Here is a 53392-nt window from a genome sequence, read left to right as displayed (position 1 = left end):
GGACAACAGCGGCACGACGCCAACCATTACCTATGCCATCGGCGGCACGCCTCTTGCCGGGGCTTATGCCTTTCCGATTGGGGTGACCACGGTGACGATGGACGCAACAGACAGTGCGGGCAATGCTGCGACACAGGTCAGCTTTACGGTCACCATCACGGATAACGAAGCCCCTACGGTCACCTTGACGACCAATACGACACAGGTGGCCGCCGGAGATCGCGTGGTCGTTAACATTGCATTCTCGGAGCCAGTCACGGGTTTTCACGGGTCCGAACTCAACTTGGGCAATGCCACGCTTACCTCCTTGTCCGGAACAGGTACTGCCTGGGTCGCGACGCTTTCTGCAATAGGTGGAGGTGATGTCACCGTCTCGGTTCCCGCAGGGGCTGCCACAGATGCCGCAGGCAATGGTAATGAGATGTCAAATACACTCAGCGTAAGGGACACGACGATCACTGAGACACAGACCCAGATTTCTCAGTTCATGCAATCACGTGTTGATCTATTGCTTAAAAACCAACCGGAGCTCGCACATTTGCTGTTGGGATCGGAAACCGGGCGTCTCAATAGTCAGGTGTCGCGAGGGACGGGGACTTTCAACTTTGCCAACCGGTCGGACGCTCCGGTCTGGATGATGTTGAACGGTTCTTGGACGAATGAAAGCGACCGTGATCTGACATATCTGTTTGGCTCTATCGGTAGTCATATAAAGGTCAATCCGAACTTGCTTGTTGGCGGCATGCTGCAGTTTGACCACATGGATCAAACAGATGGCGCGGCTGAAGTCCAAGGTACAGGCTGGCTTGCTGGTCCGTATTTTGTGGCTCGCCTTCCTGAGAAAGACCTCTACTTTGATGGGCGGTTGCTCTACGGGCAGTCCTCAAACAAAATCACCCCATTCGGCACGTATACCGACAAGTTTGACACCAATCGATTGCTCGCTTCGCTTCAGGTGTCCGGTGTGCTGGACTACGGGGAGGTCGATATCATTCCAAGCCTGAAGGCATCTTATGCCCGAGAGGCTCAATCCGCGTATACGGACACACCCGGCAACCGGATACCTAAACAGACCGTTGAGCTTGGGCAGATCGAGGCGGGGCTCGCTTTTGTTGCCCCGATGCCCCTTTACACCGGGGAAGGTGAGATGACCCTAACTGGCGGCGTCAAAGCCATTGGTTCGTTCGTCAACGGGTCAGGGCATGCTGCATCGGTTAGCCCTGACTACGAAGGGGGGCGTGCCCGTATCGACCTGGGAATGATGCATAGAATGGTGAATGGCGGGCAGTTCCAGATCCAATCCTACTACGACGGGATTGGAGCCAGTGGATACGACAGCTATGGGATCTCTTTCAGGCTGGAATATCAGTTCTGAGGTGAAATTCAGTCAGAGGTCGGTGTGAAAGCTGACTGATAGTAACGCTCTCCGGGGACGTCACCCGGTGCGGATGGGCAGATAGGTGTCATCGCATCTGCCCATCTGGACATCCAATCAGCTGTGCTTCCGGTCCTTTTTTCGCCATATCGCGTGGCCATGGGATTTCGATGATCTAACCCCTTGATCTGGATGATAAAAGCTTTGTTGGCTGGGTGCTAGATCAAAGCGGTTGAAAGCAAGGGAAAGCGGCTTAACAGAACGAGAATGATCGCCACCGCGAGCAGAAAGGGCCAGAGCGATCTCAGAATACGGCCCGGTGAGACATTGCTCATCGACGAGGCAATGTAGAGCCCGACGCCGACAGGAGGTGTCAGCAGACCCAGCACGAGGTTCAAACACATCACGACGCCGAATTGATACGGGCTGATATCATAGTCGTTCATTGCAATTGGCAAGAGGATCGGTGTGATCAGGATCACTGCCGCGATGCCATCAATTAGCATACCGACGAACAGTAAAATCAGGTTCACGATCAACAGAAACAAGAAGGGATCGCTGGAAATCGAAGTGATCAGAGCGGCCAGCTTTTGTGGGAGAGCTTCGTAGATGATCACCCAGCCAAACACATTGGCGGTCGCGATCATAAAGATGATCATTGATGCATTAACTGCAGTGCGGCGGAACATCCCAAATAGCGTTCTGGGTTTCAGCTCTCCGTAGATCAACCACCCGATCAGAAATGCCAGAAGGGATGCAATCGCGGCACTTTCGGTTGGGGTTGCGATACCAAATAAGACGCCCCCAATGATAGCACAGGGGATCAGTGCAGCGGGCAGGCAGTAGAGCAAAGCCGAGAATGCCTCACGGCCAGTGAACCAACTCCCTTTAGGAAAACCCGTCATGACGCCGATGACAAAAATCACCAATGCAAAGGCCGTGGCAAGCATCAGGCCAGGCAGGATACCGGCGAGGAACATATCGCCAATGGGGACCTGCGCCAGAACGCCAAAAATCACAAACATCATCGAGGGTGGAATAACTGGCGCCAGCAACCCACCTGCTGCTGTCGTTGCGGCGGCGAACCCTGTGTCGTAACCTTCTTTTTCCATCTCGGGCGTCATGGCACGGGCCATAACTGCAATCTGAGCCGTCGCTGATCCAATGATTGCCGCCATGAACATATTCGTCAGAAGGTTGATATAGGCCAGACCGCCACGAAACCCGCCCACAAAGACTCGAGCGGCATTAATCAGTCGGCGCGTCATGCCGCCTTCATTCATCATCTCTCCGGTGAGCATAAAAAGTGGGATCGCGAGTAGGCCGTAGTTTTCGAGCCCTGAGAACATTTTCTGTGCGAAACTGTCATACAGGACAGTGTTTCCGCTTTCCCAAATGTACCAGATTGCGGTCAGTGCCAGAACCAAAGCAACCGGCACGGCGATCAGCAGTTTGAAGGCAAAAATCAGCGGTGTCATGAGGGGGCATCCTGCTGCTCGGTCCCTTGGCTGATCAGGTTGGCAAAGCTATGTAGAGTAGCGCCCAAGGAGAACACCCACATCACCGACCAGATCCAATACTTGGGCACGCCCAGTGTCGTAGTCGGCTCGGCATAGACAAAATTGAAGGTGGCACCCTGAAATGCCTCGACGTCGAAGCCATTTTGGATCAGCGCCAGCGGGGCATACCAACGCCAACAAAACCACACCATCGCGAGCGCAAAGATCAGTACGATCAAGTCCACCAGTTTCGCCGCAATTTTGCGAACCATTGATGGCAGCGTATCCGTGAGGATTGTGACGGCCACGGCATGGCCAAAGTGCAGTGCTGCTGATGCACCCAGAAAGGCCATCCAGGCCATGGCGTAGATGGCCAGTTCATCCACCCAAAACAGCGCCGCGCCAATGCTTCGTGTCACAACATTAAGCAGAATGAGCACTGTGATAGAGACAGCGAGGAATGCAGCCAGTGACAACTCAACCCGCGCCCAGCCTGCCGAGATACGTCCGATCATTTAGGTCTCCGCATAATAATCGCGGGCACGTTTCCGCACCCGCGACGGATACTTCGGGTGGAGTTACTCTTGTGCAGTCGCAGCGGCAGCGTCGCGCAGGTCAGCAAGCATCGTTGAGCGCTGTGACCAAATTTCATTCCAGCTCGAAATCGCATCACTAAAGAAACTCGCGTCTACAATCTTATAGGTGCGACCTGTGTCTTTGATCTGGTCCAGCCAGATTTGCTCTTTCTCGACGTAAGTATCGATTGTGCTGTCGACATGCTGCGCCATCAGATCACCGATAAGAGCACGATCTTCCTCGGAAAGTCCCGCCCAAACCCGAGCTGACACCAGGCCCACCATCGGAAACATCATATGGTTGGATTGCACCACGGTATCTGCGTGCTCGTAGTATTTCAGAACCCAGATCAACTCTGCATCCATGTCGATGGCGTCGACCTGCCCATTTGCAAGTGCATCATAGACTGCGGGCAGCGGCATCGGCGTCGGGGCTGCGCCAATGGCGTTATAGAAATCTAGGATCGGCTCAAACGGGGTGATCCTTAGTTTCAGGCCTGACAGATCCTCGACGCTGTTGACCTCTCCGCGGGTCACAATCTGACGCAGACCTGCCATTCCGTAGCCAGTACCGACCACCCCAGTCTTTGCTGGCAGTTGCGCCAGCATTCCTTTTGCAGTCTCGCTGCGCAGAATGCGACCTGCATGGGCAATATCATTGGCCAAATAGGGCGCATAGAGGGCCCCAAAGTCGGGTGCGCGGTTTGATACCTCGGCAACGGTCATAAATGCCATATCGAGCGCACCAGTTTGCAATTGCTGCAACATCTCCGCTTCGTTGCCGAGCTGTCGAGCGGGAAAGACCGTGACACTATGGGCGCCATCGCTCGCTTCCGCCAGGTCTGCTCCAAACGCTTCTGCCGCTTTGGTCCAGATGTGCGGAGGGGGTGTAATGAGACCCAGCCGAAATTCCTTGGCTTGGGTTGCGACAGCAGAGGCCAGCAGGATTGCTGCGCCGGTGATTGAGTTTCGAATGATGCTCATTGGCCGTTTCCCTGTTCGATTTTTGCTTTGTTTATGTGTTCAAAGCTGTACCCACTCCGCAGGTGGTTTTCCCTTGCCGGGGTGAAGCTCGCCGCAATGCGGACAGGTGCGGGCTTCAATGCTGTCATGAAACTTGCTGTAGATTTTGGGGAGCGCGGTTACGATGCCCTCGGCACCATCCAGAGCGACCTCCTCACGGTGAACCAGCCCCTCGCATTTGAAACAGTACCACTCAAAGCCCTCTTTCATACCGGGCTGACGTGGGGCCTCTACGACAATCCCCACAGATCCTTCCTGTGGGCGCTGAGGCGCATGTCGTACATGCGGCGGCAGCATGAAGACCTCGCCCTCGCGGACGGGGACATCATAGATTTTGCCGCCATCTGCGATCTTGAGCATCATGTCGCCCTTCTGTTGGAAAAACCATTCCTCGACAGGGTCATCATGAAAATCGACACGCGTGTTGGGGCCACCAACAACCATCACAATCATGTCGCCTTCTTTGTGGAGCAGTTGATTGCCGACGGGCGGACGCAGCTTGTCAGCGTTTTCTTCCACCCATTTCTTAAAATTGAAGGGCTTCAATGTGGGATGTTGAGTCATGGGTCTCTCCCGCGTGCAGTCCCTCACTCAGAGGGAGTGGATTTCTGTCTTCTTTCGTTCAGCCTAGAAAATATTGGCCTTGCAAAATATTTATTTCTACGAAAGTAGATATCCGGTTTCCTGATACCCACGTCAGCCAACAACAAGAAGTGCGGTACCGAGTGCCGCAAAGGCGGAGGCCAACAAGAGTCTTTTTATCTCAACGGCTTCACATCTGCTGACGATCAAGACGAGTGCTGCCGAAAACAGCACTTCCAGTGAGCCAAGGATTGCAACCGTGGCGACAGATGTGAACTTCAGCGCAAAGAACTGAAGCAACTGGCCTGCACTCAGTGCAATGGCTGTGCGCCAATGAGCGGGGGTGCGGTCTGATGTGAGGTGCCAAAACCCTTGCCGCACACCGTGTCTGACCATCGTGGCATTCATGAACCAAACAACGGCGACCGAAGCCCCAATTACCGTGCCAAGTGCTGCGTCTGGCACCGTGCGCAATCCCGCTGCACGCAGACAATAGGCCAACGCATATGCGGCGGCTGACAACAAGCCCAACATCACTCCGATCGAGGGCAATCTTCGACTGAGGCCGCGGGACGGGCGCATATAGAAAACGACACCGGCTATAACAATAGCTCCGCCTAAACCGGTGCGCCAATTCGGGATCTGACTGAGGAGCATATACGCGCAGGGCAGGGCAAAGACAGGTATCAGACGACGCAGCAGGCCGGCCCTCACGGCCCCTATTTTTTCGGTCGCACGATACATGGCTTGCCGTCCGAAAATATTTGACGCAAACCCTGCCACTGCAAAAACTGCAACGGCCCAAAGACCTTCCGCGCTCTTCAACGTCAGGGCCGAAGACATGCCCCATCCGAGCCAGAGTACACCTGAAGCGATCAGTGTAATGACCACCGACAGAAAGACGCCATTGTCGCCTTGTGCGGTGGTCTTACTATGTACGATGGAGACGCCAGCACAGCCATATGCCGCTGCAGCGAGGAGCGCCAATGTTTCTCCGAGCATCCCGCGTGATCAGAGCAACAATCCGCAATCCTCAAAGGCGACTGAGGTCGCGGCTTTTTCCGCTTCAGTCAACTCCAGCATCGGATGACGGACACGCCCACCGGTTTGCCCCAGTAACTCCTGCCAGTATTTTCCATGTGCTGTGGGCTTACCCGCAGGTTTGGAGTTGCGAATGGCGTCTCGAACGGGTTGCAGACTATCGCGCACGCGACGCGCAGCTTCATATTTGCCCGCGAATGCCAATTCTGTGTACTCGTGCATGCGCCGGTCATTCTTAGTCTGCAATTGGTATGGCGGCGAGGAACAAAGATAAAGCTGCCAGCCCAGTTCTTCAATATTGTCGAGCCAATCGTCCTCTGCAGACGTCGAAACCAAAATCTTGTCCCCGACCATCTTTGTGAGACGGGCGTACATGTCGCGTGGAACGGAGTATTTAATGGCCATGATGTTGGGAAGTTCAGCGATACGAGCGCAGGTTTCAGGCTCCATCAGATAGCCGCTGTCGGGGTGGCTCCACATGGCGATCCCGATATCGAGCCGGTCACATAGGTATTTGTAGTAGTTATACAAAACCTCATCGCGATCATGGCAAAAGCTCAACATTGGCGCATGCACGACAACATAGTCCGCACCACAATCCTGCGCGTGGCGACCAAGCTCCAGAACGGTGTCGACGTTCTGATCCGAAATCGACATGATCGTGCCCGCTTTGTTGGCGCATTCTTCGACTGCGACGGTCATATTCCGCTTTCGCTCCTCAAGCGACATGGACCAAAACTCGCCTTGTTTCCCTGCGATGAACAGCCCCTGAATACCCAGATCATCAATCCAATGACGAATATTGCTGCGTAACCCCGCCTCATCTAAACGCAGCTCGCTATCAAACGGGTTCAGCGCAGCTGCCCAGATCCCTCGCATTGTCTCGCGCGCATAGTCCTTGGCTTCACTTTTACTGTACTTCATTGATTTAGCTCCAGTTTGCACGAGGAAACGGCAATGTGTTTCCCGGCATTTAGGGCCGGTAACGAGGCAAAACCAACTGGATTGACGGAAACTAGATATCCAATATTCTGATATCAAGGCGCGCGCAGTTTCCGATATTCTAGCTCCAAAATCAGGAGGCACGTATGCAGATCGGACTGATCGGAGAAGGAGCAATTGGGCGTTATGTCATGGAACAGTTGCGGTTACGCGGGTTGCGGCCACAATTTATTTTGACAAGGTCAGATCACGCCCCGGACCATTCGGGTGATGCACTGACTTACGTTCGATCCGTTTCGGATTTGCCCTCAGAGCTGGCGCTTATGGTCGACTGCGCGGGTCATAGTGCTCTGGCACAACACGGTGCATCGATCCTGGAGCGCGGAACAGACTTGGTCACACTCTCGCTGGGTGCGCTTGCAGATGAAACGCTCGCATTCGAACTGGCCCGGGCAGCAGAGCGAGGATCTGCACGCCTGCATCTTGCGAGTGGCGCGATTGGCGCTCTTGATTGCCTGCGCGCGGCCAAAGTCGGCGGTTTGGATAACGTCACGTATACAGGCCGTAAGCCTCCAAAGGGGTGGAAAGGGTCTGCGGCTGAAAATGTCCTGGACCTCGATAGTTTGCAGGAAGCAGCCACGCACTTTCAAGGGAATGCCCGCGACGCGGCCGTACGCTATCCAAAGAATGCGAATGTCGCGGCGGCTGTCGCTCTGGCCGGGCAGGGGTTTGATGAGACCCGCGTGGAACTCATTGCAGACCCCACCATCGCCTCGAACATTCACGAAGTGCATGCATCAGGTGCTTTCGGCAGTTTCCACTTTCGCATTGCAGGGCAGACATTGCCGGATAATCCGCGTAGTTCAGCACTTGCCGCAATGAGTGCTGTGGCCGCAATCGAGCGTGAGATTGCTGCAATCACCACCTAGGGAGATCCAATGGCCACTCGCCATACTCGTATCGTTGAGCGTGCTCTGACACGTCTGAAGTTGCGTCAACTAAGGCTTTTGGTTGCCGTGGGGCAGCATGGTAGCATTCAAAACGCGGCCCATGATCTGAATATTTCGCAACCTGCGGCGACAAAAATGATTCAGGATCTTGAGGTAGATTTTGAGGTGAAACTATTTGACCGAACCAACCGAGGCGTCGTGCCTACGGTTTTCGGCGAGTCCTTGATCCGACACGGAAAGCTCATCTTTGCTCAGGTCTCAAACGCAGCGCAGGAGCTTGATGATCTAAACGAGGGCAACAGTGGTCGGGTGGTTGTCGGCACGCTCCTCGCGGCGTCTCCGTCACTGCTGCCGATGGCGATTGAGTTGCTGCTGGAAGACCGCCCCAAGGTCGCAATCAAAATAGTCGAAGGCACCAACGAAGTGCTGATGCCCGGACTACTATCTGGTGAAATCGACATGGTTGTTGGTCGGTTGCCCAGCCACCGGCACCGCGAGAATATCACGCAAGAGAAGTTCTTCGACGAGCGTGTACTCGCAGTTGTGGGCACACAGCACCCGCTTGCACAACACAGCAGTGTTTCATTTGAGCAGCTCAAGCCCTTTGGTTGGATTTTACCTCCTGTTGAAACAACGTTGCGGCGACAAACAGATCAGTTCTTCGTCCGTCAAGATCAGTACACACCGCGCACTGCCATTGAATCAGTCTCTTATCTTGCCAATCGCTCCTTGTTGCGCAGTCATGACTTTGTCGGGTTGATGCCCGCCCATGTCGCGGCGCTCGACATTGATAGTGGCCTATTGGCTCCGGTCGACTGGGTTGTCCCATTTGGTGCCGGACCGGTGGGCGTTTCGTATCGTGGCAAGCAGAGCCTCTCGCCAGCAGGTAGCGCACTCTTAAAAGCGCTCCATGCTGCGTCGGGTGACATCCAGCATTCACAGCCTCGAGCTTGATATCGGCGTTTGTGATACCTGTATTTGTTCAATTCGGTTGAGGTGATGCCTTTGGCGCAGGACAGTTGAACCATGGCAACTGCAAGCGACGAGGCCGAAATGAGCACCTATCCGGACCTGAAACTCTTTATCGGTGGCAAGTGGCGTGAAACGCCAGACACTCTGCCAGTTGTGAATCCAGCCACCGAAGCAGAGTTGGGGCGGCTACCGTGCGCGCGGGTTTCGGATCTGGAAGAGGCTTTGACCGCAGCTCAGAAGGGGCTGGAAATCTGGCGTAGAACGTCGCCTCGTGCGCGCGCCGAGCTGATTATGCATGCAGCCTCGATCATGAGAGATCGACAAGAGGAGATTGCACAAGCGATCACTGCTGAACATGGAAAACCACTGGCGCAAGCGCGGCTCGAAGTCATTCGCGGTGCTGAGTTTTTCGAATGGGACGCCGGAGAAGCCATGCGAGTCTACGGACGGGTGATCCCTTCTGCTTCTGGCTCCAAAATCTCCGTTCACCATCACCCAATTGGTGTCGTAGCTGCCTTCTCGCCGTGGAATTTTCCGATGAGCCAGCCGGCACGTAAGATCGCAGGCGCGCTCGCTTCCGGGTGTTCTATCATCCTGAAAGCCGCTGAAGAAACGCCTGCGGGTGCGATCCATATTGTTCGGGCTTTTGAAGAGGCAGGGCTTCCCGATGGTGTGCTCAATCTGGTTTTTGGCAAGCCATCCGAGATCTCGGGGTTCCTGATCCCACAGCCAGCTATTCGACTTGTTGCTCTGACCGGATCAACCGTTGTGGGGCGGCAACTGACAGAGCTTGCTGCACAAAGCGATACGCGGGTGTTGATGGAACTTGGTGGCCATGCCCCAGTGATCGTCTGCGAAGACACCGACGTCCAAAAAGCCGCGATCAGCGGTGCAATTCGGAAAATGCGTAATGCCGGGCAGGTCTGCACCTCGCCCACGCGCTTTTTTGTGCATGAACGCATCTTTGACGAGTTTGCCCATGCCTTTACTGCACGGGCTGCGGCAACTGTGGTCGGAAATGGTGTGGATGATGGCGTGGAGATGGGACCAACGGCGAATGAGCGCCGTATCCCTGTTTTGACAGAACTGGTTGAAGATGCCGTGTCTAAAGGCGCAGAACTGCGCACCGGGGGGGCACGCCTTGGGGGCAAGGGATACTTCTTTCAGCCAACTGTACTGGCAAATGTGCCAGACACAGCCCGCATCATGCAAGAAGAACCCTTTGGACCGATTGCGATCCTCAATCCGGTTCGCGATCTTGATGAAGCGATCACACGGGCAAACTCGGTTGACTACGGGCTCGCGGGATACGGCTTCACCAATCGTGCAGACTATATCGATCGCATGATTGACGGGGTGGAAGTTGGCAACTTCTCCATCAACACGTTGGAGGCGTCTCTGCCAGAAACCCCATTTGGCGGCGTCAAAGCGAGCGGTTACGGACGTGAAGGCGGCACCGAAGGATTGGAGAGCTATCTGACAACGCGCAACGTCTGGTATAGCACAGAGATCGTCTGACCTTACACTTACAGTTGCCTGTGCCATCCAGAGCCGTTTGACTTCTCTCCCTACACTTGATACCCGGACAAAGAACCGTTGGGGTGCCTCATAGAGGCTGAGAGGCGCGAATGCGTTAACCCATCGAACCTGATCCGGGCAATTCCGGCGTAGGGAACGGTCTTCTGATATGCGGACTCTCTCTTTGCCGGTGCCCCAATTGTGTGGGAGCATGGCTATGGCGCATATCGCATTGACCATCGCAGGGTCTGACAGTGGAGGCGGCGCAGGCATTCAGGCTGATCTGAAGGCAATGTCGGCCCTTGGTGTTTATGGTGCCAGTGTCATCACGGCAATCACCGCACAGAACACACGTGCAGTCACGGCGGTGCATTCTACCCCGCTCGATATTATAGCGGCACAGATTGATGCAGTCCTAGACGATCTCGATGTGCGCGCGATCAAGATTGGCATGCTTGCGACCCCCGATATTATCGAATGTGTCGCACAAGCCCTTGAAAATTATGGAGAGGCAATCGTTGTTGATCCGGTGATGATCGCAAAATCAGGCGATGCGCTGCTTGCACCAGAGGCGGTGGAAACTCTACGGAAGCAGTTGCTTCCTCGCGCATCGGTGTTGACGCCAAACCTGCCGGAGGCTGCCTGTTTGCTTGGCCAAAACACGGCAACGTCAGCTGATGAAATGATCACGCAAGGCATTGCGCTATGCGACCTCGGGGCAAAGGCAGTACTGATGAAAGGCGGTCACGCCTCCGGAGATATCTGCGAAGATATCCTGATTTCCGGCGGGAGTGTTGTCGCTACATTCAGTGCCGCACGACAGCACACAAAAAACACTCATGGCACCGGTTGCACGTTGTCATCAGCAATCGCTGCGGGACTAGCAAAAGGAATGGTGTTGCGCGAGGCCGTACAAGAGGCACATCGCTACCTCCAAAACGCCATCACCGCAGCAGATGAGTTGAACGTTGGACACGGCCATGGGCCTGTTCATCATTTTCACCCGTTCTGGCCAGCATGACACTCTATTCCGTCATAGGGGCAGGGGTTGCAGGGCTAGCTGTTGCGACCGAGCTGGTAGAGCGCGGCGCAAAAGTTCAAATCTTTGATCCATCTGGCCCTCCCGGCGCACATGGCTGTTCATGGTGGGCAGGAGGTATGCTCGCCCCGTGGTGCGAGTATGAAAACGCCGAGGAACCGGTGTTGCGGCTGGGTCAGGAAGCGATCCACTGGTGGAAGAGCAAAACCAATGTGACCGAACGCGGCACCCTTGTAGTCGCCGGGCGACGCGATCTGCCGGATCTGCGCCGCTTTGCACGCCGTACCGAGGGATACCGTCAGATCGGACCGGAGTTGTCAGAGCTGGAACCGGATCTCTCTGGTTATTCGCAAGGATTGTATTTCGCGAATGAAGCACATCTTAATCCACGCCGAGCGCTGATGGATCTCTATCACGCGCTGCGGGACAAAGGCACCATCTTCCACAAGGAAACCGCTCCAGATCAACTGGACAACGCAATAGATTGCAGAGGCTTACAAGCACGTGAGGCACTGCAGGATCTGCGCGGCGTCAAAGGTGAGATGCTGGTGATCCACTGTCCGGATGTGACGATAACGCGGCCAGTACGTTTACTGCATCCGCGTATACCGCTCTACATCGTGCCGCGCTGCGATGGTGTCTACATGCTTGGCGCGACGATGATAGAGAGCGAAGACAGCGGGCGCATTACGGCCCGCTCCATGCTGGAATTGCTGAGCGCAGCCTACGCACTGAACCCAGCTTTTGGTGAAGCCGAAGTGCTTGAGATCGGTGTCGATCTACGGCCCGCATTTCCTGACAATCTGCCACGCATCCGCCGTCTCGGCGGGCGGATCTACGCAAATGGGCTTTACCGGCATGGCTACCTGCTCGCGCCTGCACTTGCACGCGGCGTAGCTGATTTGGCGCTGAACAACATACATTCGGAGATGGTCGATGAAGATCGTAATTAACGGTGCCGAGCTGGACGTCGTCGCCACCACGCTGGCAGCGCTTCTCGAGGAACGCGGGTTTTCCGGGCGCGTGGCGACAGCGGTGAACGAGACGTTTGTTCCCGCCGCAATGCGCGCAACCCACATGTTGCAAAACGGCGACCGCATTGAGGTTGTCGCGCCAATGCAGGGAGGCTGACAATGAAAAGTTTCTACGGAACCCAATTGCCCAACCCGCTGATGCTGGGCACTGCGCAATATCCAAGCCCTGCGATACTGGAGCACGCCTTTCGCCAGAGCGGTGCAAGTGTGGCAACCGTTTCCTTACGCCGTGAAGGGGCAGGGGGCGCAGGGGCCTCATTTTGGAAAATGATACAAGACCTCGGTGTTCTGATCCTACCGAATACCGCTGGCTGCCATACGGTAAAAGAAGCCGTCACCACTGCTCATATGGCACGCGAAGTCTTTGATACTAAGTGGATCAAGCTCGAGTTGATCGGTCACACCGACAGTTTGCAGCCCGATGTGTTTCAGCTGGTCGAAGCCGCGAAAATCCTGACTGAGGACGGCTTTGAAGTTTTTCCCTATACCACAGAGGACCTGATCGTAGGCGAGCGACTTCTGGCAGCAGGTTGCGAAGTCTTGATGCCCTGGGGAGCGCCGATTGGATCGGGTCGGGGGCTCAACAACCCCTATGCACTGCGCGCGATGCGGGCCGAATTTCCAGATGTACCATTGGTGGTCGATGCGGGCATCGGCCTGCCGAGCCACGCATCCCACGCAATGGAATTGGGTTATGATGCGGTGCTTTTGAATACCGCTGTTGCACGGGCTGGTGATCCTGTGGCGATGGCGCGCGCGATGATGGCTGCGATCGAGGCTGGTTTATTGGCCCATCAAGCAGATCCAATTGAGGCGCGGGATATGGCCGAAGCCTCAACGCCAATCATTGGAAAGGCTTTCCTATCATGACCTTGGATCGTTTCTATCCGATATTCGATCACGCCGATTGGTTGAGACGCATGCTGCCCTTGGGGGTGAAACTGGTTCAATTGCGGATCAAAGACCAGTCCAGGGACGTTGTGAAAGAGCAAATCGAACAATCTCGCGATCTTTGCCGCAGATATGGCGCCGTTCTGGTCGTCAACGATTATTGGCAACTCGCGATAGAGCTCGGTTGCGATTGGCTTCATCTCGGCCAAGAAGATCTGGATGAGGCTGACCTCAAGGCGATCCGCGCGGCGGGTCTTAAGCTGGGTGTCTCAACCCATGACGAAGACGAACTCGACCGCGTGCTGTCAATAGATCCAGATTACGTGGCACTTGGACCAGTCTATCCGACGATCCTCAAAAAGATGAAATGGCATCAACAAGGGCTGCCTCGGGTGAGCGAATGGAAAACCCGCATCGGGGACATCCCATTGGTGGGTATTGGTGGCATGTCGGTTGAACGCGCTGCGGGAGTCCTGGAGGCGGGAGCCGATATTGTCTCTGTGGTGACTGATATTACGCTAAACCCCGATCCCGAAACGCGGGTGCGTCAGTGGATCGAGGCCACAAGATGAGCCGCTACGCGCGTCAGATGATCCTTCCCGAGGTCGGGCTGGCAGGGCAGTCTCGCCTTGCCGCAGCCCGGATTCTGGTGGTTGGAGCCGGCGGACTGGCAGCACCGGTGTTGCCGCTCCTTGCGGGTGCAGGCGTTGGGCATATCACGCTGATTGATGGCGATGAGGTTACCCTTTCCAACCTGCACCGCCAGACATTGTTTGCCGAAGCAGACTGCGGCCACATGAAGGTCGACATTGCCGCAAAACGCTGTCGCGCGCTCAACAGCGAGATCATCGTCGAAACTGTCGCGCAAAGGTTAACGCCGGCCAATGCGCCGGCTCTACTTGCGAATGTAGACTTGGTTCTGGACTGTGCGGATAGCTATGCAGTCAGCTACTTGCTGAGCGACCTTTGCCACGCAAAAGATATTCCGCTCATTAGTGCCTCTGTTCTGGGACTGGGCGGATATGCCGGCGGATTCTGCGGCGGTGCGCCGTCGTTGCGCGCGGTCTTTCCAGAGGCACCGGATAGTGGTGCAAGCTGCGAAACTGCGGGAGTCTTGGGCCCAGTTGTTGCGATGATCGGCGCACAGCAAGCACAGATGGCGCTAAATGTGCTACTGGAGCTGGACCCCTCACCGCTGGGGCAGGTGGTACAAGTCGATTGCCGATCTTTCCGCTCCACCTGCTTTCGTTTTGATCACGCGCCCGAGCCTGAAACCGCATTTCCCTTTGTGGCAGCGTCGGATCTGCAAGATTGCGACCACATTATTGAACTGCGCAACGATGCCGCGTTGCTTCATCCGACTGCGCGATATGCCAGTGCAGAGGCCCTCGAACAAGATTTGCCAGATCCGGCCAGCCGTCTTGTCCTGTGTTGTGCCACCGGCCTGCGGGCCTGGCGGGCCGCAGAAAAAATCCATGACATCTGGCCGGGCAAGATTGTGCTCGTCGCGGCCTCAGCATCCTAAAGACACGAAAGAAACGCACTATGAAATATATCATCGCCGCATTGGCCATTGTGGCTGCAACCCCGGCCATGGCGCAGGACAAAATGACCCTGCTCTTGGACTGGTTCGTCAACCCCGACCACGGTCCAATCATTATCGCTGAGGAGAACGGCTACTTCGCGGATGAAGGCCTTGAGGTAGAGGTCGTCGCACCTGCTGATCCTTCGGCCCCTCCACGATTGGTCGCTGCAGGTCAGGCGGATCTGGCAGTGTCTTACCAGCCGCAACTGCATTTGCAGATCCATGAGGGCTTGCCACTGAAACGCGTGGGCACGTTGGTCGCAACCCCGCTGAACTGCCTTCTGGTATTAAAGGATGGCCCCATTCAGGAGCTATCTGACCTCAAAGGCAAAAAAATCGGCTTTTCAGTTGCCGGAGTCGAAGAGGCCGTTTTGCAGACCATGCTGGGCGAACACGGCGTGACTCCGAACGATATTGAGATGATCAATGTGAACTTCTCACTATCGCCATCTCTTATGTCCGGACAAGTCGATGCGGTCATCGGTGCGTTTCGGAACTTTGAACTGAACCAGATGGAAATCGAGGGCGTTGAGGGCCGTTGTTTCTATGTCGAAGAAGAAGGCGTGCCGTCTTATGACGAACTGATTTATGTCGCCAATCCCGACCGTATGGATGCCGACAAGATCGCACGTTTCCTCGCAGCGACGGAAAAAGCGACCCAGTATATCGTCAATAATCCTGAGAAAAGCTGGGAGATCTTCGCGGCTACCTCCACTGAGCTTCAAGATGAGCTGAATGCCCGAGCTTGGGTCGATACGCTGCCACGTTTCGCGTTGCGTCCGGCAGGATTTGACGCGGGGCGTTATGCACGGTTTGAGGCCTTTCTCAAAGACAGCGGCATGATCGACAGTCTAAACCCTGTTGAGGCGATTGCAATCGACGTGACAGCACAATGAGCACCTCATATGGCGCAGCTTTTGCACTGATGCGCGAAAGTGCTTCGCAAGCGTGGCGCGCCTATACTCGCCACGCTTTTGTAGAAGGTCTCAAAGATGGCTCTCTCTCGAGAGAAGCGTTTTTGCATTACTTACGGCAGGATTACGTCTTTCTGATCCACTTCTCCCGCGCGTGGGCGCTCGCCGTGGTCAAGTCCGAAACCCACGGTGAAATGCGCGCCGCAGTGGCCACTGTGAACGCTTTGGTGGCAGAAGAGATGCAGCTTCACATCGGCATTTGTGAGGCTGCTGGCATATCGCAGGAAGACCTGTTTGCGACGACTGAGCGGGCGGAAAATCTGGCCTATACACGCTTTGTGCTTGAGGCGGGCTATAGTGGTGATCTTTTGGATCTGCTCGCAGCACTTGCGCCCTGTGTAATGGGATATGGCGAAATTGGACAAAGACTGGCGTCTGAGGCAAGTTCGCAGACCTATGCAGACTGGATCGGCACCTACGCGGGGGATGATTACCAGGAAGCCTGTAAAGCCGTGGGTATACTGCTGGACAATGCGTTGGAGCGCCGTTTGGGCAAAGACTTCACCACCTCCCCACGCTGGCCGCGACTGTGCAAAACCTTTGAAACCGCGACCGAGCTTGAAGTGGGCTTTTGGCAAATGGGCCTCACTCCGTGAAGCCTGCGCCCGGCATCATGGTGAAGGGATCGGCGTCGCTTGACGGGGCGCCGCTCTTTCGACCGCTATCATTGTCCCTTGAAGCTGGGTGTTGGACTTGCCTGTTGGGCGGGTCAGGTGTTGGAAAGTCAACGATTTTGCGTCTGGTTTCGGGCTTACCCACAGAGGCGGTTTTCGAAGGCGACGTTACCGCCAATGACAATATCGCAGTTGCCCCGCGCGTGGCCTATATGGCCCAAGACGATCTGTTGCTGCCTTGGGCAACGATAGAAGAGAACGTCCAACTGGGCGGACGTCTTCGTGCAGAACCAAGGTGTAAACAGAAATTGCAGGACATTTTGGCGCGCGTTGGCTTGTCCGATCACGCAGGCAAGCGCCCATCAGAACTGTCGGGCGGGCAACGCCAACGTGCCGCATTGGCCCGCACTTTGATGGAAGACAAACCAATCGTTCTGCTGGATGAGCCGTTTTCAGCATTGGATGCCCAAACCCGCGCCTTGATGCAGGATCTGGCTGTCGATGTGTTGCGCGGCAAAACAGTTCTTATCGTGACGCATGACCCAGCTGAGGCTGCCCGTTTGGGGCATGCGATTGTAGTGATGACCCCAGATGCCCTGATTGCATGCCCGACGCCAGAAGCGCAAGTGCCTCGGCCCGTGGATGATTTGGCGACATTGGAATGTCAGGCGGCGTTAATGCGACTTTTGCGGGGGCAGGCCGCGTGAAGTATTTTCCGGTCCTCGCGGCAACCCTATTTGCGTTGCTCCTATGGCAGGCAGTGGTCAGCCTGACGGGGTTACCCAAGTTCATTTTACCCGGTCCAATCATCGTAGCTGAGGCTTGGTTGGACAATGTCGCGATCATTGCAGAGCATACATTGGTCACAGCCTCAGAAGTTTTGATCGGGCTTTTGATCGGGGTAATTCTGGGTGTGATTACCGCAGTTCAATTGGCTACGTCTCGCATCGCCCGTGTATTGGTTCAGCCAATCTTAGTGTTCACGCAAGCACTGCCAGTTTTCGCCCTCGCACCGATCCTGACGCTTTGGTTCGGCTTCGGGCTTTGGTCCAAGATTGCTATGGCTGTTTTGATTATCTACTTTCCAGTGACGGCATCGTTTTTTGACGGATTGATGAGAACGCCCCAAGGCTATCTGGATTTGGCACGGACCATGCAGGCAAGCCCGTCGCGCATATTGTGGCACATCCGTATCCCAGCTGCATTGCCATCACTGGCGTCAGGCATTCGCCTTGCTGCCGTTTATGCTCCGATTGGAGCAGTTATTGGGGAATGGGTCGGCGCATCCCGCGGTCTGGGCTATTTGATGTTGCTGGCCAATGGCCGTGCGAAAACCGACTTAATGTTTGCCGCGATGCTGACGCTGGGCGTATTTTCAGTCCTGTTGCATCTGGGAGTTAGAAGGCTCACTCGGGATCTGGGACGGCACGGTGTCTAGTTGATGCCCTCGTGCGCAGTGTTAACATAACTACCATTATGGGGTACTTGTGACTGTTGCGGTGCAACGCACCGCAACAGTCATATCTCACGGCTCACAAACCCAAGCGACAGTAAAGACCTGCAGCCAGACGTGCCCGTTCAACAAGGCTGTCTATCTCAATGTGTTCCTGCAAGGTATGTAGGCCCTTCCCCCTGACCCCAATAGAATCGAGCGTAGGCAGCCCCATAAAGCCAGTAAAGTTCCCATCAGATCCTCCACCTGCAGATCCTGCTGGAAGGTCAAATCCGATTTCGCCAGCGATTTCGCGCGCGACGCTAAGCATTGCCATAGTGCCCGGTTGGTCCGGTTCCCACACGGGCCGTGTCACACCACGGCGGACCTCCATGACCACATCGCCCTCTGTCGTATTCAGCGCCATCATTTTCGCGATGCCTTCATCAAGGAGTTCCTGCGTTTTGGCCATCGTAAGCACTTCGGCGTCGCAGACTGACGAGACGCAGTTCACCCATTGGCCTGCGTTGAACACACCGACCGAGTAGGTACAGTCAGCACTGGTCATCGCCTCGATGCGTGTAACATTGCGCGCCATCTCTGCTATGGCAGAGCGTCCCTCCGACAGTGCCCAACCTGCATGACTGGGACGGCCACGGGTCTGGAGATTGAACCGTGCGATTGCGTAGCGGCCGATGACAGCGCCCCCATCAGGACGTGCGGGTTCAGGCACAAGAATATACTGATGGCGCGCGGCCTCCATTTCAATCAGGCGACGCGCCATAGGCGTTCCGATCTCCTCATCCGGAGTGAACAAGAACGTCACCGGTAGCGGTGTCTCGACATCAGCAGCGAGGATCTGGCGCATGGCTTCCAGATAGACGTAGTTGCCACCTTTCATGTCCATGATACCGGGACCGTAGCAGAGATTGCCTTCACGCTTAAACGGCAGGGACGCAAGCGTGCCTACTGGATGCACCGTATCAAGGTGTCCCAGAACGAGGATCCCGCCTTCACCAGCACGCGGATGCGGCATGGTGGCTCGAACGCTATCCCCCAGCCCCATACGCCCGGGGATACGTTCAACACGCGCGCCGAGCGCCGCAAGGTCATGCTGTGCGACGTCCATCATTCGATTAACGGCACTTGCGTCAAAAGTTGGGCTCTCGGTCTCAACCCAAAGCCGCAGCCCCTCGAGCATTTCATTCGCATCAAATGGCAGTGCGATTGGAGTATTCGTCATGCTCAGTTCCTTTTCAGCCGCGTCTCGATTATGCGCGCATAGACAGACGCACCCACCGGCAGGATCGCATCATCCAACACAAATCCAGGGTTATGCAGCGGCACAGTGCCTGCGTGACCGACACGACAATAGGCACCGGGCACGACCTGTAGCATGTCGGCGAAATCCTCGGACCCGGTCGCCTGTTCTTCGGTGATCACCGCCATGTCAGCGCCCACCACATCGGCGGCAGCTTCAATGTAAGCCTGCGACAGTTCGGGATCATTCTGCAGCACGTCAAAGACGTTACGCAGGTCCAGCTCGATCTTGACACCATAAGCTGCAGCCATGCCTTCGCATAGCTCGCGGATACGTGCTTCGGCCATTTTAATCACATCGGAATGGAAATAGCGGATGGTTCCCGCCACACTCGCGCTGTCTGGAACCACGTTGTAAGCGGAACCGGAGTTGAACTTGGTCACTGACAGAACAAGTGGTTTTGTCGGTGGTGTATTGCGGCTGACCACGCTTTGAAGTTGCTGAACCAATGCGGTGCCAATCACAATCGGATCTTTGGATTGATGGGGCATGGCGGCGTGACTGCCTGTCCCGGTGATCTTGATGTCAAAGAAGCTAGCCCCCGCCATTGCCGGTCCGGGCGTGATCTCTACCCGACCCGGCTGACCATTGGGGCTATTGTGCATGCCATAGATCTCATCGACGGGAAACCGCTCGAACAATCCCTCTTCAATCATACGGCGCGCACCACCAAGACCCTCTTCGGCGGGCTGAAAGATCAAAACTGCGGTGCCGTCAAAATCGCGGGTCGCTGCCAGATAACGTGCCGCGCCGAGCAACATCGTGGTGTGACCATCATGCCCACACGCATGCATTTTACCGGGGTTGGTCGAGGCATAATCTACGCCCGAGGCTTCCAAGATGGGCAGTGCATCCATATCGGCACGCAGTCCAATACGACGGTTGCCCCCCCCCTGCCCTCGGATCACCGCGACAACGCCGGTGCCGCCGAGACCCTCGTGCACCTCGTCAACACCATAGGCCCGCAGCTGCTCAGCGACGATACCAGCGGTGCGGGTTTCCTCAAACCCCAGCTCGGGATGAGCGTGAAGGTCCTGGCGGATTGCGGTCAGGTCAGACGCGAAGGCGTCGATCTTGGGAAGTACGCTCATGCGTGATCTCCTGTCTGATGGGCTGCCCCTTCCAGGGCGCGAAAGTTTGCGAAATCCCAGTTGCGACCGGGAGCGGCCTCAATCAGGCTTTGCGTGTATTCATGGGCAGGATTGGCGAGTACCGCCGCCGCTGGCCCTTGCTCCACAACATGGCCGCGCTGCATGACGATCACGTCGTCGCAGATCTGGGCAGCCACGCGCAAATCATGTGTAATGAACAACATCCCGATGCCAAAGCGAGCCTGAACGTCGTCCAATAATTCGAGCACCTGCGCCTGTACGCTGACATCGAGTGCCGAGACAGCCTCGTCCGCAACAAGCAAATTTGGACGCATCGCCACTGCACGGGCGATAGCAATGCGTTGCCGTTGGCCGCCCGAAAATTGATGTGGATACCGATCTAGCGCGTTCCGTGGCAAATCCACGAGTTCCATCAGATCCCGTGCATGCGCCATCGCTTCGTCCTTTGATGTGCCGAAGTTGATTGGCCCTTCACAGAGCGAACGTGCCACAGTCCAGCGCGGGTTGAGAGAGCGATACGGATCCTGAAACACGATCTGAAAATGCTTGCGATGCGGTTGCAACTGACGTCGGCTGAGATCAGCGACCTCAGTATTTGCAACACGGACGGAGCCATCGGTCGGGTCGATCAGACGCATGATACAGCGTGCCACCGTGGACTTGCCCGACCCGCTTTCGCCCACGATTCCAAGGGTCTGCCCCGGTGCAATTGCAAAGTTTACGTTCTGCGCAGCTTGAACCTCATCCCGTTTGCGCAAGAACCCACCGCCACCATAGGTCTTTTTCAGATCACTGACGGTCAAAACCGGCGCTTCACTGACGGGAGGCCGCGCTGGACGGGGGGCAAGATTGGGCACCGCCCGCAGCAGTTTGCGGGTGTAGTCTTCTTGCGGTGCGGTCAGCAATTGCCGGATGGGTGCGCGCTCCACGATCTGGCCTTTTTGCATGACGCAAACCGTGTCGGCGATCTCGGCAACCACTCCCATGTCATGCGTAATGAACAGCACCGCAGTCCCGTGCCGTTCCTGCATTTCTGCGATTAGCTTCAGGATTTGCTGCTGCGTCGTCACATCCAGCGCTGTTGTCGGCTCGTCCGCGATCAGAAGGTCTGGATCAAGAACAAGCGCCATTGCGATCATGATCCGCTGCCGCTGCCCACCCGAAAGCTGATGTGGAAAGGCCGAATAGATCCGGTTTACGTCTGGCAGGTGGACTTGCTCCATGATGTCGAGCGTCCGCGCCTTGGCCTCCGCTCCAGAGAGATCGGTGTGCATGTTCAGCACTTCTTCGATCTGCTCGCCCACGCGCAAAACCGGATTGAGCGCAGTCATAGGTTCCTGAAAGATCATCGCCACGCGTTTTGCGCGTAAATCACGCATCTGGGAGGCACTCGCGGCAGTGATCTCCACTTCCTTCAGGTCAATGCGCCCGCCGGTGATTTCCAGCGCGTTTTTGGGCAGCAATCCCATTGTTGCAAGCGATGTTACCGACTTACCAGAGCCGCTTTCCCCCACCAGACAGAGGGTTTCGCCTGCGCGAATGTCTATGTCGACGCCGCGCAGAACGGGCTCGGCACGCAGGTTTGCCCCGAGGCTTACAGTAAGGTTGCGGATGGTGAGCACCTGCTCCGCGTTTGTGAAGTCCTTTGATTTGAACTGCATCTTATGCCTCCCGCTTTTTCAGACGTGGATCGAGAAGATCGCGAGCGGTATCGCCCAAAAGGTTGATCGACAGGATACAGAGCGACAACATCACTCCGGGCCAAAAGATCAGTCCCGGTTTGATCTGAAAGAACGTCCGCCCCTCGGCCATGATGTTGCCCCAGGTCGGGATTTCAGTGGAAACGCCAGCGCCCAGAAAGCTGAGGATAGCCTCGATCAAAATGGCAGAGGCACAGATATAGGTGCCCTGTACAATGAGCGGTGCCAGCGTATTTGGCATCAGGTGCTGGATCAGAATTTTCGGCATTGACGATCCTAGCGCGATGGCCGCCTCAACATAGGGTTCCTCTCGCGCGCTCAGCACCACCGAGCGAACCAGTCGCACCACACGAGGCACTTCGGGAATAGTGATTGCGAGGATCACGGAATGCAGGCTTGGCCCATTCAACGCAACCAGCGCAATAGCCAGCAGGATTGCGGGGATTGCCATCAGGCTGTCCATGATGCGCATGATAATGCTGTCGGCGGTTCGGAAAAACCCAGCCACCAGACCAATCGCCAGTCCGATCGTCACGCTGACGATTGCTGCGCCGATCCCGATCAAGAGCGACACACGCCCGCCGGTCATCACTCGACTGAAGATATCGCGACCATATTGGTCGGTCCCCAGAATATGGGTGTCCGAAGGTGGTTTGAGGCGCGCCAGCGCATCCATCGACAGCGGATCATAAGGCACATAGAGCGGTGCCAGCAGTGCTGCCAGCACAATGATCACTAACATAAGTGCCGCGAAGATCGGACCGATCCCGATGCGGGCACCGGCAGGCAGCGACAAAAGGCGGATCAGCGGTTGGAAGGCACTCTGACTGGAAGAAGAATGATCGGTCATGTCAGTAACGGATCCTCGGGTCAAAAATAGAGTAAGATATATCCACCAAGAGGTTCACCAGTACGTAGATACCTGCTGTCAGCAGGATCATCGCCTGAATAACCGGATAATCTCGGGCAAGGATCGCATCCACAGTCAGTCGGCCGATGCCGGGAATATTGAATACGCTCTCCGTCACAACCACGCCGGAAATCAGCAGGGCAAATCCAGTGCCGATGATGGTCAGGATCGGCACGGCCGCGTTGCGCAACGCATGGCGAAACAGAACCGTGTTTTCACGCACACCCTTGGCGCGGGCGGTGCGGATATAATCCTCCCCCAACACCTCAAGCATCGATGCGCGGGTCATGCGTGCAATCAAGGCGACATAGATCGTAGCCAATGTGAGCGAAGGCAAGATCGCCCGAATGAAGAAGTTCCCGATCCCATCCGATGGCGCGGCGTATCCCTGCACAGGCACCCAGCGGAGTTCAATTGCAAAGATCTGGATGAGCACATACCCGATGACAAACACGGGCACGGAAAATCCCAGAACAGAGAACGACATCACGGCAAAATCTATCCATGTGCGGTGACGCCATGCAGCGATGACCCCCATGGGCACAGCCAACAACACGGAAATGATGATCGTCATCACTGCAATATTGATGGTGGGGCCAAGGCGGCTGGCGATCATGTCAGAGACAGACGTATTGGAAATCAGCGACGTCCCGAGATCCCCCTGTAGCATTTGCCCAGTCCAAGTGAAAAACTGAACATAGAGCGGATCATTGAGACCCAGATTGTCACGAATACGCTCAAGCTGTGCTGGCGTTGCGGCATCCCCCGCAAGGATCGCTGCCGGATCGCCGGGCGTCAGCCGGAGCAACAAGAAGACAAAGACAGCCACAATGATCATGACCGGCACCGTCGCAAGGACGCGCTTCAGGATATAGCTGAGCATGAACAGCTACCTTTTGAACAGAATAGGAAAAGGCGGGGCGCGGGCCTAGGCCACACGCCCCGGAGTGGGGAGAGGTATCAGTCGCCCTTGGTCATATTCCAGAACACCGGCACAGGTGATGGAATGATATTTTGGATCGTGTTCTGTCGCGCCTGCGGCATCGTGTACTCACCAAGATGGATGTAGTTGACGTTGTCCATCACGTGTTCTTGGATTTTCACTGCGATTTCTTTGCGTTCCGCATCAGATGCTGCGGCGACGAAGTCTGAGCGCAGGGCCTCGATTGCGTCATCCGTGGGCCAGCCAAACCATGCGTCATCACCACGGCCATTGACCATCACATTGATCAGCGGGTCCGAAATCTCAGGCACCATCCAGTTGGTGAAGAAGATGTTCCAGCCCCCTTCAGCCGGCGGTGATTGCTGGGCACGGCGGTTGACAACGGTTTGCCAGTCCATTGGCTGCATATCGACGTTAAAGCCCGCCTGACGCAATGCCTGCGCAGCAACCACGGGCTGATTGACCAGTGAGACCACATCGGTCGGTGCCATCAATACGATTGGCGTGCCGTCATACCCTGCCTCCTCAAGCAGAGCCTTGGCTTTGTCGGGATGCGCCCCGGAGGTAATTGGTTCTGAACCGGCTTCATCACCCAACGGAGTGTCACAGCCAAAGATCGCACCGCAAACCTTGTAGTACTCCGGGTCTCCCATCATGGTTGCCAGAACATCTTCTTGGTTCAGAGCTTCGAGCGCGGCCTGACGGACTTTTTTGTTGTCAAATGGAGGGTGCAGGAAATTTGGACGCCCGATCGTCACATAGCCAAGTGGATCTCGGGTCTCGACAGTCACGTCTGGAGCGCTTTGCAAAATCGGCAACAGGTCGACCTGCACTTGCTCCAGATAATCGATTTCACCTGCAGCCAATGCGTTGATAGCGGTCAGAGAGTCCGGCATCGTGGTCCAGACAACCTTGTCAACGTTGACCACTTTGCCGCCGGCCATCCAACTGGCGGACTCATCGCGCGGCACGTAATCGTCGAATTTGGTATAAGTCACGGAGACGCCCGGCTCATAGAGATCCGTCTCGAACACAAAGGGACCAGAGCCGATATACTCGGTGATGGTTTCATCCGCAGAGGTCTCCGCCACCCGCTTTGGCATGATGAAGGGGGGAACCGCAGACTGTTTGGAGATTACATTCATCAGCGGTGGGAACGGTTCAGACAGCGTCCAAACCACGGTTTTGTCATCGGTGGCCTCGAGGTTCGCGGTGACGTCGAATATCATCTGGCCGCCACTGTCGCGTTTACCCCAGCGCGTGAGCGAGGCCACAACATCTGCGCCGGTTACGGGTGCTCCGTCGTGGAATTTTAGCCCATCGCGCAATGTAAAGGTGTAGGTCAGGCCATCATCCGAAACCGCAAATTCTGCCATTTGTGGCTGCGGCTGGAAATTCTCATCTACCGCAGTCAACACGTCATAAACCATGTAGCCATGGTTGCGGGTGATATGGGCGGTGGTTATCACCGGATCGAGCACGCGAAGACCGGAGTGCATCACCGCAGTAATGACCTTTTCTTCCTCTGCCTGCGCCGCTAGGGGCGTGAGCATAGTGGCACCAGCCATAAGCGTTGCCGCGAGGCTGCCACGCAAGGCTGAGAGGGGACGAAGTGTTTTCATCTTTGTATTCCCTGTTGATGTGAAAATGAACGTTTTGTTCTTTTTTGTATTGGGGTCCGGCGGTTGCCGCCGAAACCAGAGCGCAGAACGCTATTGGATGTCAGGCCGCAAAGGCAGGCCCGTTGGGGGACAAGCGAAGGCCCGATCGCAAACGCGTAAACGGAAGATCCGCTGGGCTGAAAGCCATCGGCCCCGGCGCAAGACAAATAAGAGTCGCCCCTGCAATCGGGTCGAAATCTGCCCGAAAGTGTGTCGAACTTTTCACGACAAGGATCGCTTGTTTCTCGGGTTCAATTCCAACGAAGCGGAACATCTCCCGATCTGCAAGTTGTGCGATCTTGCTGGTCACAACCACACGCACACCGCCGATGCGCAGGCAGGCTGCGGGGCTGAGATCGAGCCAGCTGCCACCATAGTAAGGACCGGTAGCATGTAGTTTTTCAGTGACGAGTCGTTCCACTATCACGTCAGTTTCAAACGGCTGATCGTCGGGAAAGTCGGGATGTCCGCCCAGCGACATATGCACACGCGCGCCCTCGCCCGCATTAAATGCGAGTTGCACGGATGTAGGATCGACCAAGAGGCCCAATGCCGCATTTTGCGCGTCAGCATCTACCAATGCGCGCAACATGCCTGTTGTCGTGGCCGCCCCTCCTGCCCCCGGATTATCCTGGGTATCGGCCAGCACAATGGGTGCGGTGGACCCGGACCTCAGCAATTGCATAGCTTTGGCGACCCCATCAGCTGCCGAATAGATCGGCCCGTCAAAAGCATCCTCGGCATCCTCATAGGCGTTGGCGATGGCTGTTACGGCCTGATCCGCCTCGATCTGACTGGGGGCATAGGCAATCGCAACCGGACCACAATCCGGAATATCCGCTGCCGGGAAACCCATGAACAATGAGGCGCAAACGCCTTGCGCATCTTGCCTTGCAATACCAGCGTAAAGGCTGGCAGCAGGTTCCATTGTGGTGCTCTGCAGAGAAATCGGAACCATGAACGGCAATTGCCTGTAGGCACGTGCATATCTTTTGCCGCTGCGCATGATCTCATCCAAAAGTCGCGCCGCACGCGCGCCAGTCTCCGCCATATCGACATGGGGATAGGTGCGAAATCCAGTCAGTACGTCGACGGTGTCGACCAGACGCCGGGATATATTTCCATGTAGATCCAGCGCCGCTGCAATCGGAACATCAGGGCCAATCGCCTCTCGTACGCGGGCTGCAAGCTCACCTTCGCCATCGTCCAGATGGCTTGTCACCATCGCGCCATGCAAATCCAAGAACACACCATCCAAAGGACCTGCATCGCGCAAGCCACTGATGATACGGGCAGTGATCGTTTCAAACGCATCCTCGGTGACATGGGCCGAGGGGATCGCACCTGCCCACAAGATCGGGACCATCTCCCAAGAACATTCAGCGCCCACGCGGAGCGCCCCACTAATCCCAAGGTTTACGTCCGCACCAGCATCGATCAGTGCGGGTCCCTCTGTCAGCGGAATGTATCCTCCGCCCTGATGGAAAGCGCACAAATCTGCCGGATTTCGCGCAAAGGTATTTGTTTCGTGCAGAAACCCGGCCAACGCAACGCGCATGTCATCCTCCGAATGGAACGAGGTGCCGTTGGGGCACCCTTGTCAAAAGTATCACATAGTAATACAGTCGTATTGATAATTAATCGTACGCATCCAGTTTTGGATTCGTCAACACTTAGGCGGTCAGATGAAATCCATTGTCAGGGCGACACCAGGCAAAGAGCTGAAATTTGAAGCAGACGAAGGAGACGCGCTGTTTGTCAGGTCAGCTGCACGCTCGATGCAGGTGTTGGCGGCATTTCATGGTGTTAGTCAGCCGTTAAGCCTTGGTGATATCGCAAGGCTCTCAGGTCTGGATCGTTCCGCGGCGCAACGGATTGTTCATACCCTCTCAAAACTCGACTACCTGCGTCGCAGCTCCGATGATCGCGGCTATTTGCCAGGCATACGACTGTTGGATCACACACTTGACGTGTTGCGCCTGGATCCGTTGGTGCAGAAAGCAACGCCGGTTTTGCTAGAGTTGCGCCGCACTCTGCGCGAACGGATCGACCTGAGTTTGTTCGACGACACACGTCTCATTTATGCATTTCGCATTCAGAGCAAGCGGGAGACTTTCTACGCCACATTGGTGGGACATAGCGTGCCAGCCTACGCCACTGCTGGTGGGCGCGCCGCGCTTTCGTTGCTGAGTGATGGTGCGGTGCGTGAAGTATTAGAGCGATCTGAGCTGCTCCAATATACCTCTGACACGCGAACGGATGTCGATGATATTCTCGTGCAGGTGCAACGCGCACGCAGTAAGGGCTATGCGCTCATCGTTGACGAATTTTTGCGAGGCGAGGTTGCAATCGGCACAGCAATTGCACGCGACGGCGTGCCGATCGGTGCGATTCACGTCGCGGGATCTTTGTCGGAATGGTCGCCAGACGAGTTCGAGCAGCAGGTCGCCCCTCTCGCGATGGAAGCAGCCCGCGCGATCATGGCCAGCCTATAGACATCGCGCTCAGGGCAAGTTCGGGTAAACAAACGCCTGCCGAAAACTTCCGGCAGGCGTTTGTTTCTTCTTAAAGGTTCGGCATTGCCTTGCGGACTTCACGTGCGATCAAGATGGTCAAAACAGCCTTGATCAAATCGCCGGGCAAGAAAGCGACGGACCCAACGAGGGCTTGCCACAGGGTGATCTCTGCAACGGTTGCAAGCCACGGCACACCGAAGACATAGACAACCCCGATCCCGCCAATCAACACGTAGATCAAGCCTTGTAGAAAAGAGGGCTGCCCAATGTGACGATCGAACAGATAGCCGATGACAAATGCGCCAACAGGGAAGCCGAACAGAAAGCCACCGGATGCGCCAAAGAACACCCCTGCGCCACCGCGCCCACCGGAGAGTAGCGGCAACCCGACCGCGACCAAGACGAGGAATAGCACTATTGCTAGGCCGCCGCGCTTCGCTCCGAGCAAGGCACCAGCCAGCATAACGCCCATAGATTGTGCGGTGATCGGAACTCCGCCCGCCATTGGCAAGGTGATGTTAGGCACAACCCCAAGTGCTGCAACAAGTGCTGCAAACAATGCGATAAGTACGATGTCCTTCGTGGCCATGGATGGCTCCTTTATGTCCGCATGACAGTATTCAGATGTTCAGAATCCACGCGCATCTATGGCGTCAGAGATTTCTTCTGACATCCTGAGCGTTCGGATGATTGATGGGATCGCAATTGCAAAGACGCTGCGTTCAAGACCCCGAGCGCTCTGCGCCTCGCGAACCTCGTGAACGACAGATGTCAGAACCGGAATGAACCTAAAAGTTAGTGAAATCGCCAAGCTGATGCTCTCAGTACGCACCCCCAAACGGTGCAACGGGCGCATTCCTGCTTCTAATCCGTCGATCATATCGCTGGACCGGGTGGTCAATGTCAGCAGTCCGGCCAAGAGTAGCAACACAGCAAATCGAATGATCACTAAGAGACCCAGCTGCCAGCTGTGTAACAGGACTTGCACCACAAAAATCAGCGCGAAGAGCCATAGAGCTGGGCGGATTTGTCGCCAAGCCCGCCAAAGTGGCAGCCCCGCGACAGCGTAGAGAGTGAGCGATATAGCGAGCCACAGGATCGACAGCCAGACATGGTCAACCGCGAAGAGAACAGTACCAGAAAACGCCAGCCCGAGAATTTTCCACCCCGGCCCCAGACGGTGCAGGGCCGAACGCCCTTCGACATAGAGATCAAGCATCCAGCATCGCCTCCACGTAGCGCCGCAGCGCTTTGTTTGGCACGTCATCCGCGATGATCCGCCCTTGGTCAAACACGATCACACGATCAAAATTTTCCACGAGATCAAGATCATGAGTGACCATGATGGCAGTCTGATCCAACCCATCAATCGCCTGACTGACCCGCAGCTTATTACGTAAATCAAGCAGGGTGGTCGGTTCATCCAGCACGACATACGCTGGTTTCATCACAAGCACACCAGCAATTGCGAGCAGCTGCTTTTGCCCACCGCTCAGCGTATGAGACGGTTGCTTGCGCTTAGACAGCAGACCGTAGCGATTGAGCACCTCGTCAACCATCTGCTCGCGTTCTGCGACGGGAACCCCTAGGTTTTTCAGCCCAAAAGCAACGTCTTCTTCGACAATAGGAAAGACGATCTGGTTGTCTGGGTTTTGAAATACAAACCCGACACGTCGACGTACCTTGCGCCCCTCGGTTTGCGTATCATAGCCATCGACGAGCACCCTGCCCTCGCTCGGCGTGCGCAACCCGTTCAGCAATCTTACAAAGCTGCTTTTACCGCTGCCATTGCTACCAACGATCGCGATCCGCTTTTCTGTTAACGTGAGCGTCACCTCGTGCAGGATCGGGTTATCATCCAAAGTCAGGCTGACATTTTGAATTTCGATCATACGTCTTGATCCCGGTTTCCTAGCGGCACGCCGAACAGGTGGTTCGTCAAGCGCTATACGGGAAACAGCTCAATATGAAAAGAATATATTATCTATAATATTTCCGCGCAGTGCTAGGCATGGTCTCTTCCGATGTCCTGCGGCGCAATCGCCACGGACTTCATCACCGCAAATACGGGCTTTCCGACTTCCAGCTCTAACGTCGCAACTGATCTCTGCGTCACCCGGGCGAGCAATGCGCCTGCCGCAGTCTCAAGCGTTACCAGCGCGCCCGGTCCGCCCCCCGAATGAATGGCGGCGATGGTTCCGGGCAAGATATTCAGGGCTGAAAGGCCCTCCGGTTTTTTGAGGGACAGGATGATTTCATGTGCCGCAACCCGCAGACGCATGACGGTGCCAATTGGGCGGTCGATGCGTGGAACGAAAAGCGGAATACCCTTACAGCTCAATTCGCTCAGCCCATCTACGTGATGCTGAAGAAGCTGCGCCGTGATGACCGAGCCCACATTTCGCACACCTGTGGGAACGATTTGCGGATCGGATAATACCTCACTGGCGGAACCAACCTGCGTGACACGGCCCTGATCCAGTACAACAACGGTGCTCGCCAATCTCGCCACTTCCGTGACAGCATGGCTCACATAGAGCACTGGCAACTTTAATTCATCTCTGATGCGCTCAAAATAAGGTAGGATCTCAAGCTTTCGTGCTTCATCCAGTGCTGTCAAAGGTTCATCCGCCAACAGCAGTTCCGGTGCCGCAAGCAATGCGCGCCCAATCGCAACCCGTTGCTTTTCTCCACCAGAAAGCTGCTCAGGGCGGCGTTGCAATAGCGCCTCTAACCCCAAGAGAGATATGATCTGCTCTGGATCGGTCTTGCCGAGGGATCTGGGCAAAAACCGTTGGCCATAGAGCAAGTTCTTCTGAACGCTGAGGTGGGGGAACAGTCGGGCATCCTGAAAGATGTAACCCAACCGTCTTTTGTGAGCAGGAAGTGCAATCTTTTGCTCTGAGTCGAACAAGACACGTTGGCCAACGCGCACCCGGCCACGATCTGGCATCAGCAATCCAGCAACCGCGTTGATCAACGTGGTTTTGCCCGAGCCAGATTTCCCAAACAGCACCGTAAGACCGCTTGGTACGGAGAACTTTGCATCGAGCTGAAAACGACCCTGCGCCAGCGCAATATCGACGTCAAAACTCATGCGGCCGCCAGTCGCTTGATCAGGCGACGATTTAGCGCCTCAGACACTAGCAACGCTGCAAAGGAGATCAAAACTGAGATGACGACCAGCCTGAGCGCGGACGTCTCTCCACCGGGCACCTGAAGAAATGCGTAGATCGCGGATGGTAAGGTTTGCGTCTCTCCCGGAATATTGGCGACGAATGTGATCGTGGCCCCGAACTCCCCCATCGCCTTTGCAAAAGCCAAAACGCTTCCCGCCACAACACCCGGCAGCGCGAGAGGCAAAGTCACACTCCAGAACACCCAAAGCGGCGAGGCCCCAAGGGTAGACGCTGCGCGCTCCAACTTTGGGTCGATCAGCTCAAACGAAAGCCGCAACGCGCGGACCATGAGTGGAAACCCCATGATCGCAGCCGTCAGTGCGGCCCCTGTCCACCTGAACGCAACCGAGATATTCAACGCTGCGAGCAACTGACCCATGGGCCCCATTGGCCCAAACAACAGCAAGAGCAAATAACCGGTTACAACCGGAGGCAGGATCAGGGGCAAGTGAACGAGACCATTCAACAGCTGCTTACCGGGAAAACTCCACCTCGCGAGTGCATAGGCCGTTAGAATTCCAATCGGCAAACTTGCGACCATTGCCCAAGATGCCACTTTTATCGAGAGGCGTACGGCCTGTAATTCCTCAGGTCCAAACCACGTCATCATGGTTGCGATCACGGCGCACCGATGGGGGTAAAGCCCTGAGACAGGAACACTTGTCGCGCGACGTTGGACTGAAGGTGTTGCAGAAACGCGCGGCTGGTCTCTGTGTCGCGCACGGCGGTCGCTGGATAGATAATCGGGGGGTGGGCCGTTTCGGGGATATTGAACGCAACAGACACGCGTGTTTCGGCATTCGCGTCGGTTTGATACACAATGCCAAAGGGCGCCGCCCCAGTTGCAACCAGTGCCAAAGCCGCGCGGACATTGTCGGTCTGCGCAACGCGTTCTGAGATGTCGTCCCAAACACCTGCATGCTGCAGCGCAGCTTTGCCATATATTCCCGCTGGCACGGCATTGGTTTGTGCCATCGCGAGCCGTCCGTCGCCCAACGCATGTGACAATTCCCCGAGATTGCCAAGGGGCACAGATTGTGATGCTGCGATCACAACCAACCGATTGCGCAATAGATCAATCCGGGTGCCTTTAACGACGCGTTCCTGCTGTTCCAGCTCATCCATCCAACCCACATTTGCAGAGATAAACACATCCGCAGGTGCACCCAACCCAATCTGACGCGCGAGTGCAGAAGACCCTGCGTAGGAGATCGAAACCGGCGTACCGGTGTCCTTGGAGAACTCAGTCGCGATTTGGTCCAAAGTTGTTTTCAAACTCGCGGCAGCAAACACGCGCAAAGGCTCCGCCGTCACTTTCGCCGGTGACACCACCGACACCAAGCAAGACAACGCGAGCGCAACATAGGTCCAGAGTGGGAGGCGGAGAGATTTCATGCGACATTTCTTAGCATTGTGAGGTGATGACGAACCTAAGTTGTGAACACCCGCCGCGCAATACTCCGAAGTTCAGAGCGTCTGCACCCACAAGAAAGAGGCCAGAGATTGATGTCTCTGACCTCTTCGGTGAACTACTCGGCCACTCACAAGCATGTATGCTCATGCTAGCGTTCGAATTTCCATCTCAGAACTACGCTCAGGCTGCTGACTTTCGCTTCTGAAAGAGCAGCGAAATCAAGCCAAGCACTGCGGAGACGATGATCAGCAGCAACGACACCGCATTCAGAACGGGCGTCGACCCTTGCTTGAGCTTGTCGAACATTGTGATGGTAAGCGGTGAATCCGAGCCGACCAACATCAACGTGGTGTTAAAGTTCTCAAAACTCATCAAGATAGATACCACCGCGGATGCGACAATTGCCGGGAGCAAGAATGGCAGTGTGATTTGCTGGATTGCGCCCCATTTGCTCGCGCCTAGGTTCAGTGCAGCCTCTTCGAGGCTTGGATCAAATTTTTGCAGGCGCGCTGTAATCACCAGTGTGGCGAACGTCGTGATGAACGAAAACTGACCAAGGATCACCAGTGGCAAGCCCGGTCGCAGCCCATCGAACCACATGCCGGTTGCATCCTCTAGTGCATTGGCCGCAGAGCTCGAGAACACCAGAATTGAAATACCAAGGATCACGCCCGGAATGATCAAAGGCATCAACATCAGCATGTAGAGCAGCGCTTTGCCGCGAAATTCATGCCTGACAAACAGGAAGGCGTTGCAAGTGCCCACTGCCACTGCGAGGCCAGACACCCAGAACGCCACAAATGCCGAGGTACCAATGGAGCGCAGGATGGAACGTTCGTTGAACACACCGATGTATGGCGCCTCTGAGCCAAAGAACCATGCGAGCGTAAAGCCTTCCCACGGCAACGAAGGAAACACACTATTGTTGAACGCAAAGACGCAGACAACGGTCAGAGGCAGCGCAAGATAAACAAAAAACACGGTGACATAGGCACGATAGCACCATTTTGCGAAACCGGGTTGGGGAACTGTAGGTATCATGAGCGCCCCATCGTTTGCGAAAGTGTTTGACCGGAGAGTTTCAGGCCGAGGAACACCACCAGAGATGATAGTCCCAGAAGCAAGAACCCAAAGGCAGACCCAAGTTCCCAGTTAAACCGGGTGATGAATTGCGTGTAGATCATGCCTGTGAACCAAAGGCTGTCTTTGCCCCCGAGTAGGATCGGCGTCAGGTAATTTCCTAGCGACAGCATAAAGACCACGATGCAGCCAGACACAATTCCCGGCATCGCATGCGGAATGACGATTTCGCGCATGATGGACGTGCTCGTCCCGCCCAGGTCATAGCCCGCTTCGATCAGGCTGTCGTCGAGGCTGTCGAGTGTAGTGACAAGCGGGACGACCATGAACAGGATCGACGTGTAAACAAGCCCCACCATGATCGCTGCGTCATTATAGAGCATCTCGACGGGACCACTCACAAGGCCGAGCGACTGCAACAGATTTGAAAAAACACCTGTTTCCCGCAGAAGGATCATCCAACCGAATGTGCGGACCAGTTCTGAGACCCAAAACGGGATCATGCACATCAGGAACAAAACCGTCTTGGTGCGCCCTCGCGTGAGTTTTGCGATGTAATAAGCAATCGGAAACCCAAGAACCAAGGTCAGCGCCGTTGCGAGGATCGACATGATCGCAGTCCGCGCAAATGTCCGCCAGTAGAGCGGTTCGCTAAAGAAGGCCGTGTAATTCCCGAAGCCAGTCTCGTATTCGCGCGGGCCGAGTTTCTCACTGATTGAAACGATGAACAGCCCGATATGCGGCAAGATGATCAGCACCACCAGCCACAACAATATCGGTGCGAGCAGGAGATAAAACCCTAAGCGGGAGGCATCGGATCTCATGACCCAGCCTCCGCCGCCGAAAAGCAGCGCGCGTCTTTGGGTTGCCAGCGCGTGAACACCGCATCCCCTTTTTGCAGTGCCGCAAACCCTCCGGTTTGAGGAAGCGCGACTTTTACCAACCCTCCTGCACTGTTCCGCACCGTCACCGAGCTGTTCGCACCATTGAACAACACAGACTCGACCACACCGGGACTGACATTGCAGCCCTCGTCGTTTGTGGTCGCGGTGGCGACCAACTCAATGGCCTCGGGGCGCAAGAAAACCTGCGTGCGCTCGCCCGCGTTAAGGCTGGCCCCAGCAGCATTGATTTTCATCTCGGTTCCGGCGTCTGTCACCAGCGACAGCATCGAGCCATTCGCAGAGGTCACCTTTGCGTCGAATTTATTCGCATCCCCAACAAAGCCGGCGACAAAGGCCGTTGCAGGCTCGTGGTAAACCTCATGCGGTGCGCCGATCTGTTCAAACCGGCCTTTGTTCATGACCGCAATATTATCACTCATTACCAAAGCTTCAGACTGGTCATGTGTGATGTAGACAAAGGTTGTGTTGAATTCGGCCTGCAGCGCTTTGAGTTCAACCTTCATATGTTCGCGCAGTTTCAGATCGAGTGCGCCTAAGGGCTCGTCCAGCAACAACACATCTGGTTCCAGCACCATACAACGGGCAATCGCGACACGTTGCTTTTGCCCACCTGACAATTGATCCACACGACGCGCCGACACACCCGGCAACCCAACCCGCTCCAGAACCTCTTCTACGCGCTTTTTGATTTCGGCTTTACCGACCCCACGCTGCCGCAACCCAAAGCCCACGTTATCCCCGATATTCATTGTCGGGAACAATGCAAGGTGTTGGAACACCATAGAAACAGGCCGTTTGTTCGGTGGCACACCGATCATGGATTTGCCCTTGATCCGCAGATCACCACTGGTGGGCGACTGAAAGCCGGAAATCATCCGCAAAAGGGTTGTTTTGCCGCAACCGGACGGGCCAAGAATGGAAAAAAAGGACCCTTGCGGGACGTCAAAGCTGACACGATCTACAGCTTTGAAATCACTGAAGTCCTTTACCAGATCGCGGCATTCCAAATCGGGGTGAGAGTCAGTCAAATTGTAACCTCATAAGATGAGAAAGGGCACCCTTCGGCGCCCTTCACTTGGGTATTGTCGGGCCTTAGTTCGCGGCGTTGATCCGGTCGAGGCTTGCCCCTTCCATTGCTTCCAGACCTGCGGGAACCGGCGGATACCACTTAATGTTGTCGATGGCCTGCTGATCAAAGCTGCCCTGATAGCGCGCTTTCAGATCCGCATTCACCTCGGCGTCACCATTCACTGCCGCAGTAAAGTTGCCTGCGGTATTGGTGATCATTGCAGCGATTTCTGGCTGCATCACGAAGTTGATCCAATCATAGGCTGCATCGTCGGCACGGCCACGCGCGGGCAGGACGAAGGTATCAATCCAACCCAGAGCACCGGATTTTGGCGCGACAAAAGTGATGTCTGGATTGTCAGCATTCAACTGCCAACCGCCTGTATCCCACGCCATAGAGGCCACAACCTCGCCAGAGCGCAGCAGGTTTTTGATCTCGTCGCCACCGTCCCAATAGGTTTTCACATTGGCCTTACATTCGGTCAGCTTGGCTTCGACTTGATCAAGGATACCCTGATAGGTGGCGCTGTCGCCGTAAGCGGCAAACGGATCGAGACCCATGGAATAGGCAAAGCCGATCAGGGTCGGACGCTTCAGACGGTAGGAGACCTTACCCGCCACCGCATCATCGCAAAGATCGGTGTAGTCCTGCACGCTTTGCGCCATGGCGGTGTTCACCACCAACCCGCTGGTACCCCAAACATGCGGCAAACCATAGACTTCACCGTCAAATGTCGTATTTGCGGCGGTCGCACTCAGCATCGATGGGATGAACAGATCCGCGTTGATACGGGACATGTCGATGGGTTTGTAGATGCCAAACTCTTCTTGCGCGCTGGTGATGCGGTCTTGGCTTGGCTGTGCCAGATCAAAACCACCGCCGTTTGTTGCGCGCAACTTGGCGATCATCTCTTCGTTGTTGGAGGTCGTAACCTCGACGGTATGACCCGTCTCTTCCTCAAACTTGGCAATGACTTCTTCGGGCGCATACCCGCCCCAAGTCAGCAGGCGCAACGTCTCGGCCCCTGCCATCATCGGCACGGCAACCATTGCTGTCGTCGCAATGGCCACGCGACCAAACTTGCTGAGTTTAACTGTCATGGTGAAATTCCCCTTTGTTGTCGTTTGGTGACCAAGAGTACCGGCGCAATGGCTCCTGCCACTTCGGCAGTTGACCCATGAAATCCGCAGTCTGCTCAGTGCAGAATACAACGCAGTATGCTCCCTTTGTGTCGTCGCCCTTACATCCAAGAGAGTCGGGCAGCTGTGATTGACGAAAGCGTGCCGCAGTCAAAAATATAATTCAACATTATTATTTCTGTTACATATAATATTGCATTATGAATGCGCTCATATAGGCGTCCTCTGGCAAAAGGGAAATGGGATGATTGTTGATGAACCGATACGGATCAGGCAGCTTCAAGCCCTTAATATTCTTGCTGAAAGTGGCACGATGAGCTTGACGGCCAAGGCGATGAACATCTCTCAGCCAGCCGTAAGCCGCCTGCTCGCTGATCTGTCCAAGGAATTGGGCTATCCTCTCTTTTCGCGATCAGGTCGTCGCCTAACACTCACGCGGGAGGCCCAATATTTATTGCCCGAAATCCAGCGGATTTTTGGTGCTATGGGGCAAATCCGCAATCTGCGTCAGAATATTCAAGCAGGAACCAGTGGTCATTTGAAAATCGCCTGCCTGCCCGGTTTTTCAACGAGCCATCTGCCGGGTGTCGTCGCAGATTTTCTATCTGCCCGCCCGGAAACTACGGTAACAATCGAACCAGACCGACCAGAAAGAATTCTGGATTGGGTCATCGGGGAACAATACGATTGCGGCATTACGGATGGTTTTCGTTCGCATCACGCCTTGGACAGCAAAACCATCCCCATTCGCTGTGTTTGCGTATTCCCGGAAGGGCATCGGCTTGCATCCAAATCGATCATCCACCCAGAAGATCTCGCAGGCGAGCGCATCGCCCATGACCGTTTCGGCAGCGAGTTTTATTTGCGCCTGCGTGACATCTTGGACGCTGCAGGCATCGCAATGGACAACTTTATTGAAACGCGGCAGTTCACGTGCGCCTGCGAGCTGGCGGCCAAAGGTGTGTGTGTATCGGTCGTCAGCGAGCTTGATGCCAAACAATATGCTGGCAGAGGGGTCGGTTTCCGCCCTTTCTCCGCCAACATAACTCACCAACTCTCGCTCGTGTGGCCAAATCACAAGTCAACGTCGATCCTCACCCTAGAGTTTTTGGGGCTGTTTGAAAAAAGCCTGCAACCTTTTGCTCTCCCAGAAGGTTAAGTCCCCGATTTCTCAGCTACGGGTAGATAAATGTACTTCTGGTCCAGCTGCGCGAGGCAGAGCGTCTGATCTGTTGTTCTCGAACACCTTTTTTACACCGCTCAGCGTTACCCTCAGAACGGGATATGAATGTTTAAGCTCGCCCCGTAGGATTCAAAATCGCTGGCTCCGATGCCGTCGTAAAAACCCTCGAACGCGATCTTAATTCCGCGATCTGGGACGATGAAAGTCGCACCGGCCTCCAGCCGGCCTCGGAAATCCGATTGCGACGATGCCAGCGTGGCGTCCGTCGGATTGGTCCCCTGCAACTTGTTGAAATCGTAGATGCCCGAGAATGACAGATAAGGCGAAAACTGCGTGTTCCCGTCCAATGCCAATTGCCACGAAACTCGCGGCCCGAACTCAAACCGCCCAAGATCAAACTCCTGTGACGGGATCACGCGCCCAAGGGTATCTGTGTAACTTTCCTGCTTTTCATAGTAGTAGGTCAGCCGCGCAAAGGGGCTGATCGTGGTGCGCGCATCCAGTTTGAAATCCCCGGTCAGCCCGCCCTGCAACAGGAACCGCTCGGTGTCGAAGTCATCTTCGAACAGCCCAAGCGCATTGACCGTGTTGGAGGATTGCCCATAGGTCGCCGCAACATCGAGATAGAGGTTCTGATCCAGACGCACCACCACATAGGGCCCGGCCATCCACCCCGTACCGCTGGCCGAGGTTCCGGCGGCGCTATTGTCCTCGTCGGTGATATCCAGCTGTCCCATTACCCCCAGAACAACCTTGTCCGACCAGCGGTAGTCCGCTCCCGCAAAAAACAGGCCGGAGCGGCTCTCGAAATTGCCGTTCTCGGTCAGGGCGTAGGTGCCCTCAGCCCAAAAGTCCCAGCCGGAAGCGATGACTGGTGCAAAAAAGACGGGGGCCTCCGTCGTCTCCGATTTGGAAGGTTCCGTGGCGCTGAAGCGCAACGCAGGACCCCGCGCCGCTATCGCATCCTCTGCCGCGGCCTCTGCGCCCGCCTCAGCGGTCCGGAGCGCCTCGCGCCAGCGCGATCCGTCATTGCGGCGGCGTGCTTCTTCCAGCAGCGCGCGCAGGCTGAAGCGGAAGGTCGCGGATCTTCTGTTTGAGGTAGCACGCAACCCAAACCCGTTGCGCCCCTGCTGTCGTGCCAATCCGCCTTGTGTCAGTCGCGACACCAGATCGGGTTGATTGGACACGATGGTATTGGCGCGGTTGGAGACAAAGGCCGCTATTACCTCCTGGGTTTTCTGAATATCCGCTTCTGCATCGCGGTCATTGGTGAGCGCGAAATTGACGCTACTGAGGCCAGTGGCGCTTGCGCTGACATCGTAGGAGGTCAGCGTCGATCCACCGGCGTAGCTGGACGCCGTATCATTGGCTGTCATGGCAGAGCTGGTCGCCGTCCCATCAGCGCCGGTGGTGACGGTTTCGGTTCGTGTCCCGGTGCTGGCAAACACCACCGAAGCCCCGCTCGCCGGCGCAGCGAAGGTCACATCGACCCCCGCGACGCCAGCGCCGCCGCTGTCGGTCACCCGCGCAACAAGGGGCGCTGCGAATGGCGCGCCGACCTCGGCCACCTGGCCAGAGCCTGACTGTATCGACAGCCCGCTCGCCACGCTCTGCGCCGTGCCTGTGACGGAAATGTCAAACGGGTCCTCATCCGCGTCGTCAGAGCCAAGGCTCAGATCAAACCCATAGGCGCCGCCTGCGATGGCCGTATAGTCCACCTGTAATGTGGTGGTTCCGCCCCCGCTGGCAACGCTTGTTGCCGCGAGGGACAGGCTGTCCACCGTCACGTTGTTCTGATTGCTGATGCTGCTGGCCACCGACGGCATATCGAGAGATAGAACATCCGTGCCGCTGTTGGTGATGGTATAGGTGACCGACGTGGCGGTGCCGGGCGTTATCACTCCTGCGATACTGTCGGTGCCGCCATCACTAAGTGCCCCACTGGCCGAGGAGGACACCTCGATTTCCGGCGTCCCACTCGCGGCCCCGGCCACCGTGATGTTGAACAGGCTTTCATCCGCATCGGTATTGGCCACTTGCAGATCAAAGCTATAGGCCCCGCTGGCTTGCGGGGTATAGGAAATCTCAAGCGTCGTGGTGCCGCCACCGCTCGCCACCGTATTTGACGCCAGCGTCAAGCCGTTCACCACAACGTTGGTTTCGTTGGAAATGTTTCCAGCGACCGTCGGTGTCGTGATGTTGAGCGTATCGGAGCCGGAATTGGTGAATGTGTAGGTGATGACATTGGCTGAACCGGCGCTTGGGGTTCCGGGGATCGTATCCGTATCACCGTCCTCCAGATTGCCCCCGCTCGAAGAACCGACGCCGATTTCCGCGCTGCCGGTCGCCGTGCCGCTGATCGTCAGGTCATAGGTGCCCTCGTCGGCGTCGTCACTGTCCACGTCCAACTCGAAGGAGAACGCCCCCGCCGCCGTTGGCGTATAGGCCACCGTGAAGGTGGTGCTGGCGCTGGCTGCAAGGCTGCTGGTGCCCGGGGCGGAGATGCTGTCCACGCTGACGTTGCTCGCCGCCGCGCTGCTGGGCGTGCCGTTCAGGGTCAGGGTCGCGGTGCCGGTGTTCTCCACCGTGTAGGTCAGCACCTGCTGCACCCCCACCGCCACGCTGCCCTGCGCATCGGTGTCGCCATCCGCCAGCGATGTCGCCGCCGGGCGTTGCAGGTCGATCTCCGGCGAGGCCACCGTCAGCGACGCGCTGGAGGTGCCGGAATTGCCCAGGCTTGAGGTCAGATCGCCGCTGGTGTTGCTGTAGCTGCCGTCGGTCGCCGCGGTCACATCCGCCTGCACCAAACAGCTGGCGCCCGCGCTCACCGTGCCGCCGGTGTAGGAGATGGTGCTGCCACTGCCGCTCGCCGTCAGCGTGCCGCCGGTGCAGGTGGTGGAGGCATTGGGTGTGGCCGCCACCTCCACCCCCGCAGGCAGCGTGTTGGAGAAATCCAGCGCTGTCGCCGCCGTCGCATTGGCGCTGTTGTCGATGGTGAAGGTCACCGTCGCGGTTCCATCCGCCAGGATCGTCCCCGGCGCAATCGCCTGGCTGAACCCGGGAGCCTGTGTCGCTGTGCCGCTGATCGTCAGGTCATATGTGCCCTCGTCGGCGTCATCACTGTCCACGTCCAGCTCGAAGGAGAACGCCCCCGCCGCCGTTGGCGTATAGGCCACCGTGAAGGTGGTGCTGGCGCTGGCCGCAAGGCTGCTCGTGCCCGGCGCGGAGATACTGTCCACGCTGACGTTGCTCGCTGCCGCACTGCTGGGCGTGCCGCTCAGGGTCAGGGTCGCGGTGCCGGTGTTCTCCACCGTGTAGGTCAGCACCTGCTGCACCCCCACCGCCACGCTGCCCTGCGCATCGGTGCCGCCATCCGCCAGCGATGTCGTCGCCGGACGTTGCAGGTCAATCTCCGGCGAGGCCACCGTCAGCGACGCGCTGGAGGTGCCGGAATTGCCCAGGCTTGAGGTCAGATCGCCGCTGGTGTTGCTGTAGCTGCCGTCGGTCGCCGCGGTCACATCCGCCTGCACCAAACAGCTGGCGCCCGCGCTCACCGTGCCGCCGGTGTAGGAGATTGTGCTGCCACCGCCGCTCGCCGTCAGCGTGCCGCCGGTGCAGGTGGTGGAGGCATTGGGCGCCGCCGCAACCTCCACCCCCGCGGGCAGCGTGTTGGAGAAATCCAGCGCTGTCGCCGCCGTCGCATTGGCGCTGTTGTCGATGGTGAAGGTCACCGTCGCGGTTCCATCCGCCAGGATCGTTCCCGGCGCGATCGCCTGGCTGAACCCGGGAGCCTGTGTCGCTGTGCCGCTGATGGTCAGGTCGTAGGTGCCCTCGTCGGCGTCGTCACTGTCCACGTCCAGCTCGAAGGAGAACGCCCCCGCCGCCGTTGGCGTATAGGCCACCGTGAAGGTGGTGCTGGCGCCGGCCGCAAGGCTGCTCGTACCCGGCGCGGAGATACTGTCCACGCTGACGTTGCTCGCCGCCGCGCTGCTGGGCGTGCCGCTCAGGCTCAGGGTCGCGGTGCCGCTGTTCTCCACCGTGTAGGTCAGCACCTGCTGCACCCCCACCGCCACGCTGCCCTGCGCATCGGTGCCGCCATCCGCCAGCGAGGTCGCCGCCGGGCGTTGCAGGTCGATCTCTGGCGAGGCCACCGTCAGCGACGCGTTGGAGGTGCCGGAATTGCCCAGGCTTGAGGTCAGATCGCCGCTGGTGTTGCTGTAGCTGCCGTTGCTCGCCGCGGTCACATCAGCCTGCACCGAGCAGCTGGCACCCGCGCTCACCGTGCCGCCGGTGTAGGAGATTGTGCTGCCGCCGCCGCTCGCCGTCAGCGTGCCGCCGGTGCAGGTGGTGGAGGCATTGGGCGCCGCCGCAACCTCCACCCCCGCGGGCAGGGTGTTGCTGAAGTCGAGCGCTGTCGCCGCCGTCGCATTGGCGCTGTTGTCGATGGTGAAGGTCACCGTCGCGGTTCCATCCGCCAGGATCGTCCCCGGCGCGATCGCCTGGCTGAACCCGGGAGCCTGTGTCGCCGTGCCGCTGATCGTCAGGTCATAGGTGTCCTCGTCGGCGTCGTCGCTGTCCACGTCCAGCTCGAAGGAGAACGCCCCCGCCGCCGTTGGCGTGTAGGCCACCGTGAAGGTGGTGCTGGCGCTGGCCGCAAGGCTGCTCGTACCCGGCGCGGAGATGCTGTCCACGCTGACGTTGCTCGCCGCCGCGCTGCTGGGCGTGCCGCTCAGGGTCAAGGTCGCGGTGCCGGTGTTCTCCACCGTGTAGGTCAGCACCTGCTGCACCCCCACCGCCACGCTGCCCTGCGCATCGGTGCCGCCATCCGCCAGCGAGGTCGCCGCCGGGCGTTGCAGGTCGATCTCTGGCGAGGCCACCGTCAGCGGTGCGTTGGAGGTGCCGGAATTGCCCAGGCTTGAGGTCAGATCGCCGCTGGTGTTGCTGTAGCTGCCGTTGCTCGCCGCGGTCACATCCGCCTGCACCAAACAGCTGGCACCCGCGCTCACCGTGCCGCCGGTGTAGGAGATTGTGCTGCCACCGCCGCTCGCCGTCAGCGTGCCGCCGGTGCAGGTGGTGGAGGCATTGGGCGCCGCCGCAACCTCCACCCCCGCGGGCAGCGTGTTGGAGAAATCCAGCGCTGTCGCCGCCGTCGCATTGGCGCTGTTGTCGATGGTGAAGGTCACCGTCGCGGTTCCATCCGCTAGGATCGTCCCCGGCGCGATCGCCTGGCTGAACCCGGGGACCTCCGTCGCCGTGCCGCTGATGGTGAAATCAAAGGGATCTTCGTCCGCATCGCTGTTGACGAAAGACAGACCGAAGGAGAACGCGCCAGCTGCCGTCGGTGTATATTGCACGTTGAACTGCGTGGTGCCGCCCGCTGCGGCGACGGTTGTACTCCCGGGCGCGCCAACTGAATTCACTGTGACGTTGTTTAAACTTGATGAGGTCGCCGTGGCCACCGTCAGGTCGGCGGTTCCGGTATTGGTGATCGTATAGGTGAGCGTTTGCGTACTGCCCGAAGCGACCGTTCCCTGCGCATCACTGCCGCCATCCGAAACCGTATTTGTTGTCGAGGAGGTCAGATCACTGATCTCGGCTTCGGCATTGATTGTGCCCGAGATTGTGACATTGAACGTGGTTTCATCCGTGCCGTCATCGGCGTCGTTGGTGGTGAAACTGAACGGAACTGTGAACGTCGCGCCATCGGTGGTGGAGCTGGGGGTGAAGGTGATGCTGATGGCATCGTTTTCTGTGCCACCCGATGCCACGGATGCGGTATCGATGGAGGTGGAGCCGAATGACGCATTGGTCGGCGTGCCCAGGGTCAAGCCCGACAGCGTCAGTGTTTCCGAACCGCTGTTGCTAACATCATAGGTGATGGTTGTGGCTGTGCCGCTGGTGATCGCCGTTGCAATCGTGTCCGTCCCGCCGTCCGCCACGGTATTGCCAGTGGATGAAGAGAGATCGTCAATTTCTGGCGCACCATCCAGAGAGCCTCCGCCACCCGACGCCGTATAAACAAAGCTGAAGGGCGTACCCCCATGGGTGCCGCTCACCGTACACCCGGCAGCGCAATCGATACCTGTCAGGCTACCGCCATCCGCGTCGAGTGTTCCCTGATCGCTCCCGTTGTTCACATTGAACACAAGATCCCGGGTGTCATTGGCAGACGGATCGAAGATGAAGAAATTGGTGCTGGCGCCGCTAACAATCTGAATCTGAATCAGATCGTCAGACAGCGCCGAACCTGCGGCGCCAGTTTCGAGGGTGCATTCATCTTCTGTGAGATTCATCGTGAGCGGATCACCAGGCGATGTATTGGCTGGACAGTCCGTGAAGGACGCTTCTGCCGCCTGAGGGATCACAAAGAACGAGAGCAGCAGAAACAGGAGCACACCACTCAGTCGCCGTCTCATCGGGCTCCAACCGCTCTCACGTCTCGAAATCGGACACCCCGAAACCCAAGGTGTTACCGTGCAGCGACCGGCGCATACCGCGCTTTCGTTCCCAAACTCAACCATGAATAGTTCACTTCCAAACCGTCAACCACGCTCCAAAATCATCGAGCGCAAACAATATTACAACCATCACTAGATTTTGAGGAATTTCAAAACAAGTATAATTTGTGATTTTATATTTCATTGCCTCTTGTCGACACATTCGGCAAAAAAATCTATAGTGTTTATCAAATACCTACCCGCATCCCATTCACGGATGCAGAATGGCACCTCACCATGCGGCACGGAATGAGCAAGACTGAGGACGGGCAACCGCTACACGTAAGAAACAGGCGCACAGACCCGTATATATGGCCAAATACACACGCATATTAGAACGCGCAGATCCCCTCTCCCCGGCATGATAACGTCACCGCCGACACGAAACAAAAAAGATTGACACCGCCGTCTGCGCACAAAACCCAGAGCAACTATAGGAATATTTTTATTGCCAAAATGGCTGAACATATGTGACGTTCGAAGAATCATAAGAGCATAATTATATACCACCTATAGGTTATTTATATCATACCTATCGGGCAAGATACGGTTGAAATCACACCAAAAACGCGCACTTTTGGGGGAGATTATGTCAGAACCTTTTCTCGCTGAAATTCGCATCGTCGGGTTTAACTTCGCGCCCCGAGGTTGGGCCTTTTGCGATGGGCAGATCCTACCGATCAATCAAAATCAGTCGCTCTATTCCTTGCTCGGCACTACCTATGGCGGTGATGGGCGCACATCCTTTGCGCTGCCTGATTTGCGCGGTCGCACCCCCTTGCATGTTGGAGAGGGGCACGGATTAGGACAAAAGAATGGCGCAGAGACCACGACGCTGAGCTTCAGTGAAATGCCGGCTCACACGCACTATGTGCGTGCCTCCTCTGCGCCCGGGAACTCGCCCACTCCGGACAAACATCTCCTCGCCGCCGAAGTTTCCCCGGATACAGTCTACCACTCTCCCGATCCAGGGACGCTGGTCGGGCTGCGTTCAATCACAAATGTTGGTGGTTCTCAGGCGCACGAGAACATGCAGCCCTATGTCGCGGTCAATTTCTGCATTGCCCTTCAAGGGCTGTTTCCGTCGCGCAACTGATCACGAAAGGACAGAGTATGTCGGAACCCTTTGTAGGTGAAATCCGCATGTTTGCGGGCAACTTCGCCCCCCGCGGCTGGGCCTTCTGCGATGGGCAGTTGCTGGCAGTGTCGCAGAACGATGCGTTGTTTTCCCTTTTTGGCACCATTTACGGCGGCGATGGTCGCACCACATTTGGCCTCCCTGACATGCGGGGACGGTTGCCGATCCACGCAGGAACCGGCCCTGGCCTCAGTCCGCGCCGACTGGGCGCGAAATCTGGCGCTGAAAACGTCACCCTTACGGTGAATCAACTGCCTAGTCACACGCATCCGCTGCAGGCGTCTACGGCGCTTGGCGAGGCGGCCAGCCCGCAGGGCAATGTGCTGGCGGCAGGCGACGGGATCAATCACTACACGGCCTCCGATCCCTTCACGCAGATGTCGTCACAGATGGTGACCCATACGGGCGGGTCGCGATCCCATACCAACCTGATGCCCTTTTTGTGCGTGAATTTCATCGTGGCGCTGTTCGGCATCTACCCGAGCCGACATTAGGAGGCGAAAATGTCTGAACCCTTTATCGCTGAAATCCGGATCTTTGCCGGGAATTTTGCTCCGCGCGGTTGGGCATTTTGTAATGGTCAACTTGTGCCGATCGCCCAGAACACCGCCCTGTTTTCGCTGATTGGTACCACCTATGGCGGTGATGGCCGCAGCACAACGGCGCTGCCGAATATGAAAGGGCGTGCGCCCATGCACCCCGGGCGCGGTCCCGGCCTCACCGCCCGCCGCCTCGGGCAGAGAGGGGGCAGCGAACAGGCGACACTCACCGAAGCGCAGCTGCCTAATCATAGCCACACGGCGATGGCCAGTACCAACCCGGCAGACACGAACATCCCAAGCGACACAGTGACGCTTGGCAGAAGCGGCTTCGACCGTCTTTATCAGACCGATACCGACTCTAATCAGGTCGACCTTGCTTACGAGGCGATGCCCGAGGCGGGCGGAGGGGTATCGCACAACAACATGCAGCCCTATCTGACTTTGAATTTCATCATCGCGCTTCAGGGCCTTTACCCGTCACGCAGCTGACCCCTGCCCCTGCAAAACCGCCTACGCCCAGCTCAGCCTATCGGAAGGACATTTCGACATGTCAGTTGAAGACGCCACCCCCGCAGAATTCGAAGGAAGTGTGGTCACAGAACCGAGCTACTTTCGGATCTTTTTAACCGCCCTCACTCCGGCGGGCGCGTTGGGCTACAAGGACCAGACTGTCGAAAACGGCGGTTTTGACAGCGGTTTCACGGCTTTGACCGACACCAGCTACCAGCCGGAGCATTTGAACGCTTCTGTCACCCAGAATGGATATGTCTCCGTTCTGGCAGTGGACGCGGCCACCGGAGATTTGACCTATATACGCGAAACCCAAACCGAAGACGCCGACAACCGTTTTGCACCTCCTCAAAACCTAGGCAAGCCAGACGGGGTGAGCGGCGTTCTTGATACGGTGCTGATCAATGGTTTGACCGGACGCGCGAACGTGTTCCTATCCAGTTCAGAAGCGGACAATACCATCTGGTGGAAATTCCAGAATCCCAACACCGTGGTTGAGAAAACCTTCAAAGTTGTACCACCCGGAACCGAAACTCCGATCGAGGTGACAGTACCCGTCGAAGTACCACCAGCGCAGATCTGGTCAGACTGGCAGCAGCTTCCCGGTGCGCTTGTCAGCCTGACCGCCACGCAGAATGCGGATGGCCGCATTTTTCTTGCCGGTATTAATGCGGACGGAGTGCCTTATCTGAACCTTCAGTCCAACGACAGGCCGTTTTTGCCCGAGAACTGGAGCGGCTGGCAGGACATCTCCGAAGGGCTGACCGGCTTCGAACAAATCGTCTGTGGCCTCGACCATGACGCTCTGGTCCATATATTCGCGCGGATCGGCGACAAGATTTACATGAAGGTTCAGCAACAGGTCAGTTCCAGCGGCTTTGGCGGCTGGGTGCTGTTTGCCTCCTTCGCGTCTCCGGTGCATACGATGGATGTGTCCATCTCGCCCCAAGGTGGTCTCTACCTTGTCGCCCAACTGAGCTATGGGGCAAACTGCCCGGTCTATGCAAAATACCAGACCGGGACTGGATCGGATGACTGGTCCGACCCGGCCGTCATCGGGCACGTCTATCAAAACTGCAATCTGATCCTGCAACCCAACGCGGACACCAGTCTCAGCCTGTTTTCTCTCGATCCAGACACCGGCAAGGCGGCTTACCTGCGTCAACAATCCCTTGGCCATTGGTCGGCGACATGGACCGAATTGGGGGCAGGCTATGCTGCGATCGCAACCACACAAGACATTACGCCCAACCCGTCATGATCCCAGCATCCGTCCTCTCCGCAAAGCTCGAGGTGCGACCGCAAGCAACCGCCTCCCTGCCATTGCAGAACCGTGCAGCCGCACTGGGCTTGGGGTATCGATGGATCACGCCCGAAGATCACGCTTTCCTCGCAGCGCTCTATCGAAGCACACGTGAAGCGGAGCTGGACCGCACCCCCTGGCGCGAGACGGAAAAACAAGCGTTCATCACGATGCAGTTCGAGGCGCAGCACGCTCATTATCAGGCGCATTACCCGCTGGCGTTGTGGTTGGTGATCCTGCATGAGGACGAGCCTGTCGGACGGCTCTATCTGGAGCGCTGGGAGCGCGAACACCGAATTATCGACATCGCCCTGCTGCCCAAAGCACGCGGTTGGGGTTTGGGGAGCGCCATTATTCTTGATCTTCAGGAGGAGGCGGCAGCACTGCAAAAATCAGTGAGCATCCATGTCGAAAAAGCCAATCCAGCGCTGACACTTTACCGGCGGCTCGGATTTACCACGCAGGAGGACAAGGGCGTCTACGACCTGATGCGCTGGGATCTTCCAGCCGATCAGGTGAAGACCGCCTCATACTGAATGCCTGCGTCCTTTTCGGCGACGGGTACAAGAAACACCTCCTGTTCACCGAACTTTTCCTCAAACAATCGATATGTTGCCTGTTCCAGAATAGGCGACCTAGGGCCTTGCCAAAGCGTGGAAAACGCCCCACCCTCGCGCGCACCAGAACCCATTACCTTCACTTCGATCAGCGACAGATGCACATCCTCTGAAACCGATCGCACTTCAAACGCTCGGTTCAACAATGCTTCGAAATCGGCTGATGTAAGCGAGTGCAGAGTGGTCATGGGGTCTCCTGAGCATTTGCATCAATATGGCGCATCAAATGCGCAACTTATGCGAAGGTAACCCACCAACCTTTCAACCGCAAATCCTGTTTAAGTCCCCAACCTTCGGTCCACCGTGAGCACGCCTCCCCGGCGCAGCTGATCGCGATTGCATGTCACTACTACTGTCTGCCCGCCAGCTATATGATTGGGGTTCCAAACTGATTTCGACACCGCGCATCGCTTTTCGCGACTAGGTGATTGCAAATAGGCGCTGGCACCCTGATATAGCAGGTGAGCCAAACGGAAAGACACAGATGCAGCAGGAAGACGGGAAAAGCAGGCGTCCCTCATTGTCACTCCCGATCTTACGCACGTCGCGTCACCAGCATAGGGCCGGGACGTTGACCCTTGGCAACCTCCTCACAGCATTGGGTGAATCTTCCTTCGGGTGGGCGATTGTCGTTTTCTCACTCCTGACGCTGCTCCCTCTTCCGCCTGGATCTACTCTTTTGACGGCTTTGCCCCTCCTCGTGACCACAGCGCAAATGGTGCTGGGCTATCCGCATGTGAAGCTTCCTCGATGCCTGGCTAACCTTCGACTTGATCCAACGAAGCTGAGACGAACTGTATTGCGCCTTCGGCCAGTGACGCGTCGACTGGAACGTATGTTGGTGCCGCGTTACAGAGCACTCTTTGCGCAGCGCCACGAGCGTGCACTCGGTCTAGTGATGTTTATCATCGCCTTTGCGCTGTTCTTACCAGTTCCTCTAAGTGGCTGGTTTCCCGCGATTTCTTTGTTCATCATTGGGGTTGGAATTGTGGAGCAGGATGGTTTGGTTTGCGGCTTGGGTTTGGCACTTGGGGTGATGTCCGTGGTACTGACGGTGACGATCCTTGCCAGTGTCGCTATTGGGGCTGACGCACTAATCCATTAACTGCAGCATAGTCCTATGTGCGCCATCAGCGACTAATCTGGGTGATACAATTGCCAGCGGATTGGATTTTAAGCCCCAAATCGTTTTTGTATTATTTTGAACGAGAGAATGATCGGGACTGCCAGCACAAACAGTAACGCCAAAGCTAAGAAGGCCTCGTTGAAGGAAAGCATCGCCACCTGCGGTTTCAGCGTGCTTTGTAGCATCAAGGCAGAAGCGGGTTCTGCCAGGCCGGGTGCAAGACCACGCTCGATCAACACTTCACCCAGCATCTGTCTGCGCAACCCAAACCATGTGTTTGAAGGATCAAAGTTCCGCCCGAGAACCTGCAGGTTCGTGGCATTCATGCCGGTGTTGTAGCTGCTCAAAACCGCCACACCGATAAGGCCACCAAGTTGACGTCCCCAATTGAAAAGCCCAACCCCATCTGCACGATATATGGGCTTAAGGCCGCTGAGTGTGATGAGCGTCAGACTGAGAAACAGGAAGCCTAACCCAAAGCCTCGCAGCAATAGCGCGCCGCTCAGATCCTGCCAGCCGCTTTGCAAGCCCGTGCGCGACATCAACCACATGGACGTCATAAACAGCAAAACCCCAAGTGGAATAAATGCTATCGGCGGAGTGTTTCGGTACGTGATGAGCCACCCAGCCAGACACAGCCCTGTGATCGTCGCCAAACCTGAGGGCAACAACAACAGACCCGCCTCACCTGCGGGGAAACGCAGCACGCTCAAAGTGAAGGCCTGTATCAGAAACGCACTGCCAAAGAGCGCTGCGCCGGCGATGAAACTCACGAAAAACCCAAACGTGAAGTGATCATCACCGAACACGCCACGATCAAGAAGCACCTGATCTGATTTTGTGACGAGGCGGTGAATGCAAATCGCTATGGCGACAACGAACACCGCCGCGCTCCAGCGTAAATGTCTGGCCTCGAACCAATTCCACCGTGTGCCTTCATTCAGAATATACGTGAGGTTTAGCATCGCGATTGCAAACAGAACGAATCCGAGCCAGTCAAACGGGTTCACGGCGTGCTGGTACTTTGGGAAAACACTCTCCGGCATGCAGAGCAAAATCGAAGCTGCGCCTGCGACGAGGGCGATACTCAAAACGAAAGAGGCCTGCCAGATCGCAGCGTCGATAAAATACCCCTGCACCACGGGGGCAAGAGAGGTCGGCGCCACAACAACAGCCAATGCAAATATCGCCTGGACAAGGCCCTGCCGATTTGACGGAAAGACCCCCAACAACAGGGTTTGCGCGGAAACGATCAACACCGCTCCGGCCGCGCCCTGCATCGCCCGACTGCCGATCAGCACAGTATAATTTACGGATATCGCACAAATCAGGGATGTAACCGCACAGAGCGATAAAGCCACCCAAATGACTGTCAACAAACTATATTTTTTGATGAACCAACTGCCGCAGGGAAACAACGCCAGCTTGGCTGATAGATAGACAATACCGATCCATGCCGCCTCATCGGGGGTCAGGTGAAATGTTCCCATGACGTGTCCGCGGGCCATTCCAAATATTGTTGCATTCAGCGCGTCCAGCATCACTGCGAGCACCAGTCCCACCAACAGCAGCGATTGTTTTAGCCCGAAACACATGGCTCCCACGGTCGACCTGCAAAGATCATTCGTCGTTTCACTCATCGCCCGCACTGCCATGAGGGAGGCGAGTTGTCTCGATGCTCACCGCAGCAGACATCCCGGGGCGGAGCTTATGAAACAGTGGATGCTGTTGATCCAGTTCAATTTTTACCGGGATGCGTTGCACAACCCGGATGAAATTCCCAGTCGCATTATCTGGCGGCAACAGGCTGAACTCCGCCCCGCTTGCAGGTGCGATACTCTCCACTCTCCCCGTCAAGGCAAGACCCTGAAAACTATCCACGCGGATCGACACAGTTTGCCCAGGTTCTATCCGTCCAAGTTGCGTTTCCTTGAAGTTGGCGACGACCCATTTGTGATCATTTGAGACAACAGACAAGAGTGGCGCTCCGGGGCGGGCGTACTGGCCAGGTTCCGCGTGGAGATTGCCAATAAATCCGCGTTCTGTGGCACGTATCGTCGTCTCAGACAGCGATATTTCCGCAAGTTGCAGTTGCGCCGCCGCCTGCTCTATCGCAGCATCCAGCGCTGATGATTGAGCGTCAAGAACACGCAATTTCTGCTCTTGTGCACGAAGACCAGCACTGGCTCTCTCATGCCCTGCGCGTGCCTTAATCGCGATGGCAGTTACCACTTCTAGACGCTCCGCTGGGGCCCAACCATCGGCGATAAGGTTGTTAGTTCGATGCAGGTCTTTTCCGGCGCGATCCGCCTCGGCCTGCGCCGCCGCAATCATCGCATGCGCTTCATCTATAAAAACGGTTTGCATCTGTCGCTCTTCATCAAGCCTGAGTCGTGCAGCTGTAGCCGCCGCGAGTGCTGCTTTCGCCTGACGGACGCGCGCGGCGTGATCTTCGTGATCAATACGCAAAAGCACATCGCCTTTCTCAACCAGTTGATTGTCGTTCACAGCGACTTCGGCGATGTAACCGGAAACCTTCGGCGCAACCGCAACGATATCGCCCCGAATATAGGCGTTATCTGTGTAAACCCGTGTTTGTGCGTTGCTCCAAAGGCCATACCCGCTGGGCAGGGCAATTAAGACCACGATTAAGACCCCAATAAGACGCAGTTTTCCGGATGACGGGCGTGGCATTGGCGATCTCCCTCTCATGTGGGCCCCACTTTGCCAGTGGGACACTTCCGCAATGGTACGGTATCGTACCATTGCAAGATAGGGTACGGCATCGTACCTTTCAAGCCATAGAAATGATGGAGTTCTCTATGTCTGCCCCGGTCACGCCGCCAACCGACAAACAAGCCGCAAAACAAGAGGAAATCTTGAACGCGGCGTGGGAGATATTTGCGAAGGAAGGATTTGGCCGCACCAGCATGGATCAAATCCATGCCTGTGTGGGGGGGTCGAAGCGCACGCTCTACAAGCATTTTCCCAATAAAGAGAAGCTCTTTGAAGCTATGATCGAACGCATTTCGGGTCGTGTGATCAAAGCTCTGAAGCCGCGCTCTGCAACCGAGAGCTTGGAGGCAACGCTGTTCAGGATGGGCGTGGACTACCTGACGGTATTGCTATCGGAGGATGGTCTGGCGCTGTATCGGGCGATGACCTCAGAAGCGCGACATTTCCCGGAACTCTCTCGAGATTTCTTTGAAAATGGGCCGGAAGCTGCCACCAAAAGCCTCGCCCAATTTCTAGCCCTGCAACAATCTAAGGGATCGTTGCCTGATATCGATCCAGAAACAGCAGCGGAGCTATTTCTTGGGGCCGTACGCGGGAACTTGCATCTTTCTGCCGTTTTGGCGGGCCGCTCTCATTCACCCGAGGTCATCCATAATAAAGTGTCAGACGCGGTACGTGCCTTATTAAGAGATTGAGAGCACGCGCCCTCCGATCACTCGTGCTGAGCTAGGTCATGTTGACAAAT

50 protein-coding genes and 1 riboswitch are annotated in these 53392 nt (G+C 56.5%); of the genes, 23 read left to right on the top strand and 27 right to left on the bottom strand.

What is annotated here, in order from left to right:
- Positions 1 to 1375 (top strand): Ig-like domain-containing protein (locus tag UB90_RS21190; protein WP_235859312.1); only part of this gene is annotated, 1375 nt, incomplete at its 5' end.
- Positions 1376 to 1593: 218 nt separating this feature from the next.
- On the opposite strand, the gene UB90_RS21185 is transcribed toward UB90_RS21190, so the two are convergent.
- The 6 genes from UB90_RS21185 to UB90_RS21160 form a co-directional block, all read right to left on the bottom strand.
- Positions 1594 to 2853 (bottom strand): TRAP transporter large permease, encoded by a 1260-nt coding sequence (locus tag UB90_RS21185; RefSeq protein WP_065325272.1) that lies wholly within the window; start codon positions 2851 to 2853, stop codon positions 1594 to 1596.
- On the bottom strand, positions 2850 to 3389 hold the full coding sequence (locus UB90_RS21180) for a TRAP transporter small permease (RefSeq protein ID WP_065325271.1): 540 nt from the start codon (positions 3387 to 3389) through the stop codon (positions 2850 to 2852). Before UB90_RS21180 ends, UB90_RS21185 begins: the two co-directional genes overlap by 4 nt.
- 63 nt (positions 3390 to 3452) lie before the next feature.
- Positions 3453 to 4433 carry a TRAP transporter substrate-binding protein gene (locus UB90_RS21175; RefSeq protein WP_065325270.1) on the bottom strand — a complete coding sequence of 327 codons (981 nt, stop codon included), beginning with the start codon at positions 4431 to 4433 and terminating at the stop codon, positions 3453 to 3455.
- A 39-nt stretch (positions 4434 to 4472) separates the two neighbouring features.
- Positions 4473 to 5036: a 3-hydroxyanthranilate 3,4-dioxygenase gene (locus UB90_RS21170; RefSeq protein WP_009178457.1), complete on the bottom strand. Its 564-nt coding sequence runs from the start codon at positions 5034 to 5036 to the stop codon at positions 4473 to 4475.
- A 132-nt stretch (positions 5037 to 5168) separates the two neighbouring features.
- A complete protein-coding gene (locus UB90_RS21165) occupies positions 5169 to 6056 on the bottom strand; it encodes an EamA family transporter (RefSeq protein WP_065325269.1) in 888 nt (295 codons plus the stop codon).
- 9 nt (positions 6057 to 6065) lie between these two features.
- Positions 6066 to 7019 carry a dihydrodipicolinate synthase family protein gene (locus tag UB90_RS21160; RefSeq protein WP_065325268.1) on the bottom strand — a complete coding sequence of 318 codons (954 nt, stop codon included), beginning with the start codon at positions 7017 to 7019 and terminating at the stop codon, positions 6066 to 6068.
- 164 nt (positions 7020 to 7183) lie between these two features.
- On the opposite strand from UB90_RS21160, the gene UB90_RS21155 reads away from it, so the two are divergent.
- From UB90_RS21155 to UB90_RS21095, 13 genes are all read left to right on the top strand, one after another.
- Positions 7184 to 7966: an aspartate dehydrogenase gene (locus UB90_RS21155; RefSeq protein WP_065325267.1), complete on the top strand. Its 783-nt coding sequence runs from the start codon at positions 7184 to 7186 to the stop codon at positions 7964 to 7966.
- Between the two features lie 9 nt (positions 7967 to 7975).
- Positions 7976 to 8941 (top strand): LysR substrate-binding domain-containing protein, encoded by a 966-nt coding sequence (locus UB90_RS21150; RefSeq protein WP_065325266.1) that lies wholly within the window; start codon positions 7976 to 7978, stop codon positions 8939 to 8941.
- 72 nt (positions 8942 to 9013) lie between these two features.
- Entirely contained in the window at positions 9014 to 10477 is a 1464-nt protein-coding gene (locus tag UB90_RS21145; RefSeq protein WP_065325265.1) for an NAD-dependent succinate-semialdehyde dehydrogenase, read from the top strand.
- Between the two features lie 69 nt (positions 10478 to 10546).
- Positions 10547 to 10650: riboswitch (TPP riboswitch) on the top strand.
- 44 nt (positions 10651 to 10694) lie between these two features.
- The gene (gene thiD, locus UB90_RS21140; RefSeq protein WP_065325264.1) at positions 10695 to 11498 is read left to right on the top strand and encodes a bifunctional hydroxymethylpyrimidine kinase/phosphomethylpyrimidine kinase; all 804 of its coding nucleotides are present in this window, start codon (positions 10695 to 10697) and stop codon (positions 11496 to 11498) included.
- On the top strand, positions 11495 to 12469 hold the full coding sequence (locus UB90_RS21135) for an FAD-dependent oxidoreductase (RefSeq protein WP_065325263.1): 975 nt from the start codon (positions 11495 to 11497) through the stop codon (positions 12467 to 12469). Before thiD ends, UB90_RS21135 begins: the two co-directional genes overlap by 4 nt.
- Complete coding sequence (gene thiS, locus UB90_RS21130) at positions 12453 to 12647, top strand: sulfur carrier protein ThiS (RefSeq protein ID WP_005605921.1); 195 nt, start codon at positions 12453 to 12455, stop codon at positions 12645 to 12647. The genes UB90_RS21135 and thiS overlap by 17 nt, the downstream gene beginning before the upstream one ends.
- 2 nt (positions 12648 to 12649) lie before the next feature.
- Complete coding sequence (locus UB90_RS21125; RefSeq protein ID WP_065325262.1) at positions 12650 to 13420, top strand: thiazole synthase; 771 nt, start codon at positions 12650 to 12652, stop codon at positions 13418 to 13420.
- Positions 13417 to 14013, top strand: coding sequence for a thiamine phosphate synthase (locus UB90_RS21120; protein WP_065325261.1), 597 nt, complete (start codon positions 13417 to 13419; stop codon positions 14011 to 14013). The genes UB90_RS21125 and UB90_RS21120 overlap by 4 nt, the downstream gene beginning before the upstream one ends.
- Positions 14010 to 14966 (top strand): HesA/MoeB/ThiF family protein, encoded by a 957-nt coding sequence (locus UB90_RS21115; protein WP_065332075.1) that lies wholly within the window; start codon positions 14010 to 14012, stop codon positions 14964 to 14966. Before UB90_RS21120 ends, UB90_RS21115 begins: the two co-directional genes overlap by 4 nt.
- Before the next feature lie 20 nt (positions 14967 to 14986).
- On the top strand, positions 14987 to 15922 hold the full coding sequence (locus UB90_RS21110; protein ID WP_065325259.1) for an ABC transporter substrate-binding protein: 936 nt from the start codon (positions 14987 to 14989) through the stop codon (positions 15920 to 15922).
- Positions 15919 to 16596: a thiaminase II gene (gene tenA / locus UB90_RS21105; protein WP_065325258.1), complete on the top strand. Its 678-nt coding sequence runs from the start codon at positions 15919 to 15921 to the stop codon at positions 16594 to 16596. Before UB90_RS21110 ends, tenA begins: the two co-directional genes overlap by 4 nt.
- Positions 16593 to 17321 carry an ABC transporter ATP-binding protein gene (locus UB90_RS21100; RefSeq protein ID WP_081285636.1) on the top strand — a complete coding sequence of 243 codons (729 nt, stop codon included), beginning with the start codon at positions 16593 to 16595 and terminating at the stop codon, positions 17319 to 17321. Before tenA ends, UB90_RS21100 begins: the two co-directional genes overlap by 4 nt.
- On the top strand, positions 17276 to 18052 hold the full coding sequence (locus UB90_RS21095; RefSeq protein ID WP_065325257.1) for an ABC transporter permease: 777 nt from the start codon (positions 17276 to 17278) through the stop codon (positions 18050 to 18052). Before UB90_RS21100 ends, UB90_RS21095 begins: the two co-directional genes overlap by 46 nt.
- Before the next feature lie 94 nt (positions 18053 to 18146).
- On the opposite strand, the gene UB90_RS21090 is transcribed toward UB90_RS21095, so the two are convergent.
- The 7 genes from UB90_RS21090 to UB90_RS21060 form a co-directional block, all read right to left on the bottom strand.
- On the bottom strand, positions 18147 to 19289 hold the full coding sequence (locus UB90_RS21090) for a M20/M25/M40 family metallo-hydrolase (protein WP_065325256.1): 1143 nt from the start codon (positions 19287 to 19289) through the stop codon (positions 18147 to 18149).
- Positions 19290 to 19291: 2 nt separating this feature from the next.
- Positions 19292 to 20458 (bottom strand): M20 aminoacylase family protein, encoded by a 1167-nt coding sequence (locus UB90_RS21085; protein ID WP_065325255.1) that lies wholly within the window; start codon positions 20456 to 20458, stop codon positions 19292 to 19294.
- Positions 20455 to 22140, bottom strand: a complete 1686-nt coding sequence (locus tag UB90_RS21080) for an ABC transporter ATP-binding protein (protein ID WP_065325254.1) — start codon at positions 22138 to 22140, stop codon at positions 20455 to 20457. Before UB90_RS21080 ends, UB90_RS21085 begins: the two co-directional genes overlap by 4 nt.
- A 1-nt stretch (position 22141) precedes the next feature.
- Positions 22142 to 23029, bottom strand: a complete 888-nt coding sequence (locus UB90_RS21075; protein ID WP_009178484.1) for an ABC transporter permease — start codon at positions 23027 to 23029, stop codon at positions 22142 to 22144.
- Position 23030: 1 nt separating this feature from the next.
- The gene (locus UB90_RS21070) at positions 23031 to 23972 is read right to left on the bottom strand and encodes an ABC transporter permease (RefSeq protein WP_065325253.1); all 942 of its coding nucleotides are present in this window, start codon (positions 23970 to 23972) and stop codon (positions 23031 to 23033) included.
- A 77-nt stretch (positions 23973 to 24049) separates the two neighbouring features.
- Complete coding sequence (locus tag UB90_RS21065; RefSeq protein WP_065325252.1) at positions 24050 to 25654, bottom strand: ABC transporter substrate-binding protein; 1605 nt, start codon at positions 25652 to 25654, stop codon at positions 24050 to 24052.
- Positions 25655 to 25754: 100 nt separating this feature from the next.
- The gene (locus UB90_RS21060; RefSeq protein WP_065325251.1) at positions 25755 to 27251 is read right to left on the bottom strand and encodes a M81 family metallopeptidase; all 1497 of its coding nucleotides are present in this window, start codon (positions 27249 to 27251) and stop codon (positions 25755 to 25757) included.
- Between the two features lie 127 nt (positions 27252 to 27378).
- On the opposite strand from UB90_RS21060, the gene UB90_RS21055 reads away from it, so the two are divergent.
- Positions 27379 to 28188, top strand: a complete 810-nt coding sequence (locus UB90_RS21055; RefSeq protein ID WP_065325250.1) for an IclR family transcriptional regulator — start codon at positions 27379 to 27381, stop codon at positions 28186 to 28188.
- A gap of 70 nt (positions 28189 to 28258) precedes the next feature.
- On the opposite strand, the gene UB90_RS21050 is transcribed toward UB90_RS21055, so the two are convergent.
- The 10 genes from UB90_RS21050 to UB90_RS21005 form a co-directional block, all read right to left on the bottom strand.
- Positions 28259 to 28798: a biotin transporter BioY gene (locus UB90_RS21050; protein ID WP_065325249.1), complete on the bottom strand. Its 540-nt coding sequence runs from the start codon at positions 28796 to 28798 to the stop codon at positions 28259 to 28261.
- 39 nt (positions 28799 to 28837) lie between these two features.
- Positions 28838 to 29428, bottom strand: a complete 591-nt coding sequence (locus tag UB90_RS21045) for an energy-coupling factor transporter transmembrane component T family protein (RefSeq protein ID WP_065325248.1) — start codon at positions 29426 to 29428, stop codon at positions 28838 to 28840.
- A complete protein-coding gene (locus UB90_RS21040; RefSeq protein ID WP_065325247.1) occupies positions 29421 to 30101 on the bottom strand; it encodes an energy-coupling factor ABC transporter ATP-binding protein in 681 nt (226 codons plus the stop codon). Before UB90_RS21040 ends, UB90_RS21045 begins: the two co-directional genes overlap by 8 nt.
- Before the next feature lie 113 nt (positions 30102 to 30214).
- On the bottom strand, positions 30215 to 31306 hold the full coding sequence (modC, locus tag UB90_RS21035; RefSeq protein ID WP_065325246.1) for a molybdenum ABC transporter ATP-binding protein: 1092 nt from the start codon (positions 31304 to 31306) through the stop codon (positions 30215 to 30217).
- Entirely contained in the window at positions 31303 to 31995 is a 693-nt protein-coding gene (gene modB / locus UB90_RS21030) for a molybdate ABC transporter permease subunit (protein WP_065325274.1), read from the bottom strand. The genes modC and modB overlap by 4 nt, the downstream gene beginning before the upstream one ends.
- An 11-nt stretch (positions 31996 to 32006) precedes the next feature.
- On the bottom strand, positions 32007 to 32783 hold the full coding sequence (gene modA / locus UB90_RS21025; RefSeq protein ID WP_065325245.1) for a molybdate ABC transporter substrate-binding protein: 777 nt from the start codon (positions 32781 to 32783) through the stop codon (positions 32007 to 32009).
- A 199-nt stretch (positions 32784 to 32982) separates the two neighbouring features.
- Positions 32983 to 33843, bottom strand: coding sequence for an ABC transporter permease (locus UB90_RS21020; RefSeq protein ID WP_065325244.1), 861 nt, complete (start codon positions 33841 to 33843; stop codon positions 32983 to 32985).
- Positions 33840 to 34706, bottom strand: coding sequence for an ABC transporter permease (locus UB90_RS21015; protein ID WP_005605865.1), 867 nt, complete (start codon positions 34704 to 34706; stop codon positions 33840 to 33842). Before UB90_RS21015 ends, UB90_RS21020 begins: the two co-directional genes overlap by 4 nt.
- Positions 34703 to 35815 (bottom strand): ABC transporter ATP-binding protein, encoded by a 1113-nt coding sequence (locus UB90_RS21010; RefSeq protein WP_065325243.1) that lies wholly within the window; start codon positions 35813 to 35815, stop codon positions 34703 to 34705. The genes UB90_RS21015 and UB90_RS21010 overlap by 4 nt, the downstream gene beginning before the upstream one ends.
- 64 nt (positions 35816 to 35879) lie before the next feature.
- A complete protein-coding gene (locus UB90_RS21005; protein WP_065325242.1) occupies positions 35880 to 36956 on the bottom strand; it encodes an extracellular solute-binding protein in 1077 nt (358 codons plus the stop codon).
- 283 nt (positions 36957 to 37239) lie between these two features.
- On the opposite strand from UB90_RS21005, the gene UB90_RS21000 reads away from it, so the two are divergent.
- Entirely contained in the window at positions 37240 to 38154 is a 915-nt protein-coding gene (locus UB90_RS21000; RefSeq protein WP_065325241.1) for a LysR family transcriptional regulator, read from the top strand.
- 113 nt (positions 38155 to 38267) lie between these two features.
- On the opposite strand, the gene UB90_RS20995 is transcribed toward UB90_RS21000, so the two are convergent.
- A complete protein-coding gene (locus UB90_RS20995) occupies positions 38268 to 44594 on the bottom strand; it encodes a DUF7933 domain-containing protein (protein ID WP_065328114.1) in 6327 nt (2108 codons plus the stop codon).
- A gap of 670 nt (positions 44595 to 45264) precedes the next feature.
- On the opposite strand from UB90_RS20995, the gene UB90_RS20990 reads away from it, so the two are divergent.
- Genes UB90_RS20990 through UB90_RS20970 form a run of 5 tightly spaced genes read left to right on the top strand, consistent with a single transcriptional unit; the run spans position 45265 to position 48704 of the window.
- Complete coding sequence (locus UB90_RS20990) at positions 45265 to 45771, top strand: phage tail protein (protein ID WP_065325239.1); 507 nt, start codon at positions 45265 to 45267, stop codon at positions 45769 to 45771.
- A 17-nt stretch (positions 45772 to 45788) separates the two neighbouring features.
- The gene (locus tag UB90_RS20985) at positions 45789 to 46307 is read left to right on the top strand and encodes a phage tail protein (RefSeq protein ID WP_065325238.1); all 519 of its coding nucleotides are present in this window, start codon (positions 45789 to 45791) and stop codon (positions 46305 to 46307) included.
- 9 nt (positions 46308 to 46316) lie between these two features.
- Entirely contained in the window at positions 46317 to 46844 is a 528-nt protein-coding gene (locus UB90_RS20980; RefSeq protein WP_065325237.1) for a phage tail protein, read from the top strand.
- A 58-nt stretch (positions 46845 to 46902) separates the two neighbouring features.
- A complete protein-coding gene (locus UB90_RS20975) occupies positions 46903 to 48126 on the top strand; it encodes a PLL family lectin (protein WP_065325236.1) in 1224 nt (407 codons plus the stop codon).
- Positions 48123 to 48704, top strand: coding sequence for a GNAT family N-acetyltransferase (locus UB90_RS20970; protein ID WP_065325235.1), 582 nt, complete (start codon positions 48123 to 48125; stop codon positions 48702 to 48704). Before UB90_RS20975 ends, UB90_RS20970 begins: the two co-directional genes overlap by 4 nt.
- On the opposite strand, the gene UB90_RS20965 is transcribed toward UB90_RS20970, so the two are convergent.
- Positions 48680 to 48973 (bottom strand): DUF6916 family protein, encoded by a 294-nt coding sequence (locus UB90_RS20965; protein WP_065325234.1) that lies wholly within the window; start codon positions 48971 to 48973, stop codon positions 48680 to 48682. The two genes, UB90_RS20970 and UB90_RS20965, sit on opposite strands and share 25 nt — an antisense overlap.
- Positions 48974 to 49269: 296 nt before the next feature.
- Between UB90_RS20965 and UB90_RS20960 the strand changes: the two genes are divergently transcribed.
- Positions 49270 to 49890, top strand: coding sequence for an exopolysaccharide biosynthesis protein (locus UB90_RS20960; protein WP_005611198.1), 621 nt, complete (start codon positions 49270 to 49272; stop codon positions 49888 to 49890).
- A gap of 68 nt (positions 49891 to 49958) precedes the next feature.
- Here the strand turns inward: UB90_RS20960 and UB90_RS20955 are convergent, their stop codons facing one another.
- Positions 49959 to 51551 carry an MFS transporter gene (locus UB90_RS20955; protein ID WP_081285637.1) on the bottom strand — a complete coding sequence of 531 codons (1593 nt, stop codon included), beginning with the start codon at positions 51549 to 51551 and terminating at the stop codon, positions 49959 to 49961.
- The gene (locus tag UB90_RS20950) at positions 51544 to 52605 is read right to left on the bottom strand and encodes an HlyD family secretion protein (protein WP_065325232.1); all 1062 of its coding nucleotides are present in this window, start codon (positions 52603 to 52605) and stop codon (positions 51544 to 51546) included. Before UB90_RS20950 ends, UB90_RS20955 begins: the two co-directional genes overlap by 8 nt.
- 128 nt (positions 52606 to 52733) lie before the next feature.
- On the opposite strand from UB90_RS20950, the gene UB90_RS20945 reads away from it, so the two are divergent.
- Entirely contained in the window at positions 52734 to 53342 is a 609-nt protein-coding gene (locus UB90_RS20945) for a TetR/AcrR family transcriptional regulator (RefSeq protein WP_065325231.1), read from the top strand.
- Positions 53343 to 53392: the final 50 nt, after the last annotated feature.

This window comes from Tritonibacter mobilis (assembly GCF_001681715.1).
Classification (GTDB): Bacteria; Pseudomonadota; Alphaproteobacteria; order Rhodobacterales; family Rhodobacteraceae; genus Epibacterium; species Epibacterium mobile.
This window is presented reverse-complemented; position numbering and strand designations above follow the sequence as displayed.

What these genes read in the sequence shown, in the direction of transcription:
- UB90_RS21020 (WP_065325244.1), bottom strand. Translation starts at nt 33,843, where the DNA reads ATGATACCTACAGTTCCCCAACCCGGTTTCGCAAAATGGTGCTATCGT.
- UB90_RS21070 (WP_065325253.1), bottom strand. Translation starts at nt 23,972, where the DNA reads ATGCTCAGCTATATCCTGAAGCGCGTCCTTGCGACGGTGCCGGTCATG.
- tenA (WP_065325258.1), top strand. Translation starts at nt 15,919, where the DNA reads ATGAGCACCTCATATGGCGCAGCTTTTGCACTGATGCGCGAAAGTGCT.
- UB90_RS20960 (WP_005611198.1), top strand. Translation starts at nt 49,270, where the DNA reads ATGCAGCAGGAAGACGGGAAAAGCAGGCGTCCCTCATTGTCACTCCCG.
- UB90_RS21075 (WP_009178484.1), bottom strand. Translation starts at nt 23,029, where the DNA reads ATGACCGATCATTCTTCTTCCAGTCAGAGTGCCTTCCAACCGCTGATC.
- UB90_RS21045 (WP_065325248.1), bottom strand. Translation starts at nt 29,428, where the DNA reads ATGCTTGATCTCTATGTCGAAGGGCGTTCGGCCCTGCACCGTCTGGGG.
- UB90_RS21145 (WP_065325265.1), top strand. Translation starts at nt 9,014, where the DNA reads ATGGCAACTGCAAGCGACGAGGCCGAAATGAGCACCTATCCGGACCTG.
- UB90_RS21005 (WP_065325242.1), bottom strand. Translation starts at nt 36,956, where the DNA reads ATGACAGTTAAACTCAGCAAGTTTGGTCGCGTGGCCATTGCGACGACA.
- UB90_RS21175 (WP_065325270.1), bottom strand. Translation starts at nt 4,433, where the DNA reads ATGAGCATCATTCGAAACTCAATCACCGGCGCAGCAATCCTGCTGGCC.
- UB90_RS20990 (WP_065325239.1), top strand. Translation starts at nt 45,265, where the DNA reads ATGTCAGAACCTTTTCTCGCTGAAATTCGCATCGTCGGGTTTAACTTC.
- UB90_RS20950 (WP_065325232.1), bottom strand. Translation starts at nt 52,605, where the DNA reads ATGCCACGCCCGTCATCCGGAAAACTGCGTCTTATTGGGGTCTTAATC.
- UB90_RS20975 (WP_065325236.1), top strand. Translation starts at nt 46,903, where the DNA reads ATGTCAGTTGAAGACGCCACCCCCGCAGAATTCGAAGGAAGTGTGGTC.
- UB90_RS21180 (WP_065325271.1), bottom strand. Translation starts at nt 3,389, where the DNA reads ATGATCGGACGTATCTCGGCAGGCTGGGCGCGGGTTGAGTTGTCACTG.
- UB90_RS21155 (WP_065325267.1), top strand. Translation starts at nt 7,184, where the DNA reads ATGCAGATCGGACTGATCGGAGAAGGAGCAATTGGGCGTTATGTCATG.
- UB90_RS21135 (WP_065325263.1), top strand. Translation starts at nt 11,495, where the DNA reads ATGACACTCTATTCCGTCATAGGGGCAGGGGTTGCAGGGCTAGCTGTT.
- UB90_RS21050 (WP_065325249.1), bottom strand. Translation starts at nt 28,798, where the DNA reads ATGGCCACGAAGGACATCGTACTTATCGCATTGTTTGCAGCACTTGTT.
- UB90_RS20985 (WP_065325238.1), top strand. Translation starts at nt 45,789, where the DNA reads ATGTCGGAACCCTTTGTAGGTGAAATCCGCATGTTTGCGGGCAACTTC.
- UB90_RS21095 (WP_065325257.1), top strand. Translation starts at nt 17,276, where the DNA reads ATGTCAGGCGGCGTTAATGCGACTTTTGCGGGGGCAGGCCGCGTGAAG.
- UB90_RS21000 (WP_065325241.1), top strand. Translation starts at nt 37,240, where the DNA reads ATGATTGTTGATGAACCGATACGGATCAGGCAGCTTCAAGCCCTTAAT.
- modB (WP_065325274.1), bottom strand. Translation starts at nt 31,995, where the DNA reads ATGACGTGGTTTGGACCTGAGGAATTACAGGCCGTACGCCTCTCGATA.
- thiD (WP_065325264.1), top strand. Translation starts at nt 10,695, where the DNA reads ATGGCGCATATCGCATTGACCATCGCAGGGTCTGACAGTGGAGGCGGC.
- UB90_RS21055 (WP_065325250.1), top strand. Translation starts at nt 27,379, where the DNA reads ATGAAATCCATTGTCAGGGCGACACCAGGCAAAGAGCTGAAATTTGAA.
- UB90_RS21125 (WP_065325262.1), top strand. Translation starts at nt 12,650, where the DNA reads ATGAAAAGTTTCTACGGAACCCAATTGCCCAACCCGCTGATGCTGGGC.
- UB90_RS21110 (WP_065325259.1), top strand. Translation starts at nt 14,987, where the DNA reads ATGAAATATATCATCGCCGCATTGGCCATTGTGGCTGCAACCCCGGCC.
- UB90_RS20995 (WP_065328114.1), bottom strand. Translation starts at nt 44,594, where the DNA reads ATGAGACGGCGACTGAGTGGTGTGCTCCTGTTTCTGCTGCTCTCGTTC.
- UB90_RS20980 (WP_065325237.1), top strand. Translation starts at nt 46,317, where the DNA reads ATGTCTGAACCCTTTATCGCTGAAATCCGGATCTTTGCCGGGAATTTT.
- UB90_RS20955 (WP_081285637.1), bottom strand. Translation starts at nt 51,551, where the DNA reads ATGAGTGAAACGACGAATGATCTTTGCAGGTCGACCGTGGGAGCCATG.
- UB90_RS21040 (WP_065325247.1), bottom strand. Translation starts at nt 30,101, where the DNA reads ATGATCGAAATTCAAAATGTCAGCCTGACTTTGGATGATAACCCGATC.
- UB90_RS21115 (WP_065332075.1), top strand. Translation starts at nt 14,010, where the DNA reads ATGAGCCGCTACGCGCGTCAGATGATCCTTCCCGAGGTCGGGCTGGCA.
- UB90_RS21165 (WP_065325269.1), bottom strand. Translation starts at nt 6,056, where the DNA reads ATGCTCGGAGAAACATTGGCGCTCCTCGCTGCAGCGGCATATGGCTGT.
- UB90_RS21185 (WP_065325272.1), bottom strand. Translation starts at nt 2,853, where the DNA reads ATGACACCGCTGATTTTTGCCTTCAAACTGCTGATCGCCGTGCCGGTT.
- thiS (WP_005605921.1), top strand. Translation starts at nt 12,453, where the DNA reads ATGAAGATCGTAATTAACGGTGCCGAGCTGGACGTCGTCGCCACCACG.
- modA (WP_065325245.1), bottom strand. Translation starts at nt 32,783, where the DNA reads ATGAAATCTCTCCGCCTCCCACTCTGGACCTATGTTGCGCTCGCGTTG.
- UB90_RS21060 (WP_065325251.1), bottom strand. Translation starts at nt 27,251, where the DNA reads ATGCGCGTTGCGTTGGCCGGGTTTCTGCACGAAACAAATACCTTTGCG.
- UB90_RS21120 (WP_065325261.1), top strand. Translation starts at nt 13,417, where the DNA reads ATGACCTTGGATCGTTTCTATCCGATATTCGATCACGCCGATTGGTTG.
- UB90_RS20945 (WP_065325231.1), top strand. Translation starts at nt 52,734, where the DNA reads ATGTCTGCCCCGGTCACGCCGCCAACCGACAAACAAGCCGCAAAACAA.
- modC (WP_065325246.1), bottom strand. Translation starts at nt 31,306, where the DNA reads ATGAGTTTTGACGTCGATATTGCGCTGGCGCAGGGTCGTTTTCAGCTC.
- UB90_RS21085 (WP_065325255.1), bottom strand. Translation starts at nt 20,458, where the DNA reads ATGAGCGTACTTCCCAAGATCGACGCCTTCGCGTCTGACCTGACCGCA.
- UB90_RS21065 (WP_065325252.1), bottom strand. Translation starts at nt 25,654, where the DNA reads ATGAAAACACTTCGTCCCCTCTCAGCCTTGCGTGGCAGCCTCGCGGCA.
- UB90_RS21080 (WP_065325254.1), bottom strand. Translation starts at nt 22,140, where the DNA reads ATGCAGTTCAAATCAAAGGACTTCACAAACGCGGAGCAGGTGCTCACC.
- UB90_RS20965 (WP_065325234.1), bottom strand. Translation starts at nt 48,973, where the DNA reads ATGACCACTCTGCACTCGCTTACATCAGCCGATTTCGAAGCATTGTTG.
- UB90_RS21160 (WP_065325268.1), bottom strand. Translation starts at nt 7,019, where the DNA reads ATGAAGTACAGTAAAAGTGAAGCCAAGGACTATGCGCGCGAGACAATG.
- UB90_RS21090 (WP_065325256.1), bottom strand. Translation starts at nt 19,289, where the DNA reads ATGACGAATACTCCAATCGCACTGCCATTTGATGCGAATGAAATGCTC.
- UB90_RS21170 (WP_009178457.1), bottom strand. Translation starts at nt 5,036, where the DNA reads ATGACTCAACATCCCACATTGAAGCCCTTCAATTTTAAGAAATGGGTG.
- UB90_RS21015 (WP_005605865.1), bottom strand. Translation starts at nt 34,706, where the DNA reads ATGAGATCCGATGCCTCCCGCTTAGGGTTTTATCTCCTGCTCGCACCG.
- UB90_RS20970 (WP_065325235.1), top strand. Translation starts at nt 48,123, where the DNA reads ATGATCCCAGCATCCGTCCTCTCCGCAAAGCTCGAGGTGCGACCGCAA.
- UB90_RS21150 (WP_065325266.1), top strand. Translation starts at nt 7,976, where the DNA reads ATGGCCACTCGCCATACTCGTATCGTTGAGCGTGCTCTGACACGTCTG.